This is a genomic window from Tepidibacillus fermentans, from assembly GCF_004342885.1.
Lineage (GTDB): Bacteria > Bacillota > Bacilli > Tepidibacillales > Tepidibacillaceae > Tepidibacillus > Tepidibacillus fermentans.
Genome location: NZ_SMAB01000013.1, coordinates 1 through 57,671 on the forward strand (window position 1 = coordinate 1; position 57,671 = coordinate 57,671).

Genomic DNA, 57,671 nt, shown 5'->3' on the forward strand with positions numbered 1-57,671 from the left:
CGGCAACAAAATTGCCGGCCCCCGAGGCATTACCCCCGGGTTTGGATATGAGCCCCCTAGTCCGAGGCTCAGCGGGACTTTAACCCACCTGATGATCGTGCTGCCACGCACGCACTATGACCTCTGCTGACTTCTGCTGATTCAGCCATACATTACTATATGGGTTATCACTGTAGGAAATTATATCCTTCTTGTCGGTGACATATTCAGCAGACCTCCCGGGGTAAGTGCTACCACTTTCATCCCATGCCCTCGCTACATTTACTGCTTAAGATTCGGGCAGTGCTGGACTTTGTTTTGTATTGCAAACTCATCCGTCTTAAACAGCCTCATATGTAGTTCTTATTCATCGAGGCGGGATTTTGCCTCTGGCTTCCTTCAGACTCCACCTCACGATGGACGCCCTTGCCTTTGGCTAAAGGTTCCCACTGCCAAGCCCTTAGCGGACTTTCACCGCCAAGTTGCAGCACATGCCCGGCACACAATAAAAAGGGTCAACCACGATGGGTTAACCCGAAGAATTTAAAAATATCTTATGCTTCATTGGATGGTTCAGAAATTTTACTTAACGCTTGACCTGCCTCATCAGCAGATTCATTTCTTACGGCTAAATCACCGATCGAAACAATGCCGACAAGCTTACCGTTTTCTACAACGGGTAAACGTCGGATTTGTTTTTCAGCCATCAGTTTTGCTGCTTCATCAACGGACATATCAGGGGTTCCAACGACAACATCTTTGGTCATTAGTCCTTCAATCGCAGTAGAACCGGAACGTTTTTGCGCATATCCACGAAGGACTAAGTCACGGTCTGTAATCATACCGATTACGTTTTCGCCTTCAACGACAGGAATGGCACCCACATTCAGCTTTTCCATTTTTTCAGCCACTTCAAAGGCATTGTCCTGAAGTGTAACGGTAGCTACATCTGTAGTCATAATATCTCGTAAATTGGGCATCATTATTCCCTCCTTTTCTTTTTTTATCTTTCCCTGACTGTTAAAAACCAATGCAATGAAAAAATAAAAAACTTATGGACGAATAAATATTTGTATCTAATAATAACGCCCCGATCCACCTTACCAGAAAAAAACAAGATTTAGCAGGAAAAATTGTACGAGATATGGAATATATTTGATGTGATGAAGGAAAGGAGAGACAACATGAAACACAAACGTGGAACGCCCGATTTTTTATTGCTTTTTCTGACTCTCGGAATGGTCGGTTTTGGAATCGTGATGATTTTTAGTGCCAGTTTTACCATCTCCTATTGGAATATGGGCAACCGCTGGTTTTTTACCGAGCGACAACTTTTATGGGCGGGTATTGGTTTTATTACCATGTCCATTACAATGAATATACCGTTTCGTTTTTATAAAGAAAAGTTTGTTTACTTTCTTCTTGGATCAATTCTCCTTTTGGCATTAGTATTTGTTCCTGGATTAGGGCAATTACGAAATGGTGCACGTAGTTGGATTGGAATCGGTTCCTTTACCGTTCAACCCTCCGAATTCGCCAAATTAGGTTTGATTGTATATCTAGCAGGACTCATGGCCAAAAAAGGAGATAAAATGCGTTCATTTAAACATGGATTACTCCCACCACTGATCATTACGTTGTTCATTTTTGGAATGATAGCTATGCAGCCTGATTTAGGAACAGGCATGATCATCGTATTAACTGCAGGTGTCATGATTATTGCTGCTGGGGCTAATCTTAAACATATTTTGTATTTAGGTCTTATTGGAACAATTGCGCTAATTCCAATTGTAATTGCAAAAAGCTACCGTGTTAGTCGGTTCACTTCGTACATGGATCCTTGGAAAGACCCGTGGGGTAGTGGATACCAGTTAATTCAATCGCTTCTGGCATTAGGCAATGGCGGCATATTTGGGACAGGATTTGGAAAAGGAATCCAGAAGTTTTTCTATCTGCCCTATCCACAGTCAGATTTTATCTTTTCGGTAATGGGAGAAGAATTAGGACTTGTAGGAGTTACGCTTTTTTTGCTCATTTACCTCTTGTTATTATGGCGAGCATTGGTTGTATCTTTGCGAACAAAAGATCCTTTTGGTGCATTGGTGGGAGTTGGAATCGTGACATTACTGGGGATTCAAGCATTTATTAATATCGGTGGAGTAACGGGAACAATCCCAATTACAGGAGTACCCTTGCCCTTTATTAGTGCAGGGGGTTCAGCATTGATTATGTCAATGACTGCCATGGGGATAATTCTAAGTTTATCGAGGGAAAATAATAAAGGCCAGTGAATTGAACCATATATTGGCATAAAAAAAGAAAATCGTCTGGGTTTTATTGTCCCAGACGATTTTTACGTCATTTTACGTTTATTTTAAGCGAATATTTTCTTCTTCTGTTTCATGTTCTTCTTTTTGTAGTTCTACTCCTTCAACATGGATGTTTACTTCTACAACATGTAATCCCGTCATTGATTCAACTGCTTCTTTTACATTTTGTTGAAGTTTTCTAGCAACTTCATGAATTTTATATCCGTATTTAATGACAACGCGGATATCGATTGCGGTTTCTGTTTCACCAACTTCTACTCGTACTCCTTTTGTAACGTTTTTACCACTTACTCTTTTTGCTAGGCCTTCTGTTATCCCACCAGACATACTGGCAACGCCTTCTGTATCAGTAGCAGCAAGTCCAGCAATCATGGCTACAACATCACTTTCTATTTTGATCTTACCTGTTTCTCTTTCCTCTGTCATCATGCGATCATCTCCTATTCATTTTTTTGTTTTTATAAAGCTTGAACCATTCCGCCATCAATCATAACGGTAGACCCGGTAATATAGGAATTAGCGTCAGAAGCTAAAAACACGACTGCTTTCGCAAATTCTTCTGGTTCACCATATCGTCTTAATGGAATGGTTTGTACAATTTCCTCTTTTACTTCTTCTACTGACTTTCCTAATTTATTCGCTCTTGCTTGATCTAATTCCTTCAAGCGATCGGTGGCAATCCGTCCTGGGCCAACGACATTCACTAAAATATTATCTTGCGCTAGTTCAATGGATAAAGTTTTCATTAAGCCTGCAATTCCTGCTCGAAAGGTATTGGATAAAACTAATCCAGGTATTGGAACTTTCACTGATGAAGAAGCAATCGTTATGATTTTACCTCCGCCAGTTTTACGCATATGAGGAACTACTTCCCGAACCATACGGACGACGCTCATTAGATTGGTTTGAAAGGCTTTTTCCCATGTTTCATCATCAAACTGCATAAATTCACCGCTTGGTGGACCACCCGCATTTAAAACTAAGATATCTACTTTTCCTAAACGTTCGATCATCGTATGTACAAATTGTTGAATATCCTCTGGTTTACTGACATCTGCCGCCATCGACTCGACCCGTGTTCCTGTTACTTTACGGATTTCTTCTGCAGTCTTTGCAATTTGTTCTTCATCACGGCTTGAAATCGCCAACTCTACTCCTTCTTTTGCTAGCTCCATTGCGATGGCTTTTCCTAGTCCCTTACTAGCAGCTGTTATAAATGCAACCTTCCCTTTTAAGCCTAATTCCATGAATCAAGCCCTCCCCTATGTAATCTTATTCTCGCATTGCTTATTTTATTATATCAAAGATTGGGAAAAGAATGAAAAGAAGACAACACCTCATGTGTTGCCTTCGCTTTGTTTCTAAGAACGTTTCATAGTTGAGATACTGTTGGTTAATTCAGAAATGGAGTTTGATAGGACTTCCAGTTTTCCTTCAATTCGGATAAGTAGGTACATGGTAATCACGATAGGAAAACCTACTTCTCCAATGACAGGAATCCATTGTTCCATTGTGCTCATCTCCTTCGTTTTAAACGTACCATACTAAAGAAAATGGGGAGAATGAATCTCCCCACTTCTTTTAAACGACTTCATCTACACTAAGCGATTAGATCAGTAATTGTTTTTTCAACAACTCTCGCATCTATTGCTGCGACCAATTCGCCACTAGAGAATTGGAAGATGTTCTTGGATACAATCAGGTCCATTACTTGTTGCACTTTTGTGGTGTCAATAGGATCGACTGGATCCGCTAATACGATTCGAGCAGATTTTCCTTCTGTCGTTTGGAATAATAATTCAAGTGTTTTCGTTGTCATTTGTCATTCCTCCTTTAGAGATTACATTTCATTAGGCTTGAATAATTTCTTCACGATCGATGCGTTCGACACGGTAGACTGGATTCTTTTGTAAAGATCCAAGGGATTGTGCTACATCATAAACATCTTGGTCTAAAGCCGCTGCTTTTACCCCGTTATATGTTTTTGACTTTAAGATCGGCTGACCTTGAGAATCAGTTCCGATTTGCGAAGTAATCACTAATTTAGAAAGATCTGCGATACGACTTACTGCCATTTTACATCCTCTCCTTTATTACGAATATTTTTGTCCCCGGCCGGTTACATCTACTATAGTGGAATCTATTTGCTTAGTGGGTGACAAGAACTTTGCCAACTTTTTGACTGCTCGTTTTTTCCAGGTCTTAACTGTATTGATTGAGATTTTATATCGATCCGCAATTTCAGAAATAGAGTAGCCTTGAATCCAATGTAATTCAAAAAGTTGTTTTTCCCGTTCAGATAAAAGACTAGCCAACTGTTCCTTCCAAATTGTAAATTCAAGATCAATATGATCAACCAATATCCGATGTCCTTCTCCTTGCCATCCTTCAAAAAAAATGACATGATTCCATTTCTGTTCCTTTTTCATTAGTGAAAAAAGATGCTGCCAGATTCTCTGTTTGATATAATGACCAAAAAATACACCATAGCTTGGATCATAATACTTAACTGCAAGAATAAAAGCAAGACGCGCCTCTTGTAAGGTATCTTCAAAGTTATTATGAATATATCTTTTATTTGCAAACGTAACAATCAAAGGATGATATTTTTTTAGTAATATGGCTAATGCATTTTGGTCGCCTTGCTGTGCTTGTCTTACGATTTCTTCCATTGATATACACCTCAAATGGAAGGCCGACCTTCGGAATTTGTGCACAACTTGACCTTATCCGAATCTATTTTCTTTGTCATATCGTCTATCACGTTGATAAGAACATATATTCGAATATTGTTTACAATTCAAAAATTTTGGTTTTATTGAACTTTTCCTTTAAAATGTGCGTCTTTTTATATTAACGAGGTAAACTAAGACTATTCGCTTTAATTTATCCCGCTATGTATGGAGTGTCTTTCATGGATCAGGAACTATTTCAACTCATTTCTGAAGCAAAAGAGGGAAAACAAGATGCTTTTGAACAATTAATTACGAGATATAAAGGGGCTGTTTACCGACAGGCATATGCTATGCTTGGTGACCATATGGAAGCCGAGGATGTAACTCAAGAGGTATTCGTGAAAATTTACTACTCGTTATCTTCTTTAGAAAGTGCTTATGCATTTACTTCTTGGTTAACGAAGATCACTTTCAATCTCTGTTATGATCTAATAGAAAAACGGAAGAAAAAAGTTACTGTGACAAGTGAGAACTTGGATCAACTCACTCGTCCAAATCCTCCTCCATCAAGCAGGCTAATAGAAAGAAAGGATCTCCAGTTAACCCTCCAAGAGGCTATGCAAAATTTATCTTTAGAACATCGAGAAGTCATTGTTTTACGTGATATTCAGGGGTATTCCTATGATGAAATCGCAAAGTTATTAAAGGTCCCTTCAGGAACAGTAAAATCTCGTTTGTATCATGCACGGTTAGCACTAAAAAATGAACTTTCAAAATGAGGTGATGAAATGAATCATCCTGATGTAGAGTTGATTTCTGCGTATGTAGATGATGAATTAGAAGTATTTGAACGGAACTTAATCGAAGAACATTTAATGTCCTGTGAAAATTGCTTAGAATTATATAATGATTTAAAAAAGATGAAGGAACTAATTACTCTAACATATCGCTCTATTCAAATCCCACAAGATCTTGAACAAAAGATTATGGAAAGAATTAATCAAGGAGAAACAGAAATTCCATTGATGATTAATAAAATTCCGTGGTTACAGTTCATCTTGCCTCTTTTCGTCATTTCACTTTTAATTACATCTCAACCACTAATTCTAAGTTTTGGAATCATCTCATCGGTAACAAAAGTACTGTTGAGCATCATTCCAGTGGTGATTCACATTGTTCCATACTTGTTAGGAGTAATCATTTTCCTTTCTCTAATCGCTATTCTATTTTCTATTTGGTCATTACGCCGTCTAATGGTCAAAAAAGCATACTACTAAGGGGTTGTCGCAAATGTTAAAAAGAAAACGAAAACTTACTGCCATTATGGTATTGATCATCATGTTTGTCTTTACTGTTCCTGGATTTGCAGCCAATCAAAATATTATCGAGAGAAAACATACAAACGTTTCAAAAAATCAATCCATAGAAAACGTTGTTGTGATTGGAAACAATGCCACGATTGAAGGAACAGTTAGGGATGCAGTCATTGTAATAAATGGAGATTTAACCATTAAACAATCTGCACAAATTCAAGGATTAGTGATGGTATTAGGTGGGGAAATTCACCAAGAACACGGTGCAAGGGTTACAGATAATATCCTGAATCTTTCGTTTCATCACGAAATCCTAAATAGTCTATTACTCGGTCTGTCGATCATAATTGGAATCTGGATTGTCAAATTTGGGTTAAGTATCTTGCTCATACTCTTGTTATTTTTAACGGTATTTTTAGCAAATAAACGATTGGATCCGATTCAACATCAAATTACTGAATCACCAAAACGGCTCATTCTCATCGGAATCGCAACAAGTATCTTGTTCTTTGCTGTGAGTATTTTGCTAACGATTACGGTCATTGGGATTCCAATCGTTGTGATTCTTTTGGCCATTACACTCGGATTTCTGGTCGTGAGTCTGGCCACACTAAGTAAAATGGTCGGCGCTTATCTATTACGAAATAAAGAAGATGATTGGAAGATTCCCTTAGTGGGTGCGAGCGCTCTAGTTGCAGGGATTAACTTTCCATTCTTCGGTGGTGTGCTGTTCATGATTCTAGTCTGGTTTTCAATGGGAATCATGACTTTATCGGTCTTTAAATGGATGAAACGAAAAATATAGGGTAATTTTGGTTACTCTAAGGAAAGAACAAAAAAATATAGTAAAAACACCTTCGGAGGTCACTATTTTACATGTTTACATGGATTGTAACAATCATCGCAAAATACGGTTATCTTGTATTAATTTCATCACTTTTTTTAGAAATGATTGCTTTTCCCTTACCTGGGGAAGCTCTGATGAGTTACACTGGCTTTCTAGCATATCAGGGTCAATTTTCTTGGAGATTAAGCATTATTGCTGCAAGTTTAGGAGCTATTTTGGGGATGACTCTATCCTATTGGATTGGGTACAGATTAGGTAATCCCTTCTTTGAAAAATACGGGAAATATATCCATATGGGACCTGAACGTTTGCGAAAAACCTCCATATGGTTTAAGAAATATGGAAATAAGTTATTAATCATCGCTTATTTTATTCCTGGGGTTCGCCATATTACAGGCTATTTCTCTGGAATTACACAGATTCCTTTTCGAACCTTTGCAACTTACGCATATACTGGTGCAATTATATGGGTAAGTACTTTTATTTCCTTAGGAAAAATATTAGGCCCTCAATGGGAACAATTTCACAATTCAATAAAAAGATACTTAATTATTGGTGGAATTACCTTGGCAATTGGTATTGCAATTATCTATATTTATCGCACCTACAAATTAAGATTAAAAGAACGCTTAGAATCAAAATTGCAAAAAGCAATTGCTACCTTCCATACTTTAGGACGTGTTAAGATCCTTATAACGATAGCAAGTATTGTTTTTCTTGGATTATTTATGCTTATGATTGGATTAATTCAAGACTTCATTAGTAATGAGTTTGTTCAATTTAATGAAATCACTATCTTATTAGTTAATCTAATATTTAAACCCAACTGGGATAATTGGATGAAAGGCTTTAGAGTTCTGGTTTTGTTTCCTATCCTCATTCCCTTAATTCTTATTACATGGTTATGGATAATGATAAAAAGCAACGACAGAAAACTGGAATCACTTTTTCTTGCAATTGTCATTATCGGAGGCGAGATCTTAAATGAAAGTCTTCGTCTCATCTTTCATCGCCTTTCTCCTATTCCAATTGATAAGTCCATGAATACATTCCCTAGTGAACAATCCTTAATGGCCATTGTGATCTATGGATTTACCGTCTTCTTATTACTACGCCATACTAAAAATATATGGTTGCATAACATCTCTATCTTCATTGTTTTTATCATCTTGATTTTGATTGGTATTAGTAGTATCTACTTCCGAATTGAAGCCCCGAGTGATGTTGTCGGTGGATATGTATTTGGTGGGGTATGGTTAAGTTTAAATGTGATTTTGCTTGAGGTTTATAGATTGTTAAGGAAAATGAGCAAAAAAAAATCAGTAGAAAATTATGATGGCTGCCCATTATAAGAAATATAGAGGTGAATACTAATGTTTAAACAGATGTATCAAAAATTCTTCCATATCGTTCATACCTCCGTTTTAAGAATTGGGAAACAATTGGTTTTTGGGCTTGCCATTGGAATTTTGCTTCTGTTTGTATTTGCTAAACTTGTAGAAGACTTACTTTTTAATGAACTTGGTATATTTGATACCATTGTTACACAATACATTCAAAGTTTTACATCCCCTAATGTTACAAAAATGACGGTTTCTCCCCAGTGGTCATTCTATGGTTTCAACAACGTTTTATGGCATCCTAGCACATTTTGAATCATTTGCTCAACGGTCTTTTGCCCAAAATTAGAATCGGAGTGGATCCGGAAATAGGATAATAGATGAGAAGGGTTTTCTATATATTGTTCAAGTAAACTTTTTAATTCATGTACATCATGATAGCAATCCCAAGTTTCCTTTGTTGGATGAAATCTAAATTTTCCTGTTCATGACCTGGTATAGGATTGAATAAGATCATAGGAATACTTTTAGCAATCGCTTCGGCTGTAGTCATACCACCTGGTTTCGTAACGATAAAATCAGAGGCATCCATTAATTCATCAACATTTTCTACAAAAGGATAAATACGAATGTTTGGGTGATGAGATAAAGGATGCAATTGGAGTTGATGGTATAATTTCGTATTTTTTCCCGTCACAATTAAAAATTGAAACTTATCTCGATAATCAGAAAGGGTATCAAGGATTCCTCGATCCAAGCCAATTCCTAATCCTCCCCCCATAAACAAGATCGTCGGCTTATTTGCTAGTCCTAGTTTTTCTCGAATGAAACTTTGTTCCTCCCTTTTCCAAAACATTGGATGAGTAGGTAGCCCAGTTACAAAAATCCGTTCATTTGGAACTCCTAACCTTATAAAATACTCTTTCATTTCAAAGCTGGATAAGTAATAGTAATCTACACCTTCATTAATCCATGTTCCATGTGCACCATAATCGGTAATAACGACATGTAACGGAATCTTAATTCCCATCCGTTTTAATCGGGAAATCACCGCACTTGGGAAGGGATGAGTAGCTATGATTAAATCAGGCTGTTTCTCTCTAACTAATTGCATGACCTTTGCATAGATGAAATGCAGTAAAAGCTCAAAGTGAGGTTTAACTGTGCGATTTTGAACTTTTTTATATAATACGCCCCAAAGTTTAGGTGAATATTTGATCGTTTTTAAATAAATTTCGCTGATCCAATGGCTTAAAGTTGGTCGTAACCATGTTCCTAACTCAATCATTTCTACTTGCCAAGTCGGTTGATAAATTCTTATCCCTTCTTTAATGGCTTCAGCTGCCTTCGTATGCCCTGCCCCAAAAGCCTCCGATAGAATTAGAATACGTTTGTTCATTTTTAATTTCTCCTTTTTAATTGTCAATCATCTCAATATTCGTTCTCTATGCTACTATTAAAAAGGACGAATCCCTAATTAAAAAAGTTCATTCATTTTTATTAACAATAGTGAACTTTTTTAAAATAAGTTATGTCTTTTTGATTGTCATTTGAGATGCTGAAAAGCTAAGAAAAAATTTAGGAGGATTTATTTATGCACAATTATTTGATTGCAGTCATTCAAGGAATTGTAGAAGGATTGACAGAATTTTTACCAATTTCCTCAACTGGACATTTAATTTTGTCTGGAGAACTCCTTCATTTTACGGGGGAAAAAGCAGAAACGTTTGAAATCGTCATTCAATTAGGGGCAATTCTAGCCGTAGCGTTCCTCTATTGGCAAAGGGTTCTTGGCTTACTAGGATGGAAGAAAGGATTGGAGTCGGAGAATCATGAGGTTACAGCAAGTCGATTAAATTTGATCCATATCATTGTTGCCATCTTCCCAGCGATGCTGATGGGACTTCTTCTTCATAAAGTAATAAAGACTTATCTTTTCTCACCATATACCGTTTTAATTGGTTTAGTTATCGGTGGAATCTTTATGATTTACGCGGAAAAACGAAATAAAAGAGTTACTGCTGCCACTGTAGATGAAATTACTTATAAACAAGCCTTTTTGATTGGTCTTTCGCAAATTCTCGCGCTTTGGCCAGGTTTTTCTCGTTCAGGAGCTACCATTGCAGGAGGATTGTTGGTTGGAACGAATCATAAAGCAGCTGCAGAATTCTCCTTTATCATTGCAATTCCTATGATGATTGCAGCTAGTGGTTATGATTTATTAAAAAGTTATCAGTACCTATCAGTGAATGATATAGGCTTCTTTGCCGTGGGATTTATTGTTTCTTTTATCGTTGCTTGGTTAGCGGTTGTCTCTTTCCTTAAACTCTTACAAAAAGTCAAATTAACACCTTTTGCTTATTACCGCTTTATTTTAGCGGCCTTATTTTGGCTCTTTATATTAAGGGGTTAATACTTGGATTTCTACATCATACCAACTGATATACCAGTGTGAAGTCGAAAAAAAGGGGCTACATCCCCTTTTTTCTCTTATGGAAAAAGTAATCTACCTTTGTACTAAAAACCGACATTTGAAAAACAAAAATATAATGAAAAATACCTTCACATTTGATAAGTTTAAATTAATGGAAATACCTCCTAAATAGTAGATGTTTCTACATATATTATGATTTGATTTAATTGATTTCATTTTCTATGAATGGTTGAGAGGAGGATTATGATGAGAAATTATGCGATAATCATACCTGCCCTTAATCCAACAAATAGTTTGCTAGATTATGTCAAAAGATTATTAGCAGAAGGTGCTGAACAGATTATTGTTGTAAATGATGGTAGTAAAGAAGAATTAACCTATATCTTTACGGAATTAAATACAATTGAAGGTTGTACTGTTTTGACGCATGAAATAAATAAAGGTAAAGGTAGAGCGTTAAAAACTGCTTTTAAATATTTTCTAGAACACCATAAGGATTTAGAAGGTGTCATCACAGCTGACGCTGATGGACAGCATTCAGTAGAAGATGTTTGTAAAGTAGCAAAGGCATTAGAGAACAGTAACGGAGGAATCATTCTAGGGGTTAGAGATTTTAAACAATCCAACGTTCCACTTCGTAGTTATATAGGAAACAGAACAACAAGTCTTCTATTTCGACTTCTATTTGGCTATAAACTAGAAGATACGCAAACAGGGTTAAGAGGAATTCCTAAAAAAGAACTTCTACAGATTCTGGAACTTAAAGGAGAACGCTACGAATATGAAATGAATATGTTGATTTATGCAAAAAAAATGAATATAAAGTTCAGTGAGATATCGATACAAACTTTATATTTTAATAACAATGCTACTTCTCATTATAATTCTATACAAGATTCTATAAGGGTTCTAACTCAACTCATTTCTGGCTTCCTACATGATTCTTTTTCAACAATTACCTCTCGATTAATTGGTATTATCAGTTTTATTTTGTTGCTCATTTCACTAATGTATTTGTGGGTGTAAAAAATCGATTGTTGGTGAAAGTAATGAAGAATAATTGTTATGGGATATTATTTAGAATGATTCGTGCTATCATTAGAAAATTTTATCCTACATATTCTGTTCAGATTCCGAAAAATATAAATGGCCCAGTTGTGTATGTTTCTCACCATCAAAATCTTTTTGGTCCATTTGTAACGTTGCTTTGGTTTCCAAAATGTTTACATGCCTGGATTCTCAATGTTTTTCTTGATCAATCTTCCTGTTTTAAGCAATACGTTGATTATACTTTTACAAAAAGATATGGATTAAATAGGAATCTAGCAAAAATTTTTGCTTTACCGCTATCCTATTTTGTTTCAAAACTCTTAAATTCTGGAAAGGGCATTCCTGTTTACAGAGGTTCTAGAAAAATATTAACGACCTTTAATCTTAGCGTGGATGCATTAAGTAGAGGGGAAAGCATCGTGATTTTTCCAGATATTGATTATCGTGATCATTCATCAAATATAAAAGAAATGTACGATGGTTTTCTATACTTAGAAAAATACTATTATAAAGCAACTGGAAAACATGTATGTTTTATCCCACTGTATGCCAGTAAGAAAAAGAAAATGTTAATCGCAGATAAACAAATCTATTTTCGAGATGAAGTAGATTTTAACGTAGAACGAAAAAAAGTAGTTCAGGAGATTCATGCCAATCTTAATCATTTAGCAAAAAAATCTGGAGATATCTGATAATAATCGCTAAATGTATTTTCGATCAAATGAAAAGCCACCTTATGATGATAAGGTAGCTTTTTTCATTTATTATATTTACAAAAAATAAGAAAGACGTCCTTCTTTTAGTTGTAAATTTCCTTTTCCATGAAGTAACCGATAGCGATGCTGAACAAGAGCTACATGCCGAATCTGTTGATCACAAAAAGATAGACGATGACCACAATAGATCATATGATTCCCTTCTAAAAATAATTTCGTAATGGATTTATTTTCCTCTTCCATATGAACCATTGACTGAGCAACCACCCAGCCTGTAAAGAACTCCCCATTAGGCTGATTTGAAAGTTTTAACGGAATCAAAATCCAATCCTCTAATAAAGGCAATGGAACCATTTGCTGTTTCCCAATGGCTTGTCCGTACTGTTTGCGTAATGGAACCAAGTCATAACCGAAAAAATGAATCATCTGATTTAGAAACGATTGCGCTGTTGTTGAAAATATTTCCTTGGTACCATCCTGATACAATACCTTAAGTAATAATCCCCGATCTTGAATTGGTTCTGCAAAAAACGCACTTCCTTTTAACATAAAAGGATAAAATTGATTCTTCTTCATCCAAAACCACCCTCGCTCCGCATTTTTCTTTATTATATACAAACATATGTTCTTATTTCAAGTTTTCGACAGAAACTTCTTCAATAGAAATATAGGCTTGTATGTTCTAACGCTACTCCTAACCTTACGGATTCCCTTGAATAAAGGGTAGATGGGAAAGCTCGCTCGCTAAAGCACCCATAGGGCACTAGTTACGTTGTGCAACTAAAGTTGCAAGTCGTGCTATGTCGTAGCTTATAGAATCATATAAGCTAGTGATATAAAGTATGGGTTCGTATATTCCAAAAGTAGCGACAAATAAAAAACGAACAGCCACTCGCTATTCGCACATTAAAAATACTTCATTGATTTGATTGAATATTTTGTAACAACTCTTTTGCTTCTTTAAACTGGGGGTTAATTTCTATAGCCTTTTTTAGATAAGGAATCGCTTCTCTTTCTTTATGTTGTAAGAGTAAAATTCGCGCAATATTAAAATGAGCTTGGTAGATGTTCGGATCAAATTGAATGGCCTTTTGATAATGTTCTTTTGCCGTATTTAAATTGCCCAATTGATCTAGAGTATATGCGTAATAAAAATGATAATTTGCATCTTTTGGTTCTACTTCCACCAAATGTTGAAAAATTTTCAAAGCCTTTTGATCGTCATCTTGTTTTAAGGCATCCTCTCCCACAATGACTAATGCTTGGCTCCCTTTCACTTCTCTGTTCTGAATTGCCCACCAAGTAGAGGAAAATACTAAAACGAGAAACAATATCGCAATGACTGCCATTCCGTAGCGTTTTCTTTTTTGTTGTGGTAAACCAACAAATGCTGAGACAAAAAATCCACCAATAAGTCCTCCAATATGCGCATAGTTGTCAATATTCGCAACAGCTAAACCAAAAATGAGATTGATCGCAATAACGGCCAAGATATCCTTGCCCATTGTTCGAAAAAACAAACTTGGATAAACATATCCAAAATAAAGTAAAGCCCCAAACAAACCAAATATAGCTCCTGATGCCCCTGCACCAATTGTATTTGGTGAAAAAAGAAAACTTATTATATTACCAATGATTCCTGCCATTAGATAGATGATAAAAAATCGAAACGAACCATAAATTCTTTCTGTGATTTGTCCAAGATAATGAAGGGCAGTGCTATTTAAAGCAAAATGAATAAAACCTATATGAAGAAAGATGGGAGCAATCAATCGCCAATACTCCCCTTGGGTAATGAGATAGGATTCCTTCGCACCAAACTGAAGTAAAATTCTTGGATCTGTACTCCCACCTTTTATTTCCATTAGTAAGTAGATAAGAGCATTGATCCCAATCAGAATATAGGTAAAATAAGGTTTTCCATGTTGAAAGATTCTTTGAATTTCTCGTCTTTTTCGATTTTCAATTTCCTCAATCTCTGTTACTAATTCAGTGTAATCCGAATGGTCCATATTATCTTTTAGCACAAGATTAGCCCCTTTCTAAGCAAAATTTAATACAGAAAACCTTTTTAATTTGGAAATTGTAATCCGTTCATCCTTTTCGAATAATAATGAAGTCCTCTTTCACTCTAGAGAGTTTAAGAGGACTTTTTTCTTGTTTTCGCGATCAGCCATATCATAGCAGCAATCAATAATAAACCAATGGACCATAAGTATTTTGGGTACCATTCTTCCCCTTTCCCCTTGCTTCCCTGTACTTGTTGAGGTGGCATAGGGATTTTCGGGGAATCCTTTTCTTTTTTATCTTGTACTTTTATACCCGCAGCAATATCTTTGCTGATTCCTTTTGTTAATTGAATAAAAGCCTGATCCATTGCCCCTGTCTTTACACCCGGAACAAAATACTGTTCAATTTCTTTTTGAAAAAAAGTATCATCTAAGCCTTTCTTTTGCAATGCTTCGCCTGTTATAATTTGAATTTTTCGCTGGTCAACGACTGCAAGGATCAAGATTGTATCTTCAGGTAATTGTTTTTCGGTGAATAATTCTTTTCCTTTAATATCGATTGCTGAATCAATTTTTGGAAGGAAAACGATACGAAATACCTCAGGTAAATGCTGCATTTCCTTTTCAATGGATTCCTTTTTTTCCTTTGATAAATAATTCGCATCATCTTCAATCATTGACTTTTGCAATTGTTCTTCTGCAAAAACAGAATGACTTAAGAAAAATAAAGTCATCACAAATAAGATTATAAATTCAAGACGAATCAACATAACCTTCTTAAAAATCAATGTTTTCTTCCTTTCAGCCTTTCTGAATTTAATCTATCTTGATTATAACATAGGAAAGGCTGAATGAAAGGACTGAATCGATATGCCGACTTTCTTTATGAATGTGTTTTCTTTTTATTCAGTGTTTCTTTTTTTCTTAATATTATTTATAATTTTTCGGTAAATCTCGATTAAGTGTTCCAAATCCTGATCAGGTAATCCATCAAAATAGATTTTCATCATTTTTTGCCGTTCTTGACGTATTTCCTTAAGTAACTCTCTTCCTTTTTCACTAATTGTAAGATAAACGATCCGTCGATCTTGGTCAGAGCGAGTTCGTTTAGCTAAACCTTGAATAATGAGTTTATCCGAAAGACCAGTAATTGCGGGTACACTTACTCCCATGCTTTCAGCTAAATCGGAGATTTTTTGCCGATCTTGTTCTAATTGCTTCAGTACCCAGATTTGGCTTAAGGAAATTCCTTCTCTTAAACATCTATGTTTTTCCGAACTAATCAACTGATTCATTTCATAAAATAATTGTTCTAATTCACTGATTAAAGCCTCACTCAATCAGTTACCCTCCTAATATTTAAGTCACTTAAATATTTTAAGCGATAAAGATAAAAAACGCAAGAAGAAAAAAGGCAATAATACACCAAACTTTAGTCTTCATTGGGTATCTTTTTGTTCGTGAATCGTTTATTGATCCAATACCCTAAGTAAATAAAAGTACCAAATATTAGAATAAGGAAAACGAGACGTTTCGGGTGTTGTTTAAAGAAGATGATATCATGACCCATCATTGTTTCAAGAAAAACCATAGGCAACTTTCCTAAAAAGGTAGACCAAAAAAAAGAACGAAAGTCTAATGAAGATATTCCGCCAAAAAAATTCACAATACTTGATGGTAAAATAGGTATAAGTCTTCCCAATAAAAATATTAGAAAACCGTTATCCTTTATTTGATGTTCCATTTTTTTTAGTAAAGGATATTTTTTCGTTTGCTGTTTTGCAAATTCTTGTGCTATGTATCTAGAGAAGAAAAATGCGACAATCGCTCCGATAATAGCAAACAACCAGCTCATAAAAAAACCTTCCCATATTCCAAAGACAAGTGCATTGGCCCCTGCCAAAATAACAAAAGGTATAAATGGAAAAAAGGTTTGAATGAGGATCGCAATGAAACTAATCAACCAAGCAATCCATCCTAAGGATTTTAGATAATCAACCAACATCGTTAAATTTCCTTGCCTTAATATTTCCCCAAAATGTGTTTGAAAAATAACATAAAAAATAAAAAATACCACAATAATAATGAGCCCAATCTTTTTCACTGTGTTGCCTCCAAAGAAGAAGTTAATCGTATTGTAACACATCAATAACAAAGAAATATTCGTTTGAAATATTTTTTGCGAAGTGAACAAAAAATAACTCTTGGAGGTGAATCAATTGAGCAATAACAACCGCATACTCAATCCTAAGGCAAAGAATGCAATGGATCACCTAAAGTATGAGGTAGCCCATGATTTAGGATTAGACGACGATATTCAAGAACGTGGTTGGGAAAATATGACCACGAGGGAAGTCGGAAAGATAGGCGGAAATATGGTGAAACGTATGGTTTCCATGGCTGAAGAGCAAATGGCCAACCAACAGAATGCTCAAAAGTAACCTCTTAGGCACCCTATAAAATCGGGTGCCTTTTCTAAATTCATTTCTATTGAACTTTATCGATTTTAGGTTCATAATTATATACATTGCATTTCGATAGTGGAGGGGAATTTATGTCTTTTCAACGAAAGATCATAACGGTTGCCATCATGGTGGCAATGTTTTTAGCGGCTATGGAAGCGACAATCGTAAATGCAGCCATGCCGACAATAGTGGGAGCATTGGGTGGCTTTTCTTTATATAGTTGGGTCTTTTCCGCCTTTATGCTAACGAATACGACAACAGTTCCGATCTATGGCAAACTCGCTGATATGTACGGACGAAAAGTGATGTTTATCACCGCTGTCACTTTATTTGTCTTGGGATCTGCTTTAAGCGGACAAGCCAATACAATGGTTCAACTGGTTTTATTCAGGGGGATACAAGGATTGGGAGCAGGTGGCGTTTTACCATTAGCCTTAACCATTGCTGGCGATATGTTCCCGTTAGAACAGCGAGCAAAAGTTCAGGGACTTTTCTCTAGTGTTTGGGGATTATCTGCAATCATCGGTCCTTTTATTGGTGGATTTATTGTCGATCATTTTTCATGGAGATGGCTTTTTTATTTAAACTTACCGTTTGGAATACTTGTCGTGGTGTTAGTGGTCATGTTTTTACCAAAACAGACATCGACACAAAATCGATCTGCTTGGCGTTACTTTACTATCTACTGGAGTTGTTTCTCTATTGTACGGCACCCTTCTTGTGAGTCATTATGGGTGGGTAGATTTTCGAACAGATATTTTCTTCTTGATTGCAATGATTTTACTTATTCTCTTTGTCTTCGCTGAACGAAAAGTGAAAGAACCATTTATCCCCTTGTCTTTATTTAAAAACAAAATTATTGGTTCCAGTAACTTGACTGCCTTTTTAATGGGAATTGGAATGTTTGGCTCGATTCAATTTGTACCGCTTTATGTTCAAGGCGTGTTAGGCACAAGTGCAACACAAGCAGGTCTAAGTATTACTCCACAGGTGATTGGTTGGAGTGTATTTGCTTTTGTGGCGGGTCGTTTGATTCTAAAGTATGGGTATCGGGTTCCGATTTTACTTGGCGTTAGCTTAATGGCACTATCTGGTTTCATGCTTGCACAATTAGATGTAAACACGCCATATTGGTATGTTCTTCTTTCAATGTTTGTCCTAGGGACTAGTTTAGGATTATCGATGACAGCCTTTGCAGTAGCTGTACAAAGTGCGGTTACTTTTGAACAACGAGGGTTAGCAACATCCAGTCAAATGTTTATGAGAAGTATTGGTGCAACGTTTGGGGTTACCATTCTTGGTTCTGTGTTAACAATAAATATGCGGCCACAGATCGAAAACTTCATCAATCAAAATCAAGGAAAATTATCTCCTGAAATACTAACACAGATTGAACAGTCGCAAGGAATTTTTGAGGGTGAACAAGTTGCGATGATTCCAAAAGATGTTGTAGATCAAATGATGAACCTCTTAGCACACTCCATCCATAATACGATGTGGACCGCCTTTATCCTTACTTTCCTTGCATTCATCACTGCTTGGCTCTTTATACCTAAAGGAAGTGCTCAATCTTTGTCTGTCAATGAAAATTATGGAGAATCTTAGTATGATTTTTTCATCCAAAAAGAAGGATAGCATTTGCTATCCTTCTTTTATTCACTTATAGCATCATCCATTTTATAAATAGGTCTTATTATTCATAGTTATTTCTTAGATTTTTCGGATGAACTTTGTCCTGCAACATATCCCGTGACAAAGGCAACCGTAATATTATACCCTCCTGTATATCCATGAATATCTAAGATCTCACCACAAAAATAAAGTCCATTCATCAATTTTGATTCCATTGTCTTTGGATCGATCTCTTTAATCGATACACCCCCACCTGTTACAAAAGCTTGTTCTAGGGGTAAGGTTCCATTTACAGTGAACGTAAAGTGTTTGATCTTTTCCGCTAATTGGCGAATTTTTTCCTTTGCGAGATGGGTAAATGTTACATCATAGGGTATCCCTACTTCGTAAAGTAGAAAAAGAAGATAACGTTCTGGCATGTAGCCTTTCAAGACATTTTTTATCGCTTTTTTCGGTTCGGATTGTAGTCGATTCGTTAATTCCTGATGAACGACATCCATATTTTTATCGGGAAATAGATCGATTGCCATCGTTACTTTGTTTTTCTTTGATTTCTTTAACTCTTTCACCACAAACTGACTACAGCGCAAAGCAGCAGGGCCACTAATCCCAAAGTGGGTAAAGATCATATCCCAACGGTGACGGACGATCGTCTTTCCTTTTTCGTTCAAAACCGAAAGCTCAATATCTCTTAGTGATAAACCTTGTAATCTTTTTTCTTTTATGAAGAGTTCATCAGAAGTTATCGGAACTTCTGTGGGATACAATTCAGTTATCGTGTGGCCCGCTTTTTCTGCCCAGGCATAGCCATCTCCAGTTGAGCCTGTTTGAGGAACGGATTTACCTCCAACGGCTACGACTACTGCATTTGTAAGAATAACTTCTCCAGTTTCTAACTCGACACTTTTTACTTTTCCATCTTGATAATGAATGGTTTTAACCGGGGTATTGATTTTGATCATAACTTTTAAAGCTCTTAACTTATCGATTAAGGCATTCACCACGGATTGTGCTTTGTCGTTTACCGGGAACATCCGTCCACGATCTTCCTCTTTCAATGGAATACCTAACTCCTCAAAGAACGCAATAATATCTTCATTATTAAATTCCGAAAATGCACTGTATAAGAACCGTCCATTCCCAGGAATGTGCTTCACGAGATCCTCAATCGGCATGCGATTGGTGACATTGCAACGTCCACCACCTGAAATGGCTAATTTTCGTCCTAATTTATTCCCTTTTTCAAGAAGTAATACCTTTGCCCCTTCTTCGGCTGCCGCAACTGCTGCCATCAATCCAGAAGGGCCACCACCTATGACAATCACATCGTACATTTTACTTCCTACTTTCTATCCGATTCGCTTTTTTCGATCATCGCTTATTGATTCCTTTATCTCAAAGCTTTAGCTGTTTATTTTTGTTATAATTTATCTTGTTCAGATTAGCAATTTTTAATAGAGGTGAAATGCAAAATGATCTATCCATACAAAGATAAAAAGCCAGCAATTGCAAACAGCGCTTTTATCGCCGACTATGTCACGATTACGGGTGATGTCACCATTGGTGAACAATCAAGCATTTGGTTTCACACAGTCATCCGGGGTGATGTAGCACCAACAATCATTGGTAATCGAGTGAATATTCAAGATCACTCCGTCCTTCATCAAAGTCCCAATCTACCACTCATTATTGAAGATGATGTTACGATCGGACATCGTGTACTTCTTCATAGTGCAACGATTCGAAGAAGTGCCCTAATTGGTATGGGATCGATTATTTTGGACGGAGCTGAGATTGGGGAGGGAGCGATGATTGGTGCAGGAAGCCTTGTCCCACCCAGGAAGAAAATCCCACCATTTACATTAGCTTATGGACATCCTGTAAAAGTGATTCGACCACTAACGGAAGAAGAGAAAAAAGATATGGAACGGATTCGCAATGAATATGTAGAGAAAGGACAATATTATAAGTCGATTGCGACTGTTGATCCATTTTAACCTACTCCATAAATGAAGTAGGTTAAATCTTTTCCCATGTTGTTTCTAATAAACACAATGTAGTACCCTGACTGTCCACAATTTTATGGAGTGCAACCCATTTGTCACCAATCTCACTTATTTTTGTCAAAACTTGAACTTGTTCCCCATACTTTGCTTCTTTTTTGTACATCACTTTCATATGACGTAATTGGTGATCCATCACCATTTCGAGGGGTAACGTTTCAATCGCCCATTCCACGTATTTCACATTGTTGACATGTTTATTGGTATCAATGTCACTATAGCGAACAGAGAATTCTTTTTTATACTGACTTTCATTTAGTTCTTTTAGTTTCTCCATCTCATAGGTGTTGGGTTTATCGGGGTCTATCCCATAAACTTCATAGATTCTAGGTGGGATCTTGGTTAGTCTTCCTTTTTTCGTATCTAATAACACCCACCTGGTATAGGCATAGACCATTAACTCCCCCTCTTGATTCGTAATCTTAAATTCTCGATAAGCATTAAATTTTTCAAAAGCACAGGCATTGGTTGTAATCGTAACGGTTTGTCCAAATTGGGGATAGGCTTTAATCGATATATCCCATTGATAGAGTGACCAAGCTAAATGGTTTTCTTCCAAGAAATCTAAGCCAACTCCTGCCTGTTCACTTTGGTGTATTGCAATATCTTGAAGATAATTCATCAATGTGGTTGGTAAAGCTCTCCGTTTAAAATCAACTTCATAATAATGAACATTGTATTGTCTTTCTGTTATGACAGGATTCAAAACGATTCCCCCCTTTATCAACTATTTTATACTGATTTAACTACTATTGTAACAAAATGAAAACAAAGATGAGATTTTAACCTAAAAAAGTTTGTCTTTTGAATCTTGTTCTTTTACAATGAGGAATAGATTCCGAAACTGTATTCGATCGTTTACGTTTATTTAATGGATAAATGAATTTCAGTTGATTCTTACATAGGAGATGGACTTATATGAGTAATGACTCTCAGTTAGTCAGAGGGACGTTGCTTTTAACCTCGGCAACGATCATCTCGCGAATTCTTGGACTGATTTATTATTTTCCATTTTTATGGTTAGTAGGAACCAAAGGGGCTGCTTTATACGCTTATGCCTATAATCCCTATGCCATTCTATTAAGTATCTCAACAATGGGACTTCCACTTGCAGTTTCAAAGTTTGTTTCGAAATATAATGCCCTTGGCGATTATCGGACAGGCTACCGTCTATTCCGCTCAGGATTAGTCCTATTATCTTTAACAGGATTTCTCGCAGCTCTTGGTCTATATCTAATTGCCCCGATAATTGCACCTATGTTTATTAATGGGAGCGGTGGTGGAAGTGGAAACACACTTGAAGATGTGATTCTTGTCATTCGCTGGGTAAGCCCTGCCTTGTTACTCGTACCGATGATGAGCTTGGTGCGAGGATATTTTCAAGGTTTTCAATCGATGGGCCCAACAGCTGTTTCGCAGGTGATTGAGCAAATCGTTCGCATCGTATTCATATTAGCAACAAGCTTTTTCATTCTTAAAGTGATGCATGGATCCCTTGCCACTGCTGTTTCCTTAGCGACTTTTGCTGCATTTGTTGGAGCCATCGGGGGTATGGCGGTACTTATCTGGTATTGGCTAAAACGTCAAAAAGATATTAAACAAAAAATTGCAGAAAGTAAAAATGTTCAACTGATTTCATTACTTTCCATGTATAAAGAACTGATGTTATATGCCATTCCTTTTATCTTGGTCGGATTAGCTATCCCGATTTACCAGCAAATTGACACCTTTAATGTGAATAAAGCGCTGATGTCACTTGGTTATACGCTGGGTCAGGCTGAAGACATTTTCGCGATTTTAAATCAAACGTCACAAAAAGTGATCATGATTCCTGTATCCTTAGCAACTGCTCTTGGGCTAACGATCATTCCGGCCATTACTAGAACCTTTACTGCTGGGGATCAGGTGAAATTGCACAATCAAATCACCCAAACGTTTAATATTTTACTCTATCTCACACTCCCAGCTGCTGTAGGATTAGGGGTTCTTTCCTACCAAGTCTATGGTTCATTATATGCGATGAGTGAAGTTGATTTAGGAAGTTACTTATTGGCTTGGTATGCACCCACAACGATTTTTTACGCTTTATTTACAGTAACCGCTGCGATTCTGCAAGGGATCAATCGACAAAAGTTCGCTGTTTATGGTCTAATCGGCGGAATCTTATTAAAGATTGCTTTTAATTATGAATTTGTCCGTTGGTTTGGAGGAAAAGGCGCAATATTAAGTACTGATCTTGGCTATGGTTTTTCTATTTTCTTTAATTTATGGATCATTAAGAAATTTGCAGGATATTCCTATCGATCTGTCCTAAAAAATAGTTTCAGAATGCTCGTTCATTCCACCATCATGGGAATCGCCGTCTGGCTTGTAAAATGGACTTTCATTCTATGGCTACCAGGAGGGAAAGAACGTTTTCTTAATGCTGTTATCACTTTATTGGTAGGGCTTGTAGTTGGTATTGCAGTTTATTTATGGTTAGGCCTACGTTCCAACCTTGCTGTAGAAGTGCTCGGGAATCGTATTGGATTCTTAAAAAGAAAGAGAAATCCGAAGGCAGCATAACCATTGGATTTCATTCCATATTCTAAAAAAAGGAAACGGGTCGAATGAACGACTGACGTTTCCTTTTTTTATTTCATCACAAGAACTCTTATTTACTTTTCGAAATCTTTTGCGTACTTTAATACCTCATCTAAGATTTCTTCTCTCTTGCTGTCAATCGCTGCAAAATCCATGGCAGCTATATAGTAAGTTTCTAATTCGTCATGGAGACGCTTTGCTTCTTTAATATGATTCGTTCCAATGGTCATCTTGATTTTATAGCGTTGTTCTATATTTTCTAATTCTTTCGCTTTACCAATCTCCACTTGCGGATCGATGCAAAGTTCAAACATATCCACAACCTCATCTGTTGGCCTTGATGGATCAATGACATGGGGCGCTGTTCCATCTAGGATGGCTACACTTAATTTAGGAATAATCACCATATCTAGGCTATTGGGATCAAAAGAACATGGAAAATATTCAACGGATAATCCAAGAGATTCGGCGCATTTTCCAATCTTTTTCATCATCGTCGATTTCCCGCTGCCTGGTCTGCCTTTTACAATATACCGTTTTTCTATATCTTCAGTGATGTTCTCAATGAAATGAACTGCACCTTTTGGCGTGGCTGCGCCAAAGAATCTTCTTCGAATAATAGGTCTATCTTCTCGCTCAATATCTTCGGCAAAAATTTTGTTGATTAATTCTTCTGTGACCTCATTCGCCTTGTTAAAGTCCATCGCTTCTAAATAGATTTCTTCCCACTCGTCGTGAATCAATTTCGCTTTTGCAAACTGTTCATAAGCATGTTTGAAATTCTCAGAAATATCGTTAGTAAGCTTAATGATCCGTTTGCCATTCGCTCTTAATTTTTCTTTATCCCAAAATTCACCAAGATTAATGATTTCATCGACGACACCAGGGTATTTTGGATCCACCACATGTGGAGCTGTCCCATCGACCAAACCTAAGTGAATCTCAGGAAAAATCACCCCATCCAGGGAATTATTGTAAGATGAACAATGTAAAAATTCTACATTGTATCCTTTCTCCGCCATGGTTAAACCAATTTTTTTCATGAAAGTAGATTTTCCTGTACCAGGTCCACCTTTAATAATATATAAACGGTCTAAACCTTTTAATACATCATCAAATAATGAATAGAAACCAACATTGGTATTTCCGCCAGCATAATAATTTTTGATTGTCCCCATGTTTCTTCCTCCTACTCTTTATTCTTCCATTAGGTCATTCGCCTAATTTTAGTCTATGCACGAAGTAGGCAAAATGTTCCCAACATGGGGATTTTTAAGGTTCACCGAAACAAGTGAGAAAAACTTCCTATAGATTTTAAAGAATTCATTTTTTTCTTTTCTTCAATTAAAACCAGATTTGTCTATTTCACCTCATCATACCATAACTTATGATGATGCTCTGCATACTCTTGATCCATATATCCTGTGGTCATCGCTTCAAGGGAAATGCGTTCTCTTGGGTGGATCGCAGACAAATAAACGTGAACAAAGAAGAAAGCAACAAGGATTAAAGCTGCAATATCATGAATCAATAGCATGATGAACCGATTTTCTTTAAACCAATCAAACCATAATGCAAAACCACTCAAAGCTAAAATGGGGCCAAAAATGACAACAAACAAATAGTATAGTTTCTGTCCCGTATTATATTTTTTTTGCGGTGGCATTGAATCTCCGCCAATAAAATAATGTTTTGGTGCAGCTTTTAGCCAACCAAGATCCGATTGATCCCACTGAAACACTTCAAGCCAACTCCATCTTTTGTTCGAAAATAATAGATAAATAAGTGGAGCAGCCACAAATAACACGGCACCTACTCGATGAAGAATTCGGATTCCTTTTCCTAATCCACTAGTTAATAAAAAGGCACTTCCTTGAAAGAAAATCATAAATCCCGTTATCGCCAACAAGATAAATCCAATTGCTACGGACCAATGCATCAAGCGGTCACCTAACGTATAGCGAAAAACTTTATATTTCTTGTTTGTTTTACTCATGATCTTCCTCTCCTTCATTATGATTCTCATGTTTTTGTTTGCTCTTAGACAGAGAAGCAACAACAAAGTTCCCCGCCAATCCTAAAGCAGTCGCTCCTAAAAGAACTCCACCTGCTGGTTTGATATATTCACTACGCATATCTGTTAGTCCGGTGACCTGATCATTCACACCAGATTTGATACTCATCTCACTTACATAGTAGATTTTTGGTTTGGTTCCTTGGTTTGCTAGGATGGGCTTTGCATGTCTTTTCTTGATTTCTTGACTGATCTTACTATTTGGGTCATCTAAATCGCCAAATATCCTTGCTTCGGGAATACAGGTTTTGACACAAGCAGGTTCTCCACCTTTTTCTAATTCAGAGGAACAAAAGTTACACTTTTGAATCGTCTTCGATTGTTTCACTTCTATCCTCGCATTGTAAGGGCATACCGATACACAATATTTACAGCCGATACATTTGTTTTCATCTACTAAAACAATTCCGTCCGCTGTCTTATACGTTGCACCTGTTGGACATACTTTCATACATGGAGCATTCTCACAATGCTGACATTGGATTGGAAGAATATGAACCTTCACCTTTGGATAAATGCCCTCTTCCTTTTCGACAAAGTGAATAAATGCTTCATCTTGTTCTAGTTCATTTTTCATTTGACAAGCAAGTCGACAAGCAAAACAGCTTACACATCGAGTGGTATCAATTAACATTCCATATCGTGCCATCGACTACACATCCTTTCGAACTGTTACAGCAGTTTCCATCATTAATCCATTCCCAGATATCGGGTCAGTTCCCGTTTTTACAAAATCATTTGGACATAAGCCAAATCCGTTTGATATTTTGAGATTCTTAGCAAAAGCTCCATATCCTCCAGGTAAGAAAATGGCATCGGGAAAGATTCGTTCCGTAACTTTTGCTCGAATTTTTCCTTTAAATAAATCGTTCTCAATGATGACGAAATCCCCGTCTTTAATTCCTAATTCCTTTGCCTTTTTCGTGTTAATCCAAACTCTTTCTAAGTTATAATCCTTTGTCACTTGCATTAACTGTGGAATATTGGCAGTAGATGAGTGGGAATGCACATTTTGTTTCCCCCAAATCAAGCGAAATTCTCCTTTTTTCGGTTCAACTTTTGGTGGCATCCAGACCGGAATTGGCGAGAATCCAGCTTTTTTATAGGCTTCAGAGTAAAATTCAACCTTTCCTGATTCGGTTTTTAACTTAGGAACTTTCCCAAATTCAACCATTTCTTTTGTCTTTATGACCCCTTTTTCTTTTAACTCTTTGTAAGAAATTCCAGTTGGTTTTAATAGAGCCTCATTTAATTCATCGATCGTAAAATTAAAATATTGGCCTAATCCCATCTCCTTCGCTATACCCGTTATGATCTCACTAAATGGTTTGGTATTCGGATGGAATTTGTCGATCACTTGTTGGCGTATTGTCACAGCTCCTGTTTTTCCTGCAAGGGGTTCGATGATTTCAGTCCGTTCAAGATAAGTTGGCTCTGGTAAGACATAATGTGCTAGTTCTGCAGTTTCTGACATCCAGATATCACAGACGACAATCAACTCTGCTTTCTTATATCCATCAATGTTATACTGACGATCTGGTGTATTTCGAACGGGGTTAAAATGGTTAATAAAGACAGCTTTTACTTTCCCTTCGTCTATTAATCCAGGGGTACGGTGAGGCATCCCTTTTGAGCTTGGAACTAATGGATATTGCCCCTCCACTCCCGATCCATCGATATGATCTACTTTTGGCTTTTCAGGAGCTGGATGTTTAGCTGAATCTAATTTCCCTAATTTAGGCTCAACCGCAAAATAAATCCCACCTTTTTGATTGATGTTGCCTAACATGGCATTGACCAATCCAACCATTCTCGCTGTTTCTGGGCTATTCAAATAATTACAACCAAAGGCTCCTTTCCATGATGGATCGATAAAGGCATGTGGTTTAGCAGCAGATAAGTCTTTTGCAATCTCAACGATTTTTGTAGCTGGAATTGTCGTTATTTTTTCCGCCCACTCTGGTGTATAAGTTTGAATCTCTTTTTTAAATTCTTCAAATCCAATTGCATATTGATCAATAAACGCTTTGTCATACCAATCGTTCTTGATCATCGTGTTTGCAATGGCAAGTAACAAGGCTATATCTGTCCCTGGCTTGATCGGTATCCATTCATCAACAATATTTGCTGTTGCATTATGTCTTGGGTCAACACAGACAATTTTGGCCTTTTTATCTCTTCCTTTCATCATCCCTTGTAAGTGGCTTGGTTTAATACCGTCTCCCACACTACGCCCAATAAATAACATATATTTCGCATTGGCTGCATCCGTATTTGGAGTTGCACCAATCGTATGTTCTAAACCAACATCCCTTGAGATATAACAAACGGAATGATGAGTCTGAATACTATTACTGCCAATTGCGTTCATAAACCGGTATCCGTAAAACTTACCTACCTCTTTGGGATTATGCATGTACATAACACTAGCTGGTCCATATTTGGTAATAATCTCTTTTAATTTCGCACCGATTTCTTTATAGGCTTGTTCCCAACTAATAGGAACAAATTCATCTCCTACTCGTTTCATTGGGCCTTGCAAACGATCCTTGTGATAGGCTAACATCGCTGCGCCGTATGCCCTACCACATAATCTTCCATTATTCGTTGGATGTTCTTTGTTGCCTTCAATATGGATAAGACGACCATTCTTAATAGTTGCGATGATTCCACAACGGCTAGTACAACCATTACATAATGTAGGTATTCTTTTTATATCCTCTTGTTTCGCGGCGTTAACCCACTGATTCATTCCAATCTTAGGTTGTACGGTTAAAAGCGCTCCAGTCGCTGCTGAAACTTTTAAAAATTTTCTTCGACTGATCCTTCTTTCTTCACCCATCGAATACTCCCCCTACGTCGATAAAGAAAAATGATTTGCTAGATTTAAAATACTAGTTTTTAATATGTGAAATATATCACATATTTTACTTCTAATCAGATTATAAACCAACTTGATATAAAAGAGTAATATTATCTATTTATGGGAATATAACGTTTTTCTTATATCATTATTGTGATACATTTCACAAATATTCACAATTTTTTCTTTTCTTTGATTAATTTTATTTAACCAAATATTAAATTGTGTATATTTTTTGTATAATACCTCATAAGTCTATCAAACATTTAAGAAAGTGGTTAAAATAGGTTTAGAACATTTATCTATGATCTAAAGAAAAGAGGGTTCGGATTTGAATCTTCACATGTTGGAAGTATTCATCAGGGTTACGGAATTACAAAGTATATCAAAAGCAGCCAAACAACTTCACCTTTCTCAACCAGCTGTCAGTTCTTTGATTCAATCTTTGGAACAATTTTACGGCCATCAGCTTTTTTTCCGAACTGTGAAAGGTGTTCAATTAAATCCAGCTGGAGAAATTGTTTATAAGAACATCAAAAAAATCCTGCAAATTCATGAACAAATGAAACGACAGTTAGCTGAATTTGTGCAAAATGAAAATATTGTTCATATTGGAGCTACAGAGGCTTTTGGCAATTTTTTATTACCCTATTCCCTAGGATACTTTCGCAAAAAGTTTCCAAATGTGCGTATTGATGTTTCTATTTATCAACGTGAGGAAATCGTTGAACGGTTGCAACAACAGACCATTGATATGGGTGTTGTTGAGGATAGTGGAATGTTTCAATCAGGGATTGAAGCTGTTCAAATTGGAAAAGATCAGATTATCCTAGCCGTTTCTTATCAATCCCCTTTTACGAAAAAGAAAACTCTAACAATTGAAGAATTAGAGGATTTACCATTGATTCTGGCATCTCCAACCTTACCGATTCGGCGAACCATTCAACAGAAACTAGCACAACTAAAATTCCCAATTCAAAATCTTGATGTGATCTCTGAAATGAGCAGTATTCAGGCTTTAAAAACTGCTGTTATTTCTGGATTAGGTGCTTCTTTCTTCTATAAATCTTGTATCCAATATGAAATCGAAGAAGGATTGCTCTACCCCCTTTCTATTGAAGGTTTAGATTTAGAAGTTTCCTATTACCTGCTATATCTACCAAAAAATATTTCCGCTGCTGGACAACAATTTTTAACCTATCTAAAAGGGAACGCGATTTTACAATTTTAAAACCCCTTGGGAAATCCCAAGGGCATTTTAAGCCGTTTCTCCATAGCCTTTATAGTGTTGAAGGTAATTAGCGAGAATCTTTTTCCCTTCAGGAGTAAGAATCGATTCTGGGTGGAATTGTACCCCTACAATTGGATATTGTTTGTGACGAATCGCCATAATTTCTCCATCTACTGTTTTTGCTGTAACCTCTATTTCGTCAGGGATCTCCGTTTCATCTATGATCCATGAATGATATCTTCCTGCCAAAAAAACTTGAGGCACACCTTGAAACAAAGGGGTCTTATTATGTTGAACCAAAGAAGCTTTCCCATGCATTAATTGCTCTGCCAATTTAATTTCGCCGCCAAAGGCTTTTGCGATGGCTTGATGACCTAGGCATACACCTAGAGTTGGAATTTTCTTGCCTATTTTTTGGATCACTTCCATCGAAATCCCTGCCTCTTCGGGAATTCCTGGACCAGGAGAGATCAAAATGTAATCGGGATTCATCTTTTCGATTTCTTCGATGGTGATCTCATCATTCCGTTTCACAATGCATTTCTCACCTAATTCTTCGGCTAACTGAACGAGATTATAGGTAAAAGAATCATAGTTATCAATGACCAGAATCATTGTTGCACCTCCCGAATTCTTTGACGGAATCGTTCAAGGAACTGGAATTGAAATTCTTCTGATTCAATGGATTCAGGGACTAACGATTCTCGTAATTCCTGTTCGATCTCCTCGATGATTCGGATTAAGGCACTACCAATGACATATCCATCCAAATCTTCTGTTAATGATCCAAGTTGTGATTTTTGTTTTATGCCAAAACCTAAAACAACGGGCACCTGAGCAAATTGTTTCACGGTTTGCACCAGCTGCTTTACCTTTGTGTGAAATTGAGATCGTTCCCCTGTAACCCCTAAAGAAGATACAATATAGATAAATCCTTCTGCTTGTTTCGCTATGGCTTCGATTCGCTCAAAAGAAGTTGGGGCAATTAAGGAAATAAGTGGAATATGATATTGCTTCAATGCCTCTTTTAAAGGTTGACTTTCTTCGATAGGCAAGTCAGGAACCAATACCCCATTAAAACCACTTTGAACCACTTCTTTGGCAACTTGTTCTAATCCCATTTGTAATAAAGGATTATAATAGGTAAACAGAACCAGGGGAACCTTCAAACCTTCTTTCCGTACTTCTTTGATCAAGTCTAAAACGGTTCGGATATTCATTCCCTGATCAATAGCTCGAATAGAAGACCGTTGAATTGTAGGACCATCGGCTAAGGGATCGGAATAGGGAACACCAATCTCGATCATGCCTGCTCCTTCTTCTTCTAGAATGAAGAGCATTTTCTTAAAGAGCGAAGGGGTCGGGAAACCTGCCGTTAAAAAGGGAACAAACATCATTCCTTAGCCACTCCTTTTGCTTTTTCTGTAAAGAAACGGTGTATCGTATCCATATCCTTATCTCCTCTGCCAGAAAGATTGACGAGGATTACTTGATCTTTAGATAACGTTTTTGCTAATTGAATGGCGGCGGCTACTGCATGAGCCGATTCAATCGCAGGGATAATCCCTTCTGTTTGGCTAAGAATCTTCAGGGCATCCATCGCTTCCTCATCGGTAATCGTAGTATATTTCGCCCTGCCGATCGCTTGAAGATATGCATGTTCAGGACCAATTCCAGGATAATCGAGACCCGCAGAAATCGAGTAAGCAGGTTGAATCATGCCATATTGATCTTGTAAAAGATAGGTATAAGAACCATGGATCACCCCTGGTTTCCCTTTTGCTATAGTTGCTGCATGTTGATCATCCAAGCCTTTCCCTGCAGCTTCTACGCCGATCAGCTGTACTTCATGATCCTCAATAAATGGATAAAAAATGCCCATTGCATTGCTACCGCCACCTACACTAGCGATGACATAATCAGGCAAGCGTTGCTCCCTTTCTATCATTTGTTGTTTCGCTTCTAGTCCAATAATCTTTTGAAAATCCCGCACCATTGTGGGATAAGGATGAGGACCGACAACAGAACCGATTAAATAATAAGTATCTTCTATGTTTGCTGCCCAGTAGCGAATAGCTTCATTAGTCGCATCTTTTAGAGTTCCCCTTCCGCTTTCAACAGGAACCACTTCTGCACCTAAAAGTTGCATGCGAAAAACATTTAACCGTTGCCGTTCAATATCTTCGATTCCCATGAACACTTTACACTCTAATCCTAATTTGGCAGCAATGGTTGCGGAAGCGACCCCATGTTGACCTGCACCTGTTTCAGCGATAATCTTTTTCTTCCCCATCCTTTTTGCAAGTAACCCTTGACCGATGGCATTATTGATTTTATGTGCACCTGTATGATTCAAATCTTCACGCTTGAGATAAATTTTGGCCCCTTGGAGAACATCGGTTAATTGGTCGGCAAAATAGAGAAGAGTGGGACGACCAGCATATTCTTGTACCCATTTTAGATATTCTTGTTGAAATTCAGGATCTTTCCCAATTCGTTCATAGGCTTCTTCTAATTCTTTAACTGCATGCATGAGGGTTTCGGGAATAAATGTTCCACCAAAAGGTCCAAATCGTCCATTCCCTAAGTCAATCTCCCATTGAAGCGACTGCATCATCTCTTCTTACCTCCTCTATGAGTTCCACGATTTTTGGGATTGATTTTTTGCCTTCTTCCTCTACTCCACTTGAGAGGTCGATCCCTTCTATCGGGTAACGTTTGAGTATTGGAATATCTTCTTTCATGATTCCACCGGCTACAAGAATCGGTTTTTCAATCTCTTGCCATAAGTGATAAAAAGGTTCCCATTCAAATTTGCTTCCGCTGCCACCGCGACTCTTACTTGCTGTGTCAAAAATAAATCCATCCACCACTGGTAAATATCTTTCATAGACATTGCGATAATGCTCAATCGAAAAGGGATGATTTTGATCCACAGAGATCACTTTCCAGATCTCTTTCCCTGTTTGTTCCTTAATCAATTGACAATCCTCTGGCTTTTCATCCCCGTGAAATTGGAGGATATGGACGGGAGCATTTATTACATCCTCAATTGCCTGATTTACAAACACGCCAACCGTTTTAACGGTTGATGGAATATGTTTTAACCATGGTTTAATCTGGGTTGGTTTTACTTGCCTTCTGCTCTTCGCAAAGACAAAACCAATATAATCTGGCCATATCTCTTTTTCCTTTAGATCGATCAGGGTTTGTTCTTCAAAGATTCCACAAATTTTCACCTTCATTTTTTCCCCACCAACCCTTCGATCATTTCTTGGGGATTTTTTGAACGTACAATGGATTCTCCGACCAAAATTCCCCGTACTCCAATTTCTGCTAATTGATCCACTTGTTCTTTACGATGAATCCCGCTTTCGCTAATGACGATTGTGTCCTTAGGGATGTTAGCAATCATCTTCACCGTTTGATCGATGGAGGTTTGAAATGTTTTTAGATTCCGGTTATTGATCCCAATCATTTCAGGGGTAAATGACCGTAACACTTTTTCCAGATCTAATTCATCATGAACCTCTGTCAATACTTCCAGCCCCAATTCTTTGGCTTGTAAATATAATTCTTGATATTGTTGTTCTTCTAAAATGGCGGCAATTAACAGGATGACGCTTGCTCCATATCCTTTTGCTTCATCAATTTGATAAGGATCAATGATAAAATCCTTTCTAAGCAGCGGGATAGAATTAGTCAGACCTCGAACCTGCATGAGATGAATCAGATTTCCTTGAAAGAAGGGTTGGTCGGTCAAGATCGAGATCCCTTCCACTTCTGCTTTTTGATAAAGTTCAAATAATTGCTCTGGTTCATATTTTTCTAACAGCACTCCCTTTGAAGGGGATGCTTTTTTCATTTCTGCAATGATTCCTACTTTTCTCGAAGTGGTGATCAACTTTTGCTTTATGGATACCGTTGGTTCATGGTAGAAAGGTAAATCTTTTAGATGGTTTTTCGGAAATTGCCTTTTTCTTTCTGCAACTTCGCTTTTCTTTTTGGCTACGATTTGATCTAAGATGGTCATGAAGCAAACCCTTCTTTCTCCTTAAGTCGACGCAGCCTTTCGATTTTTTGTAATACTTGCCCTGAGTCGATTAATTCCCTTGCTTTTTCTATCCCTTGCTCTAAGCTTACTGCTTGACCTGTCACATAAAAACTTGCTCCTGCATTGATGAGGACGAAATCCCGTTTTGGACCTTTTTCCCCTTCAAAAATTTTTAATAAGTCTTTTGCATTTTCCTCAGGGGTACCCCCTTTTAAGTCTTCCATCGTTGCTCTTTTGATCCCAAATTGTTCAGGGGTAATTTCGTAAGTGTGGATTTCTCCATCTTTTAATTCCGTAATACGTGTCTTCGTTGTCGTTGTGATCTCATCCATGCCATCCAGCCCTGCAACCACTAATGCCCGTTTGACCCTTAAAGAATGTAACACTTCTGCTAATGGCTCAGTTAGATCACTGCGATATACTCCCATGACTTGATGATCTGCTTTTAATGGATTACTGAGCGGCCCAAGGATATTAAAAACGGTACGAACGCCAAGTTCTTTTCTTGAGGTTGCCGCATGTTTCATCCCTTGATGAAAAATGGGGGCATATAAGAAAGCGATATTCTCTTCTTGCAGTACCTTTTCCAATTCTTCTGCCGATTGTTGAATAGGAATGCCCAATGCTTCTAACACATCAGCACTTCCACTTTTTCCGGAAACGGCACGGTTGCCGTGTTTTGCCACTTTTATACCGCCTGTAGCAGCGATTAAAGCTGCTGCAGTCGATACATTAATGGTTCCCGTTCCATCCCCACCTGTACCACAAGTATCAAGTAAAGGACCTTCTACCTGAAAGGGGACATAAGCATGTTCCCGCATTGCTTCAACCAAGCCCACAATTTCATCCGTGGTTTCTCCTAGTATCTTTAAACCCACCATAAAGGCCGTAACTTGATGAGGAGGAACTTTACCCGTAATAATCTCCTCCATAAATTGTTTACTCTCTTCTTTTGTTAAGTGATTTCCGTCTAATAATTTCTTTAACACTCTGCTCATCTTCCCAATCTCCTCTCTACTCTTACTCTCTTTGACCTTCGGCGATCGCAATCGCCTTCATCATTGCCTTTGCTTTATTCGCTACCTCTTCATACTCTTTTTCGGGGATCGAATCGTATACGATTCCAGCACCTGATTGTAGATAGGCTGTTCCCTGATGGAAAAAAATTGATCGAATCGTAATACAAGTATCTAAATTCCCATTAAAACTGATCGCAGCAACGGCGCCTGCATAGGGGCCTCTTTCTTCTCGCTCCAACTTTGCAATCAGTTCCATTGCCCGGACTTTTGGTGCTCCTGATACAGTCCCAGCTGGAAATGTTGCTTCAAGGACATCAAGGCTGGTCGTTTCTGCTTTTAATTTGCCAATGACTTTTGAAACCAAATGCATCACATGGGAATATTTTTCAATCTTCATCTTCTTTGCTACCTTGACACTTCCAGGTTGACTCACTTTTCCCAGATCATTTCTTGCTAAATCAATCAACATCACGTGTTCGGCGATTTCTTTGGGATCATTTTGTAATTCTTCTGCTAATTGCTTTTCTTCAAGAGGAGTTTTTCCCCTTGGTCTTGTTCCTGCAATTGGGTATGTTGCAATCTCATCACCCACGATTTTGACCAAGGTTTCTGGCGATGCACCGATGATCGTTTCATCTGCCATTTGCAAATACACCATATAAGGTGAAGGATTGATCTTTCTTAGAATTTGATAAACCAAAACGGCATCTGCATCCGTTTTGATCGACTGTTTCAAAGAAAGAACGGCTTGGAAGATTTCCCCTTGACGGATCGCCTCTTTTAACCGTTTCACACCCTCAACAAATTGTTCTTTCGTAAAGGATGATTGAAAAGGTTTGATCTCTTCTTTTTCTTTGGAAATCTCGATTGGTGGAGAACTATTTTCTGCAATAAATTGCCGCCAATATTCCGCTTTTTCTTCCAAGCTTTTCATTGTGTGACGGTATTTTTCTTCTTTCTTCTCCTTTGTTTCATTGGGATCGATGATAAGATTGTCAATGAAAAGCAAACGCTCTTGCTCATGGTCAAAAACGAGAAGTTCTTTAATGAATGCTAGATGAAATTCAGAAAAAGGTGATGAACGTTGATGTTTGGTTTCAATTCGTTCAGAACGTTTCACCCACTCATAGGAAAAATAGCCAATCGCTCCACCAGTAAAATAGGGAAGGGTAGGAATCTTTGGTGAACGATAGGTCTTTAAGATCATTTCGATCATTTTCTTTGGTTGATCTTTCAGTCTATCGATCCCTGCTTCTTTTAGTTGACGCATCACCTCTTCTTCTCCTGATAAACGAATCTGCTGATCTTTAGATTGGATGATGAGAAATGGCGATGGTGAAAGATAGGTAAATCGACCATGTTCCTCTCCATGTTCTCCACTTTCTAGTAAAAGCAGATAAGAATACGACTTTTTTAAGATGGATAGATTCAACTCAGATAATTTCTTTTTTGCAACTTCTTTTGCCAAAGGAATGGTCCGGTAGGTTTTACTAAGTTCAAGGACATCGGTGAAGGAAATCATACTCTATTCTCCTTTCCAAATGGGGATCACCCATCTTTCAGAAGAAAGAGCGAGGAATTCATATTAGGGGTGTATGAAAGAATAAAAAAAGGAAATAGGAACAGGGCCTATTTCCTGATAAAATTCAGAAAGTATGATGATAATAAGGCATTCATCGCGCAACTTGCCTTATTGGTCAATTTCTCCCTTCGGTTCCTCTGCTCTTCTCTTCTCAGCTATCTTGTTTTTCTAATCTCTACTCAACTAGCAACCTTAAAAATTAAAGTCTTCATTTAACACATTAACTTTAAATTGTCATCATCTTACCCTATCTTTTGCTTGTCTGTCAAGGAGAAATTTTCATTAGTGTTGTACGTCTATGATTGTCCATAAGTATTTATTTTACCAGAAAATATTTGGTATAATTGTAAATCAAATTAAAACTTCGTTGCTTTTAAGGTAAGAACACCGTCTACCATCTCATGGTATGGAGTAGGAACATTTACCTTTTTCCCATATTTCACAATCGCACCACTTAAGGTATCTACTTCAATTTGTTTTTTCTTTTCAAAGTCCCGTAACATTGAAGATTTTGTGGTGGGTCCCATATTTTTTGCAATTTGGTAGGCTGATTCTACATCATCTTCTGTTAACTCGATCTGATTTCCTTTTGCTACATGGTAAACTTCTTCTAATAACTTTCGGAAAAGGCGATCGGTTTTTTCACATGCTAAGATGTCACCTGCTGCCGATTCGGTGATCGTCGTGATGGCACTGAAGGAGCTAATAAACATAAACTTTTTCCACATTTCTTTTTGAATATTGTCTGAGAGGATCGTTGGGATTTCTGCCTTTTGCAGAATTTCTTGTAATTTTTTCGCTCGATCCGTAATCTCCCCATTCATTTCACCAAAAATAATATCCCTTTTTACGCTTTTTTGGGAAATTACCCCAGGTCTTTCGATCGTCGTCTCAATATAGGTAAGTCCGCCTAATACTTTATCTTGACCAATGATTTTCGCTAGAATTTCTTCGTTTCCAATTCCATTTTGCAAATTTAATACGACGGTATCCTCTTTTAAGATGGGTAGGAGTTGTTCTGCAGATTTTTCGGTATCATACGCTTTTACGGTAAATAAAACGAGATCAACTGGACCGATTTCTTTTGGATCTCCTACTGCTTTTAATGGCAAATGAAAATCACCATGGACACTTTTGACCGTAAGCCCATGCTCTTGTAATGCTTTTAAATGTTCGCCCCTTGCGATTAAAGATACCTCATGTCCTTTTCGAGCCAATAAGCCACCAAAATAGGCGCCAACTCCTCCCGCCCCCATAACCGCTATTTTCATTTTTTCAACCCCTTTTTCATTTTTCATTTACGCTAAGATTTCTTCAATTCGCTCAAGTACATCTTGTGTTAATTCCACATCGACGGCTTTTACGTTTTCTTCCACTTGTTCCGGACGACTAGCTCCGATCAGAGCGCTAGATACATTCTTCAAGCGTAAAACCCAAGCAAGGGCCAATTGAGCAAGGGTAATTCCTAAGTCTTTCGCCACTTTTTCTAACTGTTCTACTTTATCAAGATTTTCATCAGTTAAATAGCGGTAAACAAATTGACTTGTTTCCTTATCTGCCGCTGCACGGCTAGCTGCAGGTACTGGAGCACCTTTTTTATATTTCCCCGTCAATACCCCTTGAGCTAATGGAGAGAAAACGACTTGGCCGATACCATGTGCTTCAGATAAGGGGATAATTTCCTTTTCAATGTAGCGGTTGAACATATTATAAACAGGTTGATTCACGACAATTCGATCTAACAATTTTTTATCGGCAATATGTATCGCTTCGGCGATTTGCGCTGGTGTCCATTCACTGACACCTACATATAATACTTTTCCTTGATTGATTAAGTCATCAAAGGCACGTAAGGTTTCTTCAAGGGGAGTTTCTGGATCATAACGGTGGGCATAATATAAGTCTACATAATCAAGACCTAGTCGTTTTAAACTGGCATTGCATTGTTCAATTACATGTTTACGGGAAAGCCCCCGGTCATTTACCCCGTCTCCCATTGGCCAGAATACTTTTGTCGCCAGCACATATGATTCACGAGGAAATCCTCTTAATGCTTCACCAACCACTTTTTCTGCTTCTCCACGGCGGTAAACGTTTGCAGTATCGAAAAAATTAATTCCTAAATCATAGGCTTTATGGATGGATTTGATGGCATTTTCTTTTTCAACGTAGCCACCATACGTTAACCAGCTTCCTAAGGAAATTTCACTTACTTTTACACCTGTGGTTCCTAAACGACGATATTTCATAAAAAATCCCTCCTAAAAATAAACTGTGACAAATTCCCAATACAAACTTTATTTTAACATAAATCTAAGTTTCCCACTATTTTCAAGCTGTCAAAAAGATCACTACCCGCTTAAGCATACAAAAAGCAGAGCGGTTTATCACTCTGCCAATTCCTTACTTATTTATTTTATCATACTAACAATGAAACCCAAGACAACCATCGTAATGAATGCATCTTACTCCATGAGGTACACATGGTATCCAGAATCCTTAAGCAAATTTTTTGCCCGCTCAAGATCGTTTTCATTACGAAAAGAAATACGTAATACCCCCATAATATCTTCACGAATCTCAAGAATTTGAATATTGGTTATACTGATTTCTGCCTCACCTAAGAGTGTCGTTACTTTGCCAATCACCCCAGGATGATCTGGAACATCGATAAATAAATCGTAAAGCGGATTTAGTGCCCCTTTCCCCTTTTCGGGCAGTTGGTTACGAAAATCCCTCGCAGAACGGAAAAACTCTTCAATCGCTTGAACCTCTAATTGAGAAACCATTTGGATGATCTGATCAAACCCTCGTTTCCAATCCTCTGCTAGATCAATCATCACTTGTTGATTATGAATCAGAATATCCCGCCACATCTCGGGATTACTTGAGGCAATTCTTGTAATATCCTTAAAACCTCCAGCTGCCAATCGAGAATACCATTTATTCTGTTCACTATACTCAGCTACTTGATTCGTAAGTAGTGCAGCAATAATATGGGGAAAATGACTGATCGCCCCGACAACTTGATCATGTTCATAAGGATCCATCTGGATGATTTTTGCCCTTGTGAGCGATAATAGAGAGATTAATTCATCAACAACCCACTTTGGGATATTAGGGCCAGGTGTTAATACATAATAAGCATTTTCAAACAATCGTTCATTTGCTGCACTTACTCCTGATTTGTGGGAACCCGCCATTGGGTGGCCCCCAATGAAGTATGCACCTTTTTCTAGAAACTTACTCGTATATTCAACAAGCTTTCCTTTTGTGCTCCCGGTATCGGTAATGATAACACCTTGTTTGAACTTCAATTCAAGAATCGTGTCTAATAAATCATATAGCTGTCCTACAGGGGCCGAGAGAAAAGTATAATCCGAGTCCCTAACTGCTTCTCGTAAGTCCATTACACCTCGGTGAATTACACCAAGCTTTTCCGCCATTTGTAATTGATGTTCTTTTACATCATAGCCAATTACTTGGTATTGCCCCGAGTTTTTAAAATTGATCGCCAAACTGCCGCCAATCAGTCCAACACCGATGATCGTGATCTTTTTTTTCATATCAGACCGATTCGTTTAACACCTTTTCTAATGCTTGTAAAACTAGCTCATTCTGTTCGGAATTACCTACAGTAATCCGTAAGCCTGTAGGAAACCCAAGTGCAACGCCTGAACGAACGATAATTCCTCTTTCTAATAGTTTTTGAAATATTGGACCGGCTGGGCGATTCACATCAACGAGCACAAAATTACCTTGTGAAGGATAATAGGATAATCCAAGCTTTTCAAACCCTTGATAAAGTTGTTTTAAGCCATTGGCATTTTTGACCTTACATTCTTCAATAAACTCTTGATCAGATAAAGCTGCAAGTGCTGCAATTTGGGATAAAGATGTATTATTAAAAGGCTCCCTTACTCGATTCAGCCAATCGATAATATTCGCTTTAGCAATTCCATATCCAATCCGTAAGGCAGCTAAACCATAGATTTTTGAAAATGTCCGCAAAACTATCAGATTCGGATAACGATCTAATAGTTTCACCGAATTCGGATATGTTGGATCGGTTGCATATTCATAATAGGCTTCATCAAGAACAACTAAGATATCCTCTGGTACATCGCCTAAAAACTGAACCAATTCTTTTTCACTAACAAATGTTCCTGAAGGGTTATTGGGGTTACATACCCAGATCACCTTCGTTTCCTTTGTAATTTCACTCTTCATCGTTTCTAAATCATGTTTTCCCTCTTTTAGAGGTACTTCTATGATCGTTGCTCCTTCTGTTACTGCATTACTCCGATATTGAGGAAAAGTCGGAGTGGCCATAATGGTTTTAGTTCCCTTTTCCAAAAAAGTCCTTGCGATCATCGAAATGATTTCATCAGAACCCATTCCAAAAATCAATTGATCTTCAGAAACCTCTAATTTTTCTGCTAAAGCTGCACGTAGTTTTCGATTTGCACCATCTGGATATATATGTAGTTCATTAAGCCCTTCCATCAATGCTTGTTTCACTTTAGGTGAAAATCCAAAAGGATTTTCGTTAGAAGCTAATTTGATTACTTGTTGTAGATTATATTGTCTCTTTACCTCGTCCATTGATTTTCCCGGTTGGTAGGCTGATAGATTCTCAATCTGTTCCTTCGGTTTCATCCGCTTCCCTCCACTAATATATACTTTTCCCATCATACTCTAGTTTCGTTTTCGACTCAATATCTATATTCGCCCTTTTCTTATACTCTTTCCTACTTTACTCCATTAAAAGATAATAGAACTCAATATCCCACCGAATTTCTCATCTCTTTAATTTCCTCTCTAAATACCATTGATAAATCGTAACGCAAAATACAAACCACGCTCCACTAGCAAAATATCCACCTAAAACATCACTGGGATAATGAACACCTAAATAGATCCGGCTAATCCCAATGGCTAAGATCATGACGACAGCAAAGAAAATCATTAATACTCTCCCAGTTCTAGATTGTATATGTTTCCATAAGAGAAATGAAATTGTCGCATATAACGTGAAGGCAGCCATTGAATGACCACTAGGAAAACTATACCCTATTTCTTCAACAATTTGATGGAATGAAGGACGTTGTCGGTGAAATAACAATTTCAAACCCTTGTTTATTAAATGAGATCCTAACATAACCAAAATAAAAAAAACAAGCTCTGTACGATGCTTCAAAAACGTATAGAAAAATATCGAAATTAGAATGATGATCAGAATAACAATTTTCCCTGAACCAACAAAAGTAAAAAACTCCATGAACGTAGTAACGGTTGGACTTTCAAAGAATTGGACCCAATGAATGATGGGCATGTCGAACCATTGAACCTTATCCATACTAACAAAAGCTGCGATTAGTCCAAAAATTAACAATAAACCGATACCAAACACCCAGCTAAAGTTTTTGTTTTGTTTCATACTATTCCTCCCACATTTATTTTCTTAAAAATAGGTTTGTATATTCCAACGTGCTCTATTGTTTGTGGAATATACAAACCCACTATTTCTGAATAGAACATACAAGCCATTTCAGGTTACACAGTAAAAATGTTAGTCGGGATAGGTTGCTGTTTATGAAATATACAAATAACGACCCATAATCAGGTCGTTGATAGTATAACATAATATGGTAAATATTAGTATGCATCTAATGACTGCTGCTTTTCTCTAAATGGTATTTTATAATGTGACCTTGCTTGTATGTGGACACCTTTCCTTCGATTTCTAACAGATCAAGATGCCCGATCACCTCAGCGAAGTAAAGAGCTAAGTGCTTATAGTATCGATTGGGATAGGTAAGCTTCATCAATTCATAGACAGAAAAATCCCCTTCAACCAAAAAGCCCTCTAATTGCTTTTTCTTCCGTTCAAACCGGTCTAGCTGATTATCGATCACTTCATAGGGATCATCAATGACTGCTCCATGCCCTGAATAAATCCTAGATAAAGGAAGGCTTCTTAAATCTCTTAGTGACTCTTGGTAGGCCACAACAGATTGAGGTCTTGGTTCATTTTGCTCAATTGAAGGTTCTACAAAAGCTCCTGCTGATGTATGGCCAATGATATGATCCCCAGCAATAAGTATTTTTCTTTTTTCATGGTATAAAACAATATGACCTAATGAATGACCAGGGCTATGAATGACTTTCCATCCTAAATGCCCTTCTAGATTCATCCCATCCTCCAAAATTCCATCAATCTTAATTGGATCCATAAATTGATCTAAATCTGAATAAAAATTCTCAATTTCTTGGATTTGCTCCCTAGATAAACCGTTTTCAGAAAATAACTCCCGAAAAAAAATAAGTTTTTGTTGAATAAATTTTGGATCCTTTTCTACCCAAGGAATTGTCCATGGATGAGTATAAATTCGAACCTTCGGATGATATTCCTTAATCATTCCTAATAATCCACTATGATCTACATGTTGATGAGTTAAAATAATTTGCTCGATATCCTTAATCCGAAATCCATTTTCATTAAGCTGATAAATAAATGCTTTCCACGCCTTTTCTGTTTTTGGCCCTGAATCAATGAGTGTGAGTTTATCACCTAGTAAGAGATAAGCATTTTCAGTTCCTATAGAGAAAGGGGTAGGAATTTCAAATGAAAACAGATGATGATCATATTCCTTTTTCCGTTCAGATATTTCAAGCATTTTCTACCCTCCCCTTCAATTTTCAGGAAAATTCAATCAATTTTATTTTACACGTTTTTTAACTGAATAGAAAGTGGCGAATAGCAAAAAAAAACTGTTGCTATTGGCAACAGATAAACTATGCAGGGTAGACAATCACTTGATTTTTCCCCTTATGTTTTGCAGCATAAAGTGCTTGATCAGCATGACGCACCAATGAGATCACGCTTAGGTCTTTGTCTCCTTGTTTCCAAGTGGCTATACCTGCTGAGGCAGTGATTTTGGGAGACGTTTCTTGGCCCACTCTTTTTAAGATTCGTTTCCCTATTTGCAAAGCGATATCTGTGTCAATCTGTGGTAAATATAACGCAATCTCTTCTCCACCCCAGCGACTGGCAATATCCGTGGAACGAATACTCCCTTCCAGAATATTCGCGAATTGAATGAGAATTTGATCACCGATTTGGTGGCCAAAAGTGTCATTTATCTTTTTAAAATCATCAATATCAAATAAAATTAATGAACCTAATTCATCGTTTTTCTGAGATTCTTGCATTTTGGAATCTAAAAAGGATCGATTATATAGTCCTGTGAGATAATCTGTGATCGCTACCTTTTGTAACTTTTCATGCAAAAATGCATTTGTAAGAACTAATCCTAAATGTTGAGCGAAGTGTTGTAACATTTTAAAATCATCATAGGAGAAATGTAAAGGCTTAGAATTAGAAACAGATAAAACTCCTATCATTTCATCATTCGATAAGATCGGAACAGACATTAAAGATCGGCACCCTAAACCTTGCATATAAGGATCGACAATTTGCTGGTTTGCTTGAATATCGGAGACGATGATCGGCTCTTTATTCTGATAAACATGCCCCATGTAACCACTGTCAAGTGAAACAATCATACCGACATTGGAATTGATATTGGATGCAATAACAGTGAGACAATCTTTTTTCTCACTTACCTTTAAAACACTTACATGTTGAGCATCATATAATTTTGTTAGTTCAGAAATAACGATCTGCAAAATCGTATCCAATGTTAAACTTTGATTCAAACGTTTTGTTAGTTCGTTGATTGCACGTAATTCTTTTACTAAATGATTTGATTGTTGGTAAAGTTTTGCTTTTTCAAAAGCCATACCGATAATATCAGCAATGTTTGAAATAAAGCTAATTTCCTCTTCAGTAAAAGTATCAATTTGGTCATAGGAAATGTGAATTACACCATAAACTCCCTGTTTACCCCGTAAAGGAGCAGCAATTTCCCCATTTTTTTCATTTTGTTTTCTTCTTCGAAGAATCAACTTCCCCTCTAAAAAAGCTTGGCCATTGATATCCTCTCTGTTTGGAATAAACATTAACTGTTTAATCGGTAGATTTGAAACCAAATACTCCTGAGTTAACCATAATTCTATCTGTACTTCTGGATAAAATAATTGAAATGTATGGATTGCTTCTGATAAAATCTCATTTACATCCATCGTTGAATATAATTTTTGGGTCATATCAAAAAGGGCATCCCTTTTCTTCGCTTCTCTTTCTAAAACGACAAACTTCTCATGTTCCAGATAAGCCAATTCAAAAGCTACTAAAATCCCTTGTAAACATCCTAATGCTTGTGCTTTATAATTTCTAGTAGATAGAAAGCCAAGAATCCCAATCATTTGCTTGGAAGAATCACTGATAGGAACCGAAGTTGATTGATAATTTTTAAGAAGATGATGGTAATGTTCTGAACCATTTACAAAAGTGGAAATTCCTTTTTTTGCTGTTAAACCAATGGCATTGGGTCCAATCGCTTCAAGACTCCAATCAAAACACTCCGAATCTCCTTTTTGGAAAAAATCAGGAAAATCTGAGGGATGGGCCAATTCTAATACCTTACCTTCCCGATTGGCCAAAATAAGAATTCCATGTTCAAAAAGAAGGTCTCTATCTCGTACAAAGTGCAAAAATCGATGGAATACGGTTAATAATTGTGCGTCTTTTATGTCATTACCCTTTTCTATAATGCGAAACTGAGACGGGTCTATTCCATCTTCTAACGCTTTTTGATAATATTCCTCAATTATTTGTTCACGTGGGTAAAGAATTTCTTTACCCTCATTAAACTGGTTGCAGCAAACCATGGATTAACCCTCTTCTTTCTTCTATTCCCATATTCATTCTCTATATATCTACATGCGAATCATCATTAATTTGTTCAATGATCCATTGATCTTCTTGATGATCGTAAATCATTCTAGATATCCCTGTATTTGTTAATTTTGTTACACCTGAACCAACTTTCCCTTTACTGACTTCATGAAGCAAAGCATTAATCGCTGCACCATGACTTACAAGAACAATACTCTCTCCCACATGACGTTTTGCTAATTCTTTCACTGCTAGATAGACTCGGCTCTTCAATAAATGAAATGGTTCGATATCAAAAGAACCAAACTTTTCGATATTCCCCATATGGATTCCCGGATACTGCTTGATAACCTCTTCAATTTTTTTCCCCTCAAGTAAACCAAAATTTCGTTCTCTTAATCCATCATGAATTTGAACCGTTAATTGAAAACGTTTTGCAATTTCCTCTGCTGTCTCTTTTGCTCGTTTTAAACTACTGGAATAAACTGCGCTAATCTGAAACTCATTGAAAAATCGATCAGCAACCTTTAATGCTTGAGCTTTTCCGATTTCATTTAAAGGGATATCTTGTTGGCCTTGATATTTTCGTTCTATATTCCAATCCGTTTGTCCGTGTCGGACTAAAAATATTTTCGTCTTCACTATTTTATTCCCCATCTATACAAAAATTGTTTAGGTCTTTTGAAAAAAATTATAATTTTATTATATATAACATTAGTCTCATTTTCATTACTTTTTATGAATAATATTAGGACTTTTTTCTCATTGACAATTTTCTTCTTTTTTTGCTAAAAAATTCGACAAAAAAGCCCCTAAATCAAGAGGCTTCAATTTCCTGCAACAAATACGATTTGATTCAGATTTTCATCGTTCTCTCTTTTGAATCCCATTGATAGATCAATGTTTTTAATAATCTTCCAGTTTTTTTGTCAAAAACATCGACCATGTAGTAGGCAAATTCGTTTGAAGTTTCTCGATAAATCAGGTGAATAGAATAGTTAAAAGGATTTTCCTTTTTATAAACAGATTTACCTTCTTGGTTAAATATTCCTTTTGAATTTCCATACCATTTCATTTTCCCACTCGGGTCAAGATAGATCCATTGATCAATGGTTTGCTGATTGAGAACAATTGGTTCATTATTTTTCTTTGAAACTGCCAAATAGCCTTTTAGATCATTGGTTTGATTCTGATCATAGACAATCTGGAAATCTCCGTAAAGCCATTGATCAATTTCGTCCAACTTTCCTGTATTGCTATTTTTATTTGTTAATAATGAGAGATTGACGAATAGTGGTTTTTGTTGAACAAAGGTTAGTTGTTTGGAATCTTTTGGGTGGGTAAATAGTTCTACACTAGATGAATTCCACTCTGGCCATTCCTTTAAAGAAAAACTCCATTTTTCTTTTGACTTCTTTTCCGCTAGCGTAAGTTCTGGTATTGAATTTTTCTGATCAATGGTCAGGTCCCAAGTTTCTTTTACGAATTTTATTTGCGTTTTTCCTTTCCAATCTAATAGCTTAGGTGGAATTTTGATTTTATAACCTAAATCCAAAGCTTCTTGAGCCAAGATGATTTCATTAGATTTTATTGGCTCTTCTAGAGGGATTTGCAATGAATATTCCGCGTGATTTGTGTAACTGTTATAGATTTGAACTTGGTAAGCTTTTTCTTCTGAATCATACATTAAAAAGGCACCATATTGGCCATTGCTATTATAACCAATAAAGTAAGGTTTCTTTTTTAATTCCTCGATTAGATTTGGTTTACTAAGAAGTTGATCTAATTTTGGAACTTCTGTTGTCTTAATATTTTTGGCTGGGTTTTCTACGCCTTGGTTCCATTCCTCTTGTTGTTGATAATTAGATATCCATTGACTGAATTTCCCACTAAAAGGGATAAAAAGACCCAATACAAGAAGAGCTATGAAACCAATGATCCATTTTTTCTTCAGAACGATCACCCCAACTCTAGAAGTAGAATAAGGAATTCGAGTTGATAAAATTATCGGGATTGCCAATTTCCAATTCATAAAAAAATACTTATATTAGCAAGTTCGCTAATATAAGTATTCTTTCTTCATCATCCATTTTCCTTCTGATTCATGATTTCATATCATAAACTTGTTGAACATCTTTGTCGCCACGGCCGGATAGATTGACAACAACGATTTGATCTTCTGCTAATTTAGGTGCTAGTTTCATCGCATAAGCAACAGCATGTGCGCTTTCTAAAGCAGGAATAATTCCTTCTAACTTGGACAATGTACGGAATGCTTCTAGTGCTTCCTCATCCGTTACAGAGACATATTCCGCTCTTTTAGAATCTTTATAAAAACTATGCTCAGGTCCAACTCCTGGATAATCCAATCCTGCGGCAATGGAATGAGTTTCTTTTACTTCACCTTTTTCATCAATCATCGCATATGTCCTAAAACCATGAATGACGGCTTTTATTCCATCATTTAGTGGTGCAGCATGTAGCCCTGTTTCAATTCCTTTTCCTCCTGGCTCGACACCAATCATTTTGACCTCTTTATCATCATAAAATGGAGCAAATAATCCAATCGCATTGCTTCCACCACCAACAGCTGCAATCAAATAATCGGGCAATCTCGATTCTTTTTCTAAGATTTGTTCTCTTGCCTCTTGGCCGATCACAGATTGGAAATGCTTTACCATCGTTGGATAAGGATGAGGTCCAACCGCAGAACCCAACAAATAAAAGGTGTTTTCGTAATTCTCCATCAGATCTTCTAACGCTACATCAACCGCATCTTTTAATGTCCTTGTTCCTCTGGTGACAGGAACGACTTTTGCACCTAGCATTTCCATGCGAAAAACATTCAGCGCTTGCCGTTTGGTGTCTTCTTCTCCCATATAGATGACACAATCCATCCCAAACATGGCACAAGCGGTAGCTGTTGCCACTCCATGTTGGCCTGCTCCCGTTTCGGCAATTATGCGTTTTACGCCCATCCGTTTGGCGAGAAGAGCTTGACCAAGGACATTATTAATTTTGTGTGCTCCAGTGTGGTTCAAATCTTCTCTTTTTAAGTAGATTTTCGCTCCGCCAAGTTGTTTGGTTAGCCTTTCGGCATAATATAATGGACTTGGGCGCCCGACATAATCATTAAAATAATAATCTAGCTCTTGTTTGAATTCTGTATCATCCTTGAATTGTTCAAAAGTGTCCGCTAACTGTTCCAATACTTTTTGTAATTGTTCAGGAACATATGCCCCACCAAACTCACCAAAAAAACCTATTTTCTCTACTAAACTCATCTTAACTTCTCCTCTCCACTCTTCTTTTTCATCTTTTCATGTTTTCAGCAAACATAGAAACTTTGAATAAATTGTATGCAGAAAGTTGTGAAATGACAATCATTTTTGAAGAAATTTTTCACTTTATTTCAATATAATTCCGGACTTTTCAATTGTTTGACCTCATCATCTGTTAATTCCCGATATTCTCCAGGTTCAAGGTCATCATCCAATGTTAAAGGGCCCATTGAGAGCCGTTTTAGGTAAGTTACCTTTTTCCCAACCGCTTCAAACATTCGTTTAACCTGGTGAAACTTTCCTTCATAAATCGTTAACTCAATTTCTGATTCAGGGCCAGATTTTAATATCTTTAATTCCCCTGGTAACGTTTGATACCCATCATCTAAAACGACACCTTGTTTAAATAGTTCTACATCCTCTTCAGAAACGACTCCTCGAATCGTTGCATAGTAGGTTTTAGATACATGCTTCTTCGGAGATAAGAGTTGATGTGCCAACTGACCATCATTGGTAAGAAGTAATAATCCTTCTGTATCTTTGTCTAATCGACCTACAGGAAACGGTTGAAAAAGTGCATGTTCAGGTTCTAATAAATCGATGACAACCTCATCATAACGATCTTCTGTCGCAGATATGACACCTTGTGGTTTGTTCATCATCAGATAAATAAACTCACGATATTGAACTTCTTCTTCATCTACTTCAATTCGATCATGACCTGTCCATACATGTAACCCTGGATCGTTGACAATTTCTTCGTTTACTTTCACTCGCTTTTCTTTTACTAATTTCTTAATTTCTTTACGAGTACCAAAACCAATATGGGCTAATATTTTATCTAAACGTTGTTTTTCTTTCCGTGCCATCGATGGATCACCCCAAAAATTCTACGTGTATTTTCAACATCTTATCATATTTCTAGCGAAAAACCAGAGCAATATTGACACACATGATAAAAAAGTTTTATTATATAAGTTGTGATATTGGATAGCTTTATCATTTTATATGGTAAAGAAAGACGTGAACACCCTCGCTCATTTTGTGCTTATAAGCCAGCGGCTGAATTTGCTTATAAGACATAGATTGTAGCTATCCCAACTCTATGTGATCACAAATTGAGCACGTCATATTAGACCATTCTAATATTAAAAATTTTCGAGAGGGGTATTTGTTTTATATGTCACGTTATACAGGACCAAAACACAAATTAAGTCGTCGTGTTGGAATTTCTTTAAGTGGTACAGGAAAAGAAATGAAACGTCCTTATCCACCAGGACAACATGGACCAGGCCAACGTAAAAAATTAAGCGAATATGGTCTACAATTAAATGAGAAGCAAAAGCTTCGCTATATGTATGGTTTAAGCGAAAAGCAATTCGCAAACCTATTTGTTAAAGCAACAAAAATGCATGGAGTTGTTGGTGAAAACTTCATGGTATTACTTGAGACTCGTTTAGATAACTTAGTTTATCGTTTAGGTCTTGCTCGTACTCGCCAACAAGCTCGTCAACTTGTGAACCATGGTCATGTCACTGTAAATGGTAAAAAGGTTGATATTCCTTCCTACCATGTAAAAGTAGGTGACGTGATTGGTCTTCGCGAAAAAAGTCGTGATTTAGCGATCATTAGAGAAGCTCTAGAAGATCGCAACTACCTACCAGATTACTTAACTTTTGATGAAAAAGCAATGGAAGGTAAATTGGTTCGTTTACCAGAGCGTTCTGAATTACCACAAGAAGTCAACGAAAAACTAATCGTTGAGTTCTATTCCAGATAATCCTCTTAGAAGGAAAGCATCCAACATTTTGTTGGATGCTTTTTTTTTCGCATGGGGTTACTTCTTTTTTCATTAAGCCAATCGTATCTTCGCAAATTTACGTTTCCCAACTTGAATAATCATTCCATCTTCTACGGAAATATTCGCATCCACTTCTTCCCACTTCTCACCGTTCACTTTCACAGCCCCTTGTTGGATCATCCGGCGTCCTTCTCCATTTGAGGGAACTAAGCCAAGATCCACTAACAGCCTTACGATCCAGATTTGGCCATTTTCGAATTGCCCCTGATTAATCGTTACCTCTGGAATATCTTCTGGAATATCCCGTTTTTGGAAAACGGTTTTGAAATGATGTTCTGCTTCTTGTGCTGCTTCTTCTCCATGATACATTCTAACAAGGGTGTAGGCTAATTTCATTTTCGCATCCCTTGGGTGAATCGTTCCATCTTGAAGCCCATTCACCATTCTTTCTACTTCTTCATGAGGTAGATCGGTAACTAATTGATAATATTTGACCATTAATTCATCGGGAATCGACATCGCTTTCCCATAAATTTCATTTGGAGCCTCATCAATTCCAATATAATTTCCTAAACTCTTACTCATTTTTTGTACACCATCAAGTCCTTCAATTAATGGAAGCATTAAAACGGCTTGTTGTTCTTGACCGAATTCTTTTTGGAGATGGCGACCCATTAATAAGTTAAACTTTTGATCGGTTCCACCTAACTCCACATCAGAATGTAGAGCAACAGAATCATAACCCTGCATCAGTGGATAGAAGAATTCATGAATACTGATCGATTGATTTGCCCGGAATCGTTTTTCAAAATCATCTCGCTCTAACATTCTCGCTACAGTCATTTTTGCAGCTAAATTCACAACATCTGCAAAGGTTAAAGGTGCTAACCAAGTACTGTTGTAACTGACTTCTGTTTTTTTAGGATCAAGGATCTTAAACAATTGTTTTAAATACGTTTCTGCATTCTGTTTCACTTGTTCGGGAGTGAGCTGTTTTCTCGTTTCCGACTTTCCCGTTGGGTCGCCAATTTGACCAGTGAAATCGCCAATCACCAATTGTACAATATGTCCTAAATCTTGGAATTGTTTTAGTTTTTGCAAGGGTACTGTATGACCAATGTGAATGTCAGGTGCAGATGGATCTAAGCCTAACTTAACTTTTAATGGTGTTGTTTTCTTGATGGCTCTCGCTAGTTTTTGTTTAAATTCATCTTCGGGGATGATTTCCACTGCCCCCCGGCTTAAAATCGCCCATTGTCGTGCTAATTCTTCCTGTTGTTCTTTCGTTAATTCGATCTCGTTCATGATTTTTACCTCCACTTGATTTATCCTTTCGATATTTTTAACAGTAAAAAAACTCCCATCGAAGTCCTTTCGAAGACGTAGTCGAGTCCTTCTTTTGCGGAAGTTTTTTATGCCGATCGTTCAAGTTTAACTTTACTTTATTAATTTAATGAAGTTAAACTTTCCTATGCGGTAAAAAAAACCACATCCCTGTACTTAGGGACGTGGTTTGAATACGTGGTACCACCCTAATCTAAGAATAGAACAAACGCTATTCTCCTCATTTTCATAACGGTATGTGCCGGAATAGACTACTTCATTTCATCTATTCAGTTCAAGTGGGTAATTCAGCTTTCCTGTTGTACTGGTTTGCACCATCCACCAGCTCTCTGAAAAGCAATTCCAGTAAGCCTACTTTCCACTCTCATTACTTTTTTCAACTTCATTGCAAGGATTATATGTTCTATAAGTTTTGCAAAATTATAGCATAAAAATTGATTTATCGCAAATTTCATATTATAAAACTCAAAATTACAATTTAGAATGATTAGATAAACCAATTGAAAAAATTAGATTCTTTAATTCAAGTTTATACATTCCTACTTCTGCTTTTATTGTTTTATCAATGAACTACCGAATAACTTGAGTCAACTATTTGTGTGAGGATTTTTATCTACATATGTTGGATATGAAAAACGAATTTTGTTACAATAAAAAACGATTCTTAGCAAATGAATTAAATTGTAGGAGGTTGGAAATGAAACAACTGCCAAGTTACATCAAAAAAGAGAATGATATATATTGGCTTACTGAAGACGAACGTGAAAATCTAAAAATTAGTTATCGTATTAGGGAGATCGTTTACTTCGAAAAATCTCCTTATCAAGATGTCATGATTTTGGATTCTTATGATTTTGGCCGTATGCTCGTTCTTGATGGTGTGGTCCAAACTACGTCAATAGACGGCTATATCTATAATGAGATGATCTCTCATATCCCATTGAATTTTCATCCTAACCCAAAACGGGTCTTGATCATTGGTGGTGGGGATTTAGGCGCCGCACAGGAAGTTACCAAATATGATCAAGTAGAAAAAATTGATCTCGTTGAAATTGATCAACTAGTCGTTGAAGCTAGCAAAAAATATTTATCTGAAATCTCCGGGGATCTCTCAGATCCACGTGTTGAATTGATTTATCATGATGGAGTTGAATTTGTAAAAAACCATCACAACCAGTATGATGTTATTATTGTTGACTCTTCTGATCCCATTGGGCCAGCCAAACAATTATTTGAATATGAATTTTACCATCATATATATCGAGCATTGAAAGAAGATGGAATTATGGTTTGTCAAAGTCAATCCCCACTCTTACATTTTGATGTTCTTAAACAAACGTATAAACATATTCAAACTCTTTTTCCGATTACCCGTTTATATATGACGACTGTTCCCACATATCCGGGAGGATTTTGGAGTTTCACCCTTGGATCAAAGAAGTACGATCAATTACTTCCAAATATTCCTTTTGATAAACAAACTCGTTATGTCAATAAAGATATTTTATATCATAGTTTTTCTCTACCAGAATTTGTTCACCATAAATTAAACGAAATTTAAAGATAAAAATGACTCTCCCTACTTTTTCAAAAGCGTTTGGTTAAGGTGAGAGTCTTTTCTTTTTTCACCTACGAATGTACCCAACAAAAGTAAGACGAGTTTATGATATAATACTGCTCATGAAGGGGGAATAGATATGTCTCAAACCAATTCACCGAATAAAAATAAAAACAGAAAAAGGGAATGGAAACACATTTTGAAATACGGGCTTATTGCACTCTTTGTCATGATTTTCCTTGGGATTGGAACCGCAGCAGGTTTGGTCGCAGCCGTCGTTAAAGATGAACCTGTGCGCAGCGATGAAGAAATTCGAAACCAAGTTTTTAAAAATAATTTAGTCTCATCTGTTTTTTGGGCAGATGGAGAAAAGATCGGCGATTTTAAAACAGATGAAGTTCGTGTTTTTGTACCATATGATCAAATTTCCGATAATGTGAAAAATGCGGTGATCGCGATTGAGGACAGAGATTTTCGTAATCATAATGGTATTAACCTAAAAGCGATCGCCCGTGCTGCACTTCAGCAATTATCAGGTAGTGAAGTTCAAACTGGTGGTAGTACGATTACGCAACAGTTAGCCAAAAATACATTTTTTTCTTTAGAAAAAACTTATACACGAAAGACTAAAGAAATTTTACTTGCTTTACGAATGGAACGAGTATTATCAAAAGATGAAATTCTAACAGCCTATCTCAATAAAATCCCATTTGGAAAAGCAGCAAATCTTAAAAATGTTTACGGAATTCAGGCTGCTGCAAGAGGCTATTTTAATAAAGATGCAAAAGACTTAAATGTCGCTGAAGCTGCCTATTTAGCAGGAATTCCGCAAAGACCCACTGCTTATTCTGCATTCAATCAGAATGGGTTTGATGAAGAAGGTTATCAACTTGCAAAAAAACGTCAGGAATTAGTATTAAAAGCGATGTTAACAGAAGGTTTTATCAATCAACAACAATATGATGAAGCTATCAATTATGATATTAAAGCTCATTTTCATGCTGAAACCGGGAAAAAAGAAACAAATAAGTATGGGTACCTTATGCAAGAGATTGAGACAAAAGCCGCCCAAGCTATTCTTAAAAGTCGCGGAGTTGCTTTAGATTCATCTGAATATGATGATGCTTTTGAAAATGCGAAACAAGAACTTGTTACTGGTGGTTATAAAATCTATACCACTTTGGATAAGAAGATTTATGAAGCAATGAATGAGGTTGTCAATAATCCAAAAAATTTCCCGCGTCCGATTGATTATACGTATCAAGGGAAAAGGCTGAATGATCGTCTTCTGCAAGTCGGTGCTACACTTATTCATAATAAGACAGGTGCAATTCTAGGGTCTGTGGGTGGCCGTGATTTTGAAAACTATCAAGTGAACCACGCTGCTGCAAAGAGACAGCCAGGTTCTTCCATTAAACCTGTACTCGACTACGCACCTGCGCTGGAACTAGGAAAAATACAACCAGCAACGCCAATTGATGATATTCCTTTAGGTCAAAAATGGGAACCAAACAATTATGATGGAAGATATCATGGTCGAATCACAGCAAGAGTAGCTCTGAATAAATCCTATAACATCCCTGCCGTGAAGGTTTACCAAATGGTAGGAACGGAAAAAGCTTATGAATTTTATAAAAAACTAGGCTATGAAATAAGCGAAAAGCGATTTATGGGACAAGGGGGAGCAGCTGCAATTGGTAGCCTTGAAGCTTCTCCAGAAGAAATGGCAAGCGCCTATTCCACTTTTGGAAATGGTGGTACCCATATGGATGCTTATGTGATTGAAAAGATTGAAGATCGAGATGGTAAAGTGATCTATGCCCATGAATCAAAACCAGAAGCAGTATTTAGTGAACAAACGGCCTTCCTTATTACAGATATGCTTAGAACTGTAATGACGGAAGGAACAGGTACTACTGCACGGAAATATGTAAGTGGACGTGATGTCGCTGGAAAAACAGGAACTACCAATGATGAGAAAGACCTATGGTTTATTGGATATACCCCTACGATTACTTTAAGCGTATGGACTGGATATGACTTGCCTTATCCAGTGAAACCCCATAGTATTCCTCAAGATACATGGGGAAGATTAATGCAGGCAATATTTAAAGCTGATCCGACATTATCACCAAGTAATGCTCGCTTTGACAAACCAAGTGGTATCGTTCGAATGACCGTATCGAGTGCATCTGGCAAGTTACCATCGGATTTAACGAAAAAGGGTGGATATCTTGTTACTGATTGGTTTAATCAAAAATATGTCCCAACTCAATTGGAGGACGGTTTAGGCGAAGCAAGGTTAATCATGTTTAACAATACAACATATGTCGCGAAACCAGAAACACCGGATGAATTTGTTGATACAGGTATTTTCCTTATTCGTGAGCCGTATAAGATACCACCAGGAAAATCAAGACCATTAGATTATCAAAAAGAAATGCCAAAGAATAATGATCCTAGAACGTCTACTGGTAAACCAGCACCTCCAAGTAATCTATCAGTCAACGGAAACGTGATCTCTTGGAGTAAGAATACAAATCAAAACATTGTTGGGTATCGAATCTATCGCGCATCAGCAGATGGAATAGGATTTGCAAAAATTGGAGTTGTTCGTCAGACAACAAATAGCCCAGGTATCTATACCTTTACTGATTCTGCAGGTTCAGGGCCGTTTGCTTATTATGTCACAGCAGTTGATGTAGCTGGCTTAGAATCGGATCCATCTAATATTGCAGGAAAAAATCCTGAACCAACAGAGCCACCAGGGAATAATCCAGATGAACCAACCAACCCAGGTAATCCAAATACCGCACTACCTCAAAAACCAACTGGATTAAATGTAAGTTCTCAAGGGGGGCATCTAGTCTTATCATGGAATCCTAATCCTTATCAAGACCAAGTGATTATGTATTCTGTTTATTACAGTACATCTAAAGATGGGAAATTTGATTTAATTTATCAAGGAATAAAGAATAGTACCACGATAAATCCGAAGAATAAAGTCAATTACTATTATGTGGTAGCTAAAAATAATAATGGAGAAACACAAAGTAATATTTTTCCATTTAATTTAGAATAAGCTTACTGATTTTTGCAATCCATTTCATGTTTTAGAAGAGAACTATGGCTCCTAAAATTAAAAAAAGCCTATTATGGGACATTGACCATAATAGGCTTTCCTTTTAATTCGTACACTGCCAAAAAAGTTAACCTTCCATCATTTTCAACATCTTATCGACAATCTGATAACTTCGTTTGGAGGCGAGTCTTGTAAACTGCACAAAATTCACATGTGCGGAACCATCTGCCTTATCTGACATTGAACGGATAATCACAAAAGGAACTAGATTCATATGGCATACTTGAGCGACAGACGCCCCTTCCATTTCCGTACACATTCCATCATATGTTTCATATAGTTCACGCACTTGATCTCGATCGGCAATAAATTGATCGCCGGATAAAATCAAACCTGTGAAGACCTTCCCTTCATTCACTTCTTCACTTGCCTTTTTCGCTAATGAGATTAATTGTTGGTCTGCCTCAAAGACAGACTTTTCTTGATCTGGGATAATTCCCTTCTCATAACCTAGTGGAGTCACATCTACATCATGTTGTTGTGCTGCAGTTGAGATAACAATATCTCCGATGTCAAGATCAGGGTGTAGTGCACCGGCAACACCTGTAAAAATGATACGATCCACTTTAAATTCATCAATCAAGATTTGCGTAGTGACTGCAGCATTTACTTTACCAATACCAGATTTACATAGAACGACGGATTTGCCATTCATTTCCCCTTCATAAAAAAGAATTGATGCCTTCTTTTTTTGTTGTAAGTGACTCATACCCTCCTGAAATAATTCAATTTCTTCATCCATTGCCCCTATAATGCCGATTCTCATCGTTTTCCCCCTAAAGATAATATTCAGATTTATTTTGTCGAAGAACGGTTGATTAATTCATGCTCAAGAATCACATTCTGTTCTGTAATCGGCTCTTCATTCATATGTTTGGTTAAAAATCTCATCGCCACAGCACCAATATCATATTGAGGTTGAGATACCGTGGATAATAATGGTCGAACCATCGAGGAGATTGGGATATTATCAAAACCACGAACTTCAATATCATCTGGAACCGTTAATCCTTTGTCTTGAATGGCATGAATCGCACCTACTGCCATTTCATCACTGGTTGCAAAAACAGCAGTTGGTCTATCGGATAGCTCTAGGAAAAATTTCATTGCCTCCATTCCAGATTCATAACGGTAATTACCTACTCTCACATAATCCTCTCTAAACGGAATATTTGCTTCCCTAAGAGCATCCTTATATCCTTCAAAACGTGCTAACCCTGTCAAAGGATCAGTAAGGGGGCCAGTGATTAAAGCGATTCTTTGATGTCCATACTGAATAAACGCTTCAACTGCATCTTTTGCGGCTTGATAATGATCAATGTCTACAGATGGAAACATGTTTTGGGAATCTTTTGTTGCAGCCAAAACAATGGGAACCGTTGACGTCTTAAAGATATTCAAATGTTCCTCTGTTACTTCCCCTCCCATGAATAATAATCCATCCACTTGCTTTTCTAAGAGTGTGTTAATTAAGGAAAGTTCT

General features: G+C 37.1%; 58 protein-coding genes and 1 other annotated feature (1 of these 59 running past the window's edge). Of the genes, 18 read left to right on the top strand and 40 right to left on the bottom strand.

What is annotated here, in order from left to right; translation table 11 throughout:
- Positions 1–533: 533 nt before the first annotated feature.
- The gene (locus tag EDD72_RS08505) at positions 534–962 is read right to left on the bottom strand and encodes a CBS domain-containing protein (protein WP_132769320.1); all 429 of its coding nucleotides are present in this window, start codon (positions 960–962) and stop codon (positions 534–536) included.
- A 201-nt stretch (positions 963–1,163) separates the two neighbouring features.
- On the opposite strand from EDD72_RS08505, the gene ftsW reads away from it, so the two are divergent.
- On the top strand, positions 1,164–2,270 hold the full coding sequence (ftsW, locus tag EDD72_RS08510; protein ID WP_132769322.1) for a putative lipid II flippase FtsW: 1,107 nt from the start codon (positions 1,164–1,166) through the stop codon (positions 2,268–2,270).
- A 78-nt stretch (positions 2,271–2,348) separates the two neighbouring features.
- On the opposite strand, the gene EDD72_RS08515 is transcribed toward ftsW, so the two are convergent.
- The 6 genes from EDD72_RS08515 to EDD72_RS08540 form a co-directional block, all read right to left on the bottom strand.
- A complete protein-coding gene (locus EDD72_RS08515; protein ID WP_132769437.1) occupies positions 2,349–2,735 on the bottom strand; it encodes an Asp23/Gls24 family envelope stress response protein in 387 nt (128 codons plus the stop codon).
- A gap of 32 nt (positions 2,736–2,767) precedes the next feature.
- Positions 2,768–3,556, bottom strand: a complete 789-nt coding sequence (locus tag EDD72_RS08520) for an SDR family oxidoreductase (RefSeq protein WP_132769324.1) — start codon at positions 3,554–3,556, stop codon at positions 2,768–2,770.
- 114 nt (positions 3,557–3,670) lie between these two features.
- Complete coding sequence (locus EDD72_RS08525) at positions 3,671–3,820, bottom strand: YvrJ family protein (RefSeq protein ID WP_132769326.1); 150 nt, start codon at positions 3,818–3,820, stop codon at positions 3,671–3,673.
- An 89-nt stretch (positions 3,821–3,909) separates the two neighbouring features.
- Positions 3,910–4,128 carry a DUF2922 domain-containing protein gene (locus EDD72_RS08530; RefSeq protein ID WP_132769328.1) on the bottom strand — a complete coding sequence of 73 codons (219 nt, stop codon included), beginning with the start codon at positions 4,126–4,128 and terminating at the stop codon, positions 3,910–3,912.
- A 31-nt stretch (positions 4,129–4,159) separates the two neighbouring features.
- Complete coding sequence (locus EDD72_RS08535; RefSeq protein ID WP_132769330.1) at positions 4,160–4,384, bottom strand: DUF1659 domain-containing protein; 225 nt, start codon at positions 4,382–4,384, stop codon at positions 4,160–4,162.
- 18 nt (positions 4,385–4,402) lie between these two features.
- Positions 4,403–4,981 (bottom strand): RNA polymerase sigma factor, encoded by a 579-nt coding sequence (locus EDD72_RS08540; RefSeq protein WP_132769332.1) that lies wholly within the window; start codon positions 4,979–4,981, stop codon positions 4,403–4,405.
- Between the two features lie 242 nt (positions 4,982–5,223).
- Here EDD72_RS08540 and EDD72_RS08545 point away from each other — a divergent pair, with 242 nt between their 5' ends.
- The 5 genes from EDD72_RS08545 (at position 5,224) to EDD72_RS08565 (ending at position 8,799) form a co-directional block, all read left to right on the top strand.
- Positions 5,224–5,763, top strand: coding sequence for an RNA polymerase sigma factor (locus EDD72_RS08545; protein WP_132769334.1), 540 nt, complete (start codon positions 5,224–5,226; stop codon positions 5,761–5,763).
- Between the two features lie 9 nt (positions 5,764–5,772).
- Positions 5,773–6,261 (top strand): anti-sigma factor family protein, encoded by a 489-nt coding sequence (locus EDD72_RS08550; protein WP_132769336.1) that lies wholly within the window; start codon positions 5,773–5,775, stop codon positions 6,259–6,261.
- 13 nt (positions 6,262–6,274) lie between these two features.
- Positions 6,275–7,102, top strand: coding sequence for a hypothetical protein (locus EDD72_RS08555; RefSeq protein WP_132769338.1), 828 nt, complete (start codon positions 6,275–6,277; stop codon positions 7,100–7,102).
- 71 nt (positions 7,103–7,173) lie between these two features.
- Positions 7,174–8,496 carry a VTT domain-containing protein gene (locus tag EDD72_RS08560; RefSeq protein WP_132769340.1) on the top strand — a complete coding sequence of 441 codons (1,323 nt, stop codon included), beginning with the start codon at positions 7,174–7,176 and terminating at the stop codon, positions 8,494–8,496.
- A gap of 21 nt (positions 8,497–8,517) precedes the next feature.
- A complete protein-coding gene (locus EDD72_RS08565) occupies positions 8,518–8,799 on the top strand; it encodes a hypothetical protein (protein WP_132769342.1) in 282 nt (93 codons plus the stop codon).
- Positions 8,800–8,902: 103 nt separating this feature from the next.
- Here EDD72_RS08565 and EDD72_RS08570 read toward each other — a convergent pair whose 3' ends face one another.
- The gene (locus tag EDD72_RS08570) at positions 8,903–9,883 is read right to left on the bottom strand and encodes an MGDG synthase family glycosyltransferase (protein ID WP_132769344.1); all 981 of its coding nucleotides are present in this window, start codon (positions 9,881–9,883) and stop codon (positions 8,903–8,905) included.
- A 195-nt stretch (positions 9,884–10,078) separates the two neighbouring features.
- Here EDD72_RS08570 and bacA point away from each other — a divergent pair, with 195 nt between their 5' ends.
- The 3 genes from bacA to EDD72_RS08585 all read left to right on the top strand — a co-directional run bounded on the left by bacA (position 10,079) and on the right by EDD72_RS08585 (position 12,660).
- Positions 10,079–10,897 (top strand): undecaprenyl-diphosphate phosphatase, encoded by an 819-nt coding sequence (gene bacA / locus EDD72_RS08575; protein WP_132769346.1) that lies wholly within the window; start codon positions 10,079–10,081, stop codon positions 10,895–10,897.
- A gap of 267 nt (positions 10,898–11,164) precedes the next feature.
- A complete protein-coding gene (locus EDD72_RS08580; RefSeq protein WP_165895019.1) occupies positions 11,165–11,944 on the top strand; it encodes a glycosyltransferase family 2 protein in 780 nt (259 codons plus the stop codon).
- Positions 11,945–12,000: 56 nt separating this feature from the next.
- A complete protein-coding gene (locus EDD72_RS08585; RefSeq protein WP_243643809.1) occupies positions 12,001–12,660 on the top strand; it encodes a lysophospholipid acyltransferase family protein in 660 nt (219 codons plus the stop codon).
- A 78-nt stretch (positions 12,661–12,738) separates the two neighbouring features.
- On the opposite strand, the gene EDD72_RS08590 is transcribed toward EDD72_RS08585, so the two are convergent.
- From EDD72_RS08590 to EDD72_RS08610, 5 genes are all read right to left on the bottom strand, one after another.
- Positions 12,739–13,260 (bottom strand): hypothetical protein, encoded by a 522-nt coding sequence (locus EDD72_RS08590; RefSeq protein ID WP_132769352.1) that lies wholly within the window; start codon positions 13,258–13,260, stop codon positions 12,739–12,741.
- Between the two features lie 341 nt (positions 13,261–13,601).
- The gene (locus EDD72_RS08595) at positions 13,602–14,711 is read right to left on the bottom strand and encodes a rhomboid family protein (protein ID WP_132769354.1); all 1,110 of its coding nucleotides are present in this window, start codon (positions 14,709–14,711) and stop codon (positions 13,602–13,604) included.
- Positions 14,712–14,824: 113 nt separating this feature from the next.
- Positions 14,825–15,481 (bottom strand): TPM domain-containing protein, encoded by a 657-nt coding sequence (locus EDD72_RS08600; RefSeq protein ID WP_132769356.1) that lies wholly within the window; start codon positions 15,479–15,481, stop codon positions 14,825–14,827.
- A 114-nt stretch (positions 15,482–15,595) separates the two neighbouring features.
- The gene (locus tag EDD72_RS08605) at positions 15,596–16,033 is read right to left on the bottom strand and encodes a MarR family winged helix-turn-helix transcriptional regulator (RefSeq protein WP_132769358.1); all 438 of its coding nucleotides are present in this window, start codon (positions 16,031–16,033) and stop codon (positions 15,596–15,598) included.
- A gap of 92 nt (positions 16,034–16,125) precedes the next feature.
- Positions 16,126–16,797 (bottom strand): TVP38/TMEM64 family protein, encoded by a 672-nt coding sequence (locus tag EDD72_RS08610; RefSeq protein ID WP_165895020.1) that lies wholly within the window; start codon positions 16,795–16,797, stop codon positions 16,126–16,128.
- A 115-nt stretch (positions 16,798–16,912) separates the two neighbouring features.
- Here EDD72_RS08610 and EDD72_RS08615 point away from each other — a divergent pair, with 115 nt between their 5' ends.
- From EDD72_RS08615 to EDD72_RS08625, 3 genes are all read left to right on the top strand, one after another.
- A complete protein-coding gene (locus tag EDD72_RS08615) occupies positions 16,913–17,134 on the top strand; it encodes an alpha/beta-type small acid-soluble spore protein (RefSeq protein ID WP_243643810.1) in 222 nt (73 codons plus the stop codon).
- A 113-nt stretch (positions 17,135–17,247) separates the two neighbouring features.
- Positions 17,248–17,964, top strand: coding sequence for an MFS transporter (locus tag EDD72_RS08620; RefSeq protein WP_132769365.1), 717 nt, complete (start codon positions 17,248–17,250; stop codon positions 17,962–17,964).
- Positions 17,879–18,763 (top strand): MFS transporter, encoded by an 885-nt coding sequence (locus EDD72_RS08625; RefSeq protein ID WP_207893677.1) that lies wholly within the window; start codon positions 17,879–17,881, stop codon positions 18,761–18,763. The genes EDD72_RS08620 and EDD72_RS08625 overlap by 86 nt, the downstream gene beginning before the upstream one ends.
- 98 nt (positions 18,764–18,861) lie before the next feature.
- On the opposite strand, the gene EDD72_RS08630 is transcribed toward EDD72_RS08625, so the two are convergent.
- The gene (locus EDD72_RS08630; RefSeq protein WP_132769369.1) at positions 18,862–20,124 is read right to left on the bottom strand and encodes a BaiN/RdsA family NAD(P)/FAD-dependent oxidoreductase; all 1,263 of its coding nucleotides are present in this window, start codon (positions 20,122–20,124) and stop codon (positions 18,862–18,864) included.
- Positions 20,125–20,262: 138 nt separating this feature from the next.
- On the opposite strand from EDD72_RS08630, the gene EDD72_RS08635 reads away from it, so the two are divergent.
- The gene (locus EDD72_RS08635) at positions 20,263–20,787 is read left to right on the top strand and encodes a gamma carbonic anhydrase (protein WP_132769371.1); all 525 of its coding nucleotides are present in this window, start codon (positions 20,263–20,265) and stop codon (positions 20,785–20,787) included.
- A gap of 22 nt (positions 20,788–20,809) precedes the next feature.
- Here the strand turns inward: EDD72_RS08635 and EDD72_RS08640 are convergent, their stop codons facing one another.
- The gene (locus EDD72_RS08640; protein ID WP_165895022.1) at positions 20,810–21,559 is read right to left on the bottom strand and encodes an acyl-[acyl-carrier-protein] thioesterase; all 750 of its coding nucleotides are present in this window, start codon (positions 21,557–21,559) and stop codon (positions 20,810–20,812) included.
- 212 nt (positions 21,560–21,771) lie between these two features.
- Between EDD72_RS08640 and EDD72_RS08645 the strand changes: the two genes are divergently transcribed.
- On the top strand, positions 21,772–23,418 hold the full coding sequence (locus tag EDD72_RS08645; protein ID WP_132769375.1) for a putative polysaccharide biosynthesis protein: 1,647 nt from the start codon (positions 21,772–21,774) through the stop codon (positions 23,416–23,418).
- Positions 23,419–23,510: 92 nt separating this feature from the next.
- Here the strand turns inward: EDD72_RS08645 and EDD72_RS08650 are convergent, their stop codons facing one another.
- The 4 genes from EDD72_RS08650 to EDD72_RS08665 form a co-directional block, all read right to left on the bottom strand.
- On the bottom strand, positions 23,511–24,614 hold the full coding sequence (locus EDD72_RS08650) for a PRK06851 family protein (RefSeq protein WP_132769377.1): 1,104 nt from the start codon (positions 24,612–24,614) through the stop codon (positions 23,511–23,513).
- A 182-nt stretch (positions 24,615–24,796) separates the two neighbouring features.
- Positions 24,797–25,432 (bottom strand): formate dehydrogenase subunit gamma, encoded by a 636-nt coding sequence (locus EDD72_RS08655; protein ID WP_165895023.1) that lies wholly within the window; start codon positions 25,430–25,432, stop codon positions 24,797–24,799.
- Positions 25,425–26,159 carry a 4Fe-4S dicluster domain-containing protein gene (locus EDD72_RS08660; RefSeq protein WP_132769381.1) on the bottom strand — a complete coding sequence of 245 codons (735 nt, stop codon included), beginning with the start codon at positions 26,157–26,159 and terminating at the stop codon, positions 25,425–25,427. The genes EDD72_RS08655 and EDD72_RS08660 overlap by 8 nt, the downstream gene beginning before the upstream one ends.
- A 3-nt stretch (positions 26,160–26,162) precedes the next feature.
- The gene (locus EDD72_RS08665; protein ID WP_132769383.1) at positions 26,163–28,352 is read right to left on the bottom strand and encodes a molybdopterin-containing oxidoreductase family protein; all 2,190 of its coding nucleotides are present in this window, start codon (positions 28,350–28,352) and stop codon (positions 26,163–26,165) included.
- Positions 28,353–28,704: 352 nt separating this feature from the next.
- Here EDD72_RS08665 and EDD72_RS08670 point away from each other — a divergent pair, with 352 nt between their 5' ends.
- Positions 28,705–29,604: a LysR family transcriptional regulator gene (locus EDD72_RS08670; RefSeq protein WP_132769385.1), complete on the top strand. Its 900-nt coding sequence runs from the start codon at positions 28,705–28,707 to the stop codon at positions 29,602–29,604.
- A 27-nt stretch (positions 29,605–29,631) separates the two neighbouring features.
- On the opposite strand, the gene EDD72_RS08675 is transcribed toward EDD72_RS08670, so the two are convergent.
- The 18 genes from EDD72_RS08675 to EDD72_RS08760 form a co-directional block, all read right to left on the bottom strand.
- Positions 29,632–30,219, bottom strand: coding sequence for an anthranilate synthase component II (locus EDD72_RS08675; RefSeq protein WP_132769387.1), 588 nt, complete (start codon positions 30,217–30,219; stop codon positions 29,632–29,634).
- Complete coding sequence (trpA, locus tag EDD72_RS08680) at positions 30,216–31,001, bottom strand: tryptophan synthase subunit alpha (RefSeq protein ID WP_132769389.1); 786 nt, start codon at positions 30,999–31,001, stop codon at positions 30,216–30,218. Before trpA ends, EDD72_RS08675 begins: the two co-directional genes overlap by 4 nt.
- On the bottom strand, positions 30,998–32,221 hold the full coding sequence (gene trpB, locus EDD72_RS08685; RefSeq protein ID WP_243643811.1) for a tryptophan synthase subunit beta: 1,224 nt from the start codon (positions 32,219–32,221) through the stop codon (positions 30,998–31,000). The genes trpA and trpB (EDD72_RS08685) overlap by 4 nt, the downstream gene beginning before the upstream one ends.
- The gene (locus EDD72_RS08690; protein ID WP_132769391.1) at positions 32,193–32,849 is read right to left on the bottom strand and encodes a phosphoribosylanthranilate isomerase; all 657 of its coding nucleotides are present in this window, start codon (positions 32,847–32,849) and stop codon (positions 32,193–32,195) included. Before EDD72_RS08690 ends, trpB (EDD72_RS08685) begins: the two co-directional genes overlap by 29 nt.
- Entirely contained in the window at positions 32,846–33,637 is a 792-nt protein-coding gene (gene trpC / locus EDD72_RS08695; protein WP_132769393.1) for an indole-3-glycerol phosphate synthase TrpC, read from the bottom strand. The genes EDD72_RS08690 and trpC overlap by 4 nt, the downstream gene beginning before the upstream one ends.
- Entirely contained in the window at positions 33,634–34,656 is a 1,023-nt protein-coding gene (trpD, locus tag EDD72_RS08700) for an anthranilate phosphoribosyltransferase (RefSeq protein ID WP_132769396.1), read from the bottom strand. Before trpD ends, trpC begins: the two co-directional genes overlap by 4 nt.
- Positions 34,657–34,678: 22 nt before the next feature.
- A complete protein-coding gene (locus EDD72_RS08705; RefSeq protein WP_132769399.1) occupies positions 34,679–36,199 on the bottom strand; it encodes an anthranilate synthase component I family protein in 1,521 nt (506 codons plus the stop codon).
- 416 nt (positions 36,200–36,615) lie between these two features.
- A complete protein-coding gene (locus EDD72_RS08710) occupies positions 36,616–37,530 on the bottom strand; it encodes a ketopantoate reductase family protein (protein WP_165895024.1) in 915 nt (304 codons plus the stop codon).
- 27 nt (positions 37,531–37,557) lie between these two features.
- Positions 37,558–38,508, bottom strand: a complete 951-nt coding sequence (locus EDD72_RS08715) for an aldo/keto reductase family protein (protein WP_132769403.1) — start codon at positions 38,506–38,508, stop codon at positions 37,558–37,560.
- A 216-nt stretch (positions 38,509–38,724) separates the two neighbouring features.
- Entirely contained in the window at positions 38,725–39,825 is a 1,101-nt protein-coding gene (locus EDD72_RS08720; RefSeq protein ID WP_132769406.1) for a prephenate dehydrogenase, read from the bottom strand.
- A 1-nt stretch (position 39,826) separates the two neighbouring features.
- Complete coding sequence (gene hisC, locus EDD72_RS08725; RefSeq protein ID WP_132769409.1) at positions 39,827–40,918, bottom strand: histidinol-phosphate transaminase; 1,092 nt, start codon at positions 40,916–40,918, stop codon at positions 39,827–39,829.
- A gap of 142 nt (positions 40,919–41,060) precedes the next feature.
- Positions 41,061–41,699: a phosphatase PAP2 family protein gene (locus EDD72_RS08730; protein ID WP_132769410.1), complete on the bottom strand. Its 639-nt coding sequence runs from the start codon at positions 41,697–41,699 to the stop codon at positions 41,061–41,063.
- A 229-nt stretch (positions 41,700–41,928) separates the two neighbouring features.
- The gene (locus EDD72_RS08735) at positions 41,929–42,939 is read right to left on the bottom strand and encodes an MBL fold metallo-hydrolase (RefSeq protein ID WP_132769411.1); all 1,011 of its coding nucleotides are present in this window, start codon (positions 42,937–42,939) and stop codon (positions 41,929–41,931) included.
- A 118-nt stretch (positions 42,940–43,057) separates the two neighbouring features.
- Positions 43,058–45,055 carry a sensor domain-containing diguanylate cyclase gene (locus EDD72_RS08740; RefSeq protein ID WP_132769412.1) on the bottom strand — a complete coding sequence of 666 codons (1,998 nt, stop codon included), beginning with the start codon at positions 45,053–45,055 and terminating at the stop codon, positions 43,058–43,060.
- Positions 45,056–45,095: 40 nt separating this feature from the next.
- A complete protein-coding gene (locus EDD72_RS08745) occupies positions 45,096–45,719 on the bottom strand; it encodes a histidine phosphatase family protein (protein ID WP_132769413.1) in 624 nt (207 codons plus the stop codon).
- Positions 45,720–45,918: 199 nt separating this feature from the next.
- A complete protein-coding gene (locus tag EDD72_RS08750) occupies positions 45,919–47,082 on the bottom strand; it encodes a hypothetical protein (protein WP_132769414.1) in 1,164 nt (387 codons plus the stop codon).
- An 82-nt stretch (positions 47,083–47,164) separates the two neighbouring features.
- A complete protein-coding gene (gene trpB / locus EDD72_RS08755; protein ID WP_132769415.1) occupies positions 47,165–48,346 on the bottom strand; it encodes a tryptophan synthase subunit beta in 1,182 nt (393 codons plus the stop codon).
- Between the two features lie 128 nt (positions 48,347–48,474).
- Positions 48,475–49,212, bottom strand: a complete 738-nt coding sequence (locus EDD72_RS08760; protein WP_132769417.1) for a pseudouridine synthase — start codon at positions 49,210–49,212, stop codon at positions 48,475–48,477.
- 311 nt (positions 49,213–49,523) lie between these two features.
- Here EDD72_RS08760 and rpsD point away from each other — a divergent pair, with 311 nt between their 5' ends.
- A complete protein-coding gene (gene rpsD, locus EDD72_RS08765; protein WP_132769419.1) occupies positions 49,524–50,123 on the top strand; it encodes a 30S ribosomal protein S4 in 600 nt (199 codons plus the stop codon).
- Between the two features lie 72 nt (positions 50,124–50,195).
- Here the strand turns inward: rpsD and tyrS are convergent, their stop codons facing one another.
- On the bottom strand, positions 50,196–51,449 hold the full coding sequence (gene tyrS / locus EDD72_RS08770) for a tyrosine--tRNA ligase (RefSeq protein ID WP_132769421.1): 1,254 nt from the start codon (positions 51,447–51,449) through the stop codon (positions 50,196–50,198).
- A gap of 194 nt (positions 51,450–51,643) precedes the next feature.
- Positions 51,644–51,865: a binding site (T-box leader), on the bottom strand.
- Between the two features lie 320 nt (positions 51,866–52,185).
- Between tyrS and speE the strand changes: the two genes are divergently transcribed.
- Both speE and EDD72_RS08780 read left to right on the top strand, forming a co-directional pair.
- A complete protein-coding gene (gene speE / locus EDD72_RS08775) occupies positions 52,186–53,049 on the top strand; it encodes a polyamine aminopropyltransferase (protein WP_132769423.1) in 864 nt (287 codons plus the stop codon).
- A 136-nt stretch (positions 53,050–53,185) separates the two neighbouring features.
- Positions 53,186–56,128, top strand: coding sequence for a PBP1A family penicillin-binding protein (locus EDD72_RS08780; RefSeq protein WP_132769425.1), 2,943 nt, complete (start codon positions 53,186–53,188; stop codon positions 56,126–56,128).
- A 127-nt stretch (positions 56,129–56,255) separates the two neighbouring features.
- On the opposite strand, the gene EDD72_RS08785 is transcribed toward EDD72_RS08780, so the two are convergent.
- Together EDD72_RS08785 and ccpA are read right to left on the bottom strand one after the other, a co-directional pair.
- A complete protein-coding gene (locus EDD72_RS08785; protein ID WP_132769427.1) occupies positions 56,256–56,954 on the bottom strand; it encodes a 5'-methylthioadenosine/adenosylhomocysteine nucleosidase in 699 nt (232 codons plus the stop codon).
- A gap of 29 nt (positions 56,955–56,983) precedes the next feature.
- Positions 56,984–57,671, bottom strand: the 3' portion of a protein-coding gene (gene ccpA / locus EDD72_RS08790) for a catabolite control protein A (protein ID WP_132769429.1). 311 nt of this gene lie beyond the right edge of the window; 688 of the gene's 999 nt are visible here — the last part of the coding sequence; its start codon lies off the right edge, out of view; it ends in the stop codon at positions 56,984–56,986.

What these genes read in the sequence shown, in the direction of transcription:
- EDD72_RS08505 (WP_132769320.1), bottom strand. Translation starts at nt 962, where the DNA reads ATGATGCCCAATTTACGAGATATTATGACTACAGATGTAGCTACCGTT.
- ftsW (WP_132769322.1), top strand. Translation starts at nt 1,164, where the DNA reads ATGAAACACAAACGTGGAACGCCCGATTTTTTATTGCTTTTTCTGACT.
- EDD72_RS08515 (WP_132769437.1), bottom strand. Translation starts at nt 2,735, where the DNA reads ATGACAGAGGAAAGAGAAACAGGTAAGATCAAAATAGAAAGTGATGTT.
- EDD72_RS08520 (WP_132769324.1), bottom strand. Translation starts at nt 3,556, where the DNA reads ATGGAATTAGGCTTAAAAGGGAAGGTTGCATTTATAACAGCTGCTAGT.
- EDD72_RS08525 (WP_132769326.1), bottom strand. Translation starts at nt 3,820, where the DNA reads ATGGAACAATGGATTCCTGTCATTGGAGAAGTAGGTTTTCCTATCGTG.
- EDD72_RS08530 (WP_132769328.1), bottom strand. Translation starts at nt 4,128, where the DNA reads ATGACAACGAAAACACTTGAATTATTATTCCAAACGACAGAAGGAAAA.
- EDD72_RS08535 (WP_132769330.1), bottom strand. Translation starts at nt 4,384, where the DNA reads ATGGCAGTAAGTCGTATCGCAGATCTTTCTAAATTAGTGATTACTTCG.
- EDD72_RS08540 (WP_132769332.1), bottom strand. Translation starts at nt 4,981, where the DNA reads ATGGAAGAAATCGTAAGACAAGCACAGCAAGGCGACCAAAATGCATTA.
- EDD72_RS08545 (WP_132769334.1), top strand. Translation starts at nt 5,224, where the DNA reads ATGGATCAGGAACTATTTCAACTCATTTCTGAAGCAAAAGAGGGAAAA.
- EDD72_RS08550 (WP_132769336.1), top strand. Translation starts at nt 5,773, where the DNA reads ATGAATCATCCTGATGTAGAGTTGATTTCTGCGTATGTAGATGATGAA.
- EDD72_RS08555 (WP_132769338.1), top strand. Translation starts at nt 6,275, where the DNA reads ATGTTAAAAAGAAAACGAAAACTTACTGCCATTATGGTATTGATCATC.
- EDD72_RS08560 (WP_132769340.1), top strand. Translation starts at nt 7,174, where the DNA reads ATGTTTACATGGATTGTAACAATCATCGCAAAATACGGTTATCTTGTA.
- EDD72_RS08565 (WP_132769342.1), top strand. Translation starts at nt 8,518, where the DNA reads ATGTTTAAACAGATGTATCAAAAATTCTTCCATATCGTTCATACCTCC.
- EDD72_RS08570 (WP_132769344.1), bottom strand. Translation starts at nt 9,883, where the DNA reads ATGAACAAACGTATTCTAATTCTATCGGAGGCTTTTGGGGCAGGGCAT.
- bacA (WP_132769346.1), top strand. Translation starts at nt 10,079, where the DNA reads ATGCACAATTATTTGATTGCAGTCATTCAAGGAATTGTAGAAGGATTG.
- EDD72_RS08580 (WP_165895019.1), top strand. Translation starts at nt 11,165, where the DNA reads ATGAGAAATTATGCGATAATCATACCTGCCCTTAATCCAACAAATAGT.
- EDD72_RS08585 (WP_243643809.1), top strand. Translation starts at nt 12,001, where the DNA reads ATGATTCGTGCTATCATTAGAAAATTTTATCCTACATATTCTGTTCAG.
- EDD72_RS08590 (WP_132769352.1), bottom strand. Translation starts at nt 13,260, where the DNA reads ATGAAGAAGAATCAATTTTATCCTTTTATGTTAAAAGGAAGTGCGTTT.
- EDD72_RS08620 (WP_132769365.1), top strand. Translation starts at nt 17,248, where the DNA reads ATGTCTTTTCAACGAAAGATCATAACGGTTGCCATCATGGTGGCAATG.
- EDD72_RS08630 (WP_132769369.1), bottom strand. Translation starts at nt 20,124, where the DNA reads ATGTACGATGTGATTGTCATAGGTGGTGGCCCTTCTGGATTGATGGCA.
- EDD72_RS08635 (WP_132769371.1), top strand. Translation starts at nt 20,263, where the DNA reads ATGATCTATCCATACAAAGATAAAAAGCCAGCAATTGCAAACAGCGCT.
- EDD72_RS08645 (WP_132769375.1), top strand. Translation starts at nt 21,772, where the DNA reads ATGAGTAATGACTCTCAGTTAGTCAGAGGGACGTTGCTTTTAACCTCG.
- EDD72_RS08650 (WP_132769377.1), bottom strand. Translation starts at nt 24,614, where the DNA reads ATGGGGACAATCAAAAATTATTATGCTGGCGGAAATACCAATGTTGGT.
- EDD72_RS08655 (WP_165895023.1), bottom strand. Translation starts at nt 25,432, where the DNA reads ATGAGTAAAACAAACAAGAAATATAAAGTTTTTCGCTATACGTTAGGT.
- EDD72_RS08660 (WP_132769381.1), bottom strand. Translation starts at nt 26,159, where the DNA reads ATGGCACGATATGGAATGTTAATTGATACCACTCGATGTGTAAGCTGT.
- EDD72_RS08665 (WP_132769383.1), bottom strand. Translation starts at nt 28,352, where the DNA reads ATGGGTGAAGAAAGAAGGATCAGTCGAAGAAAATTTTTAAAAGTTTCA.
- EDD72_RS08675 (WP_132769387.1), bottom strand. Translation starts at nt 30,219, where the DNA reads ATGATTCTGGTCATTGATAACTATGATTCTTTTACCTATAATCTCGTT.
- trpA (WP_132769389.1), bottom strand. Translation starts at nt 31,001, where the DNA reads ATGATGTTTGTTCCCTTTTTAACGGCAGGTTTCCCGACCCCTTCGCTC.
- trpB (WP_243643811.1), bottom strand. Translation starts at nt 32,221, where the DNA reads ATGATGCAGTCGCTTCAATGGGAGATTGACTTAGGGAATGGACGATTT.
- EDD72_RS08690 (WP_132769391.1), bottom strand. Translation starts at nt 32,849, where the DNA reads ATGAAGGTGAAAATTTGTGGAATCTTTGAAGAACAAACCCTGATCGAT.
- trpC (WP_132769393.1), bottom strand. Translation starts at nt 33,637, where the DNA reads ATGACCATCTTAGATCAAATCGTAGCCAAAAAGAAAAGCGAAGTTGCA.
- trpD (WP_132769396.1), bottom strand. Translation starts at nt 34,656, where the DNA reads ATGAGCAGAGTGTTAAAGAAATTATTAGACGGAAATCACTTAACAAAA.
- EDD72_RS08705 (WP_132769399.1), bottom strand. Translation starts at nt 36,199, where the DNA reads ATGATTTCCTTCACCGATGTCCTTGAACTTAGTAAAACCTACCGGACC.
- EDD72_RS08710 (WP_165895024.1), bottom strand. Translation starts at nt 37,530, where the DNA reads ATGAAAATAGCGGTTATGGGGGCGGGAGGAGTTGGCGCCTATTTTGGT.
- EDD72_RS08715 (WP_132769403.1), bottom strand. Translation starts at nt 38,508, where the DNA reads ATGAAATATCGTCGTTTAGGAACCACAGGTGTAAAAGTAAGTGAAATT.
- EDD72_RS08720 (WP_132769406.1), bottom strand. Translation starts at nt 39,825, where the DNA reads ATGAAAAAAAAGATCACGATCATCGGTGTTGGACTGATTGGCGGCAGT.
- hisC (WP_132769409.1), bottom strand. Translation starts at nt 40,918, where the DNA reads ATGAAACCGAAGGAACAGATTGAGAATCTATCAGCCTACCAACCGGGA.
- EDD72_RS08730 (WP_132769410.1), bottom strand. Translation starts at nt 41,699, where the DNA reads ATGAAACAAAACAAAAACTTTAGCTGGGTGTTTGGTATCGGTTTATTG.
- EDD72_RS08735 (WP_132769411.1), bottom strand. Translation starts at nt 42,939, where the DNA reads ATGCTTGAAATATCTGAACGGAAAAAGGAATATGATCATCATCTGTTT.
- EDD72_RS08740 (WP_132769412.1), bottom strand. Translation starts at nt 45,055, where the DNA reads ATGGTTTGCTGCAACCAGTTTAATGAGGGTAAAGAAATTCTTTACCCA.
- EDD72_RS08745 (WP_132769413.1), bottom strand. Translation starts at nt 45,719, where the DNA reads ATGGGGAATAAAATAGTGAAGACGAAAATATTTTTAGTCCGACACGGA.
- trpB (WP_132769415.1), bottom strand. Translation starts at nt 48,346, where the DNA reads ATGAGTTTAGTAGAGAAAATAGGTTTTTTTGGTGAGTTTGGTGGGGCA.
- EDD72_RS08760 (WP_132769417.1), bottom strand. Translation starts at nt 49,212, where the DNA reads ATGGCACGGAAAGAAAAACAACGTTTAGATAAAATATTAGCCCATATT.
- rpsD (WP_132769419.1), top strand. Translation starts at nt 49,524, where the DNA reads ATGTCACGTTATACAGGACCAAAACACAAATTAAGTCGTCGTGTTGGA.
- tyrS (WP_132769421.1), bottom strand. Translation starts at nt 51,449, where the DNA reads ATGAACGAGATCGAATTAACGAAAGAACAACAGGAAGAATTAGCACGA.
- speE (WP_132769423.1), top strand. Translation starts at nt 52,186, where the DNA reads ATGAAACAACTGCCAAGTTACATCAAAAAAGAGAATGATATATATTGG.
- EDD72_RS08780 (WP_132769425.1), top strand. Translation starts at nt 53,186, where the DNA reads ATGTCTCAAACCAATTCACCGAATAAAAATAAAAACAGAAAAAGGGAA.
- EDD72_RS08785 (WP_132769427.1), bottom strand. Translation starts at nt 56,954, where the DNA reads ATGAGAATCGGCATTATAGGGGCAATGGATGAAGAAATTGAATTATTT.